The sequence below is a fragment of the Frankia sp. BMG5.60 genome (assembly GCF_059428125.1).
Genome location: NZ_CM182091.1, coordinates 5,063,193 through 5,120,863, shown reverse-complemented (window position 1 = coordinate 5,120,863; position 57,671 = coordinate 5,063,193). Strand labels below are relative to the sequence as shown.

Sequence of the window (57,671 nt, the reverse complement as noted above, 5' to 3'; positions counted from 1 at the left end):
TCAGCGCGGCCTCGCGCAGGTAGTCGTGGGCGAGGGAGAGGTGGCCGCACTCGGCGGCCATCACCGCCTGGCAGCAGGCCGACAGCGACGAGTCCCGGACGGTCAGCGCCTCGTAGTAGGCGAAGTTGCGGATCTTCTCGTCCATGGTGAACGCGTCGCCGCAGCGCTGCATCGCGAGCACGAGGTCCGCCTGCTTGACGACCTGCTTGCGGTAGAGGTCGAAGTAGGGGAAGTGCAGCAGCAGGGGGTACTGATCGGCCGTGGTGTGCTCGAAGTCCCACACCTGGTGCTCGGTGAATCCCTCGGACTGCGGGTGGACCCCGAGATGGGGGTCGTAGGGAATGAACATGTCCTCGGCCGCGTCCCGCCAGGAGGCCGTCACCTCGGCGTCCACGCCGAGCTCGGCGGCGCGGTCGGGATGCCGGCGGGCGGCGTCCGCGGCGGCGATGAGGTTCCGCTGCGCCATCAGGTTCGTGTAGACGTTGTTGTCTGCGATCGCCGAGTACTCGTCCGGGCCGGTGACGCCGTCGATGCGAAACCGGCCGTCGAGGTCGTGGTGGCCCAGCGAGCGCCACAGGCGCGCCGTCTCGACCAGGATCTCCAGGCCGACCTCGCGCTCGAACCGCTCGTCCTCGGTGACGTTGACGTAGCGGGCGACCGCGTCGGCGATGTCGGCGTTGACGTGGAACGCCGCCGTCCCCGCCGGCCAGTACCCGGAGCACTCCTCGCCGTGGATGGTGCGCCAGGGAAAGGCGGCGCCCGCGAGGTCGAGCAGGTCGGCCCGCTCCCGGGCCAGCGGCAGGGTCGCATGCCGCCAGCGCAGCGCGTCGCCCGCGGCGTCGGGGGCGGTGTAGGTCAGCACCGGCAGCACGTAGGTCTCGGAGTCCCAGAAGGCGTGCCCGTCGTAGCCCGGACCGGTCAGGCCCTTCGCCGGAATGGCGCGGCGCTCCGCCCGGGCGGCCGACTGCAGGACGTGGAACAGCGCGAACCGGACGGCCTGCTGGACCTCCGGGTCGCCGTCGACCTCGACGTCGGCGCGCGCCCAGAACGCGTCGAGGTACTCCTTCTGCTCGCGCACCAGGCCGCCCCAGCCGGTCTGGCGGGCGGCGACGAGCGCGGCCACGGCCTGGTCGCGCAGCGCCGGCAGGGACCGCTGCTCGGACCAGCCGTACGCGAGCCACTTGACCATCCGCAGCTTCTGGCCGGGCAGCAGCACGACCGTCGCGGTGACCCGACCAGCGTCGGGCTCGCTCTCCGACGAGATGCCCAGCGAGTCCGGGCCCTCGAAGTAGTGATCCATGGCGGCGGCGACCCGGATCTCGCTGTGCCGGGTGATGTGGACGGTCTCGACCTTGGTCCCGTCGGCACGGTGACGCTCGGAGATCAGCGGCGTCTCCAGCACGGCGGCGGCCCGCGGGTCGCCGCGCCAGGTCGGTAGCTGCTCGTTGGCGACCAGCTCCGACTGGATGACGACCCGGGCAGGAGCGCCGACCGCCTCGACCTCGTAGTAGAAGGCGGCGATGGACCGTTGGGAGAACGACACCAGCCGCTCGGAGTGCACCCGGATCGTCTGGCCGGCCGGTGAGACCCATTCCACGTCGCGGGTGAGCACGCCCTCCCGAAAATCGATCATCCGCTGATGCGACCGCAGTTCGCCGTACCGGATGTCGAACGGCTCGTCATCCACCAGCAACCGGATGATCTTGCCATCGGTGACGTTGATGACCGTCTGCCCGGATTCGGGATATCCGTACCCGGCCTCGGCGTATGGCAATGGGCGCAGTTCGTGCACGGAGTTCAGGTAGGAGCCGGGCAGGCCGTGGGGATCACCCTCGTCGAGGTTTCCGCGCAGCCCGATGTGGCCGTTGGACAAAGCGAACAACGATTCGGACCGGCCCAGATCGTAGAGGTCGACGCCGGATTCCCGGATCGCCCACGGCTCGATCAGGTAGGACGCCTTGTCGATCATGCTGGGCCGCGCCCGGGGGCGGACGGCGCGGACGGCGCGGACGGCGCGAGCAGATCGGCCAGGTCCTCGACGACGACGTCGGCGCCGTGCTTGCGCAACTGCTCGGCGTGCCCCTGCCCCACCCGGTCGACGCCGACCACGTAGCCGAAGCCCCCGGCCCGGCCGGCCTCGACGCCGGCCAGGGCGTCCTCGAACACCGCCGCCCGCTCCGGCGGCACGCCGAGCAACCTGGCGCCGGCGAGGAAGGTGTCCGGCGCCGGCTTGCCGGCCAGGTGGTCCCGGGCCGCGACCACGCCGTCGACCACCTCGTCGACCAAGGCGTCGAGGCCGGTCGATCGCAGCACCTCCACGCAGTTGGCGCTGGAGGAGACCACGGCCCGGGGGATCCCGCTCCTCGCCAGCTCCTCCAGATAGGTCCGCGAGCCCGGGTAGACCTTGACGCCGTCGGCCCTGATCCGCTTCAGGAGCAGGATGTTCTTGCGGTTGGACAGGGCGTTCACGGTCAGCGCGGACGGCGGGTCGTCCGCGGTCCCCTCGGGCAGCCGGATGTGGCGGGCGGCGAGGAAGGCGCGCACCCCGTCGACCCGGGGCCGGCCGTCGACGTATTCGCCGTAGTCCCCGCCGAGGTCGAACGGGACGAACGGTTCACCGGACCGACTGGCCCAGTTCTCCAGAAAGTCGTCGAACATCTCCTTCCACGCGGCCGCGTGTACCGACGCGGTATCGGTCAGCACCCCGTCGAGATCGAACAGGCACGCCTGAATGTGATCGGGTAGCCCGAACATGCTTCTCCCGCCTGTGTCCGCGTTCCCCGCCTTTCCGCCGGGACGCCCCGTTCCGACCGGGCGTTCCCGAGCGGACACGGCTCTACCTACCCCTGTCACGCTACGTCTCACTCCCTCGGCCAAACCCTCGGCCGAGGGTTCGGCCGACGGCGACCGGTCGGACGGGCGATGAAGATCGACCGCGCATGCTCTAACGTCCACGGCGTGCTGCTGTCCGACCGGGACATCCGGACCGAGATCGCCGCGGGCCGGATCCGTCTCGACCCCCACGACCCCGCCCTGATCCAGCCGTCCAGCATCGATCTGAGGCTGGACCGCTGGTTCCGGGTCTTCGCCAACCACCGGTACAGCCACATCGACCCGTCGGTCGAGCAGGAGGATCTCACCGAACTCATCGCGCCGGAGGGCGACGAGCCGTTCGTGCTGCACCCGGGCGAGTTCGTGCTCGGCTCGACGCTGGAGGTCGTCACCCTGCCGGACGACCTGGCGGGCCGGCTGGAGGGGAAGTCGAGCCTGGGCCGGCTCGGGCTGCTCACGCACTCGACGGCCGGCTTCATCGATCCCGGCTTCTCCGGGCACGTCACCCTGGAGCTGTCGAACGTCGCGACGCTGCCGATCAAGCTCTGGCCGGGCATGAAGATCGGCCAACTCTGCCTGTTCCGGCTGACCTCACCGGCCGAGCACTCCTACGGCTCGGCCGTCTACGGCTCCCGGTACCAGGGCCAGCGCGGTCCGACGCCGTCACGCGCCTACCGCGACTTCACCCGCGCCCACGTCCCGAACGGCGAGCTCCCGCCCGCCTGATCCGCCGCCGAAAGGGCAACGACCCGGGACCCTCGCGGGTGGCGAGGGTCCCGGGTCGCGGCGGGGCTGGCGCAGGTCAGCCGACGGGCTCGGCGGGGGTCGTGGCCGGCGCCGCCGGGGCCAGCGAGCGGGCCAGGAGCTGGGAGACGTCGAGCACCTCGACGCTCTCCTTCGCCTCACCCGCGAGCTTCTTCTCGGTGACGGCGTCGGTCAGCATCACGATGCAGAACGGGCACGCGGTGGACACGACGTCCGGGTCGAGACCGAGGGCCTCCTCCATCCGGTCGACGTTGACCCGCTTGCCGATCTTCTCCTCCATCCACATCCGCGCGCCGCCGGCGCCGCAGCAGAACCCGCGGTCCTTGCAGCGGTGCATCTCCTGGCCCCGAATGCCGGGGATGGCCTCCAGGATCTCCCGCGGCGGGGTGTAGACCTTGTTGTGCCGGCCGAGGAAGCACGGGTCGTGGTAGGTGACCGACGAGTCGATCGGGGTGATCGGCACCAGCTTGCGCTCCTCGACGAGCTTGCCGAGTAGCTGGGTGTGGTGGACGACCTCGTACTCGCCGCCGAGCGAGGAGTACTCCCGGGCGAGGCTGTTGAAGCAGTGCGGGCAGGTCGCGACGATCTTCTTGACGCCCGTGGAGTTCAGCAGCTCGATGTTCGCCTTGGCCATCTCCTGGTACAGGTACTCGTTGCCGAGCCGGCGGGCCGGGTCACCGGTGCAGGACTCGTTGGTGCCGAGGATCGCGAACTCGACGCCCGCGGTGTGCAGCAGCTCGGCGAAGGCCCGCGCGACCTTCTTCGCCCGGTCCTCGATGGCGCCGGCGCAGCCGACCCAGTAGAGGTACTCGACGTCCTCGGGAATCTGCTCGCCGTCCCCGATGATCCGCACCTCGAAGGGCAGGCCCTCGGTCCACTCGGTGCGGGTCCGCGGCGACACGCCCCAGGGGTTGCCGTTGTTCTCCAGGTTGCGCAGCATGACGCCGGCCTCGGACGGGAACGCCGACTCGATCATCACCTGGTAGCGGCGCATGTCGACGATGTGGTCGACGTGCTCGATGTCCACCGGGCACTGCTCGACGCAGGCACCGCAGTTGGTGCACGACCACAGCACGTCGGGGTCGATGACCCCGCCCTCCTCGGCGGTCCCGACGAGCGGCCGGTCCACCTGCGGCTGGCCGGGCTCGGGCACCCGGCCGAAGCCGGACTCGGGCACGCCGTGGTGGGCGTGGGCGTCCTCGGAGACCCCGGTGACCGCCTTCGACGCCTCCTCGCCCTCGGCCTCGCCCTTCGTCGACAGCAGGTAGGGGGCCTTGGCGAACAGGTGATCACGCAGGTCCATGATCAGCAGCTTCGGCGACAGCGGCTTGCCGGTGTTCCAGGCGGGGCACTGGCTCTGGCAGCGCCCGCACTCGGTGCAGGTGGCGAAGTCGAGCATCGCCTTCCAGGTGAAGTCCTCGACCTTGCCGACGCCGACGAGCGGCTCGTCCTCCTCCATCAGCTTCTCGATGTCGGGGGTGCTGCCGAGCGGGCCGAGGGCCACCGGCTCGCGCTTGAGCACGACGTTGATCGGGGCCAGGCCGATGTGCAGGTGCTTGGAGTACACCACCAGCACGGAGAAGCCCATGATGACCGCGATGTTGAGCAGCAGGAAGGCCGTCTCGATGTCCTCGTTCACGTCGTGCGAGAGGCCCGAGAAGATCCGGCTGACGACGTAGGAGGCGAAGGCCCACTTGGTCTGGCCCTGCGGCAGGTTCCCGGTGTTGTACTGGGCGCCACGGTAGATCAGCAGGGTCACGACGACGGCCGTGATCAGGCCGAGGATGACCCACGCCGGCCCGGTGTGCGAACCGTAGAAGCGCGACTTGCGCTCCAGCCGGGCGGGCGCGTTCTTGATCCGGATGATCGTGAACGCAGCCAGCCCGGCGAGCACCGCTACGGAGAAGAAGTCCTCCAGAAAGCCGATGGCCGCCCAGTGGCCGAACCCCGGAATGTGGAAGTCGTCGTCGAAAAGACCGCCATAGGCCTCGATGACGGTCAGCAGCAGGATTGTGAAGCCCCAGAAGGTGAAGAAGTGCGCGATGCCCGGCACCGACCACTTCAACAGCTTCCGCTGACCGCCGACCTCGCTGATCTCCGTCCAGATGCGCTTCGGCAGGTCGTCCAGCCGGCCCTGCGCCGGCTGTCCCGACCTGATCAGCCGGAACAGCCAGAACACCCGGCGTCCGGCTACCGCGAGAGCGATCAGCGTGATCGCTCCACCGATCGCAATTCTCACAGCATCCTCCATCTGGCACCCACCATCGCGGGTGAGCCTACTCGTACCGGCCAGTAACAAATGGGACGAGTGACTCGCACCACCCGTTCGACGAGCCCCGTCCCATCCACCGGCCAAGGTCGTCTTCGCGATCCGGTTGCGGACGGCGTTGACCTCTTCAGCCGGCGGCGAGCCCGCCCACCACCCGACCCTGCCACGACGTGGTCCGAGCGGCCCGATATAGGGGGTCCGAAGGCCCGATCACCCGCGCCGGGTGCTCTGGACTGCTACTTTCAGTGGCAGATGCCCAACCGACGCGCAACGCCTCGCACCGTCGCGACTACCGCGCCGTCACGCATCCGCGCACCCGCGCCGGCGTCGGCGGGCGGCCGGCGGCGGGCGCGGCGCCAGCACCGTCCCGCCACGTCCGACCACGTCCCGCCCACGTCCGCGCTGCGAAGGCACCCGAGTCGATGATGTCAACCCTTGTGCTGCAGGGATCTTCGACGCACCATAGGGACGGCCTTTCGCCCACGGTGGACCGGGCGATCGTGTGTCCCGCGGTGCATGCATCCCCCAGGCATGCGTGGGCTCGGTGCCAGCGCTGTCGCGACGATGCCCGGCGTTCCCGGCGGACGGGCCGCTACCGACGTTGACGACCCCTGCGACCATGGTGGGCACGATGGCAACGATCACCCGGCCGACGATGACCCGAGTCGGCCGTCCCGGGCAGTCCCTGCAGACGGAGTACCAGCGGGCCCGGGAGAACCAGGCACTGGTCCGACGGGACCGGCTGACGCGGCAGGTCCCCCGCATCGCGGCGCGGGCGGCGGTGGTCGGCTTCGTCCTCGCCCTGGTCATCGGCTTCGGGGTCGGGCAGCCCGGCATCGCGATCGCGGTGTTCTTCCTGGTCTTCCTGGCCTGGCCGGCCGGCATCATCATCGCCGCGTACGGCACCGCGCCGGACATCGAGTCGCTGCGGGAGGGCGCCGAGGCCGAGCGCAGGACCGCCCGGGCCATCGCCCGGCTGCGTAGGCAGGGCTACATCATCCTCCACGACCGCTCCGTGCCGTACTCCGAGGCGACCATCGGCCACCTCGTGATCGGTCCCGGTGGGGTGATGGTGATCGGCAGCGACAACAGCAAGGGGACCGTGCGCTACACCAAGGGCGGGGCGATCTGCGACGGCGAGTCGCTCAAGCCGGTGATCGACCGGGCCTCCTGGCTGGGTGGCGAGGTCCGCAGCCAGGTTCGGGCCGCGCTGCCGATGCTCAAGATTCCGGTCAACCCGATCCTGGTGATGGTCGAGGCCAACGTGCTGTGGAGCGACGGCGCCCTCGACGGTGTGACGATCATCAACATCAAGGACGTCGCCAACTTCATCCGGAAGAAGCCCGGCCGCCTCAACCCGGGCGAGGTACGGCAGATCATCGCCGCATCGGAGCGGCTGTTCCCGGCCTTCTCGGCCAACCGGCTGGCCGACCAGGTCACCGTCGACCGCGACCAGTGGCTGACCCTGATGGACGCGCTGCGCACCATCCGCGAGCGCGACGGCGACGCCAGCGACATGCTCGACCGGCTCGCCCAGATCGAGGCCGACCTGGGCCGGCAGGCCGACCTCAGCGAGCGGACCGGGATGCCGCTGGCCGTCCCGGGCCGCGAGGCGCCGGCCGAGGCCGCAGATCTCGCCGAAGACGACCCGCCCGACGCCGACGCCGGCCCGGTGACCTCGATCGGCCTGGCCGCTCCGGGTGGCGGGGGCGCCCGGCCACGGGCGGGCGCCCGCCGGGGCCGCATCCTGGCCGCCGTGCGGCCGCCGCGGGCAGCCGCCGCGCCACCCCGCAACGGCGCCGCGGGCAGCGTGGGCGACCCGCCGGACGGCTCCCCGTCCGGAGAGGCAAAGCCGCAGCCGCCCGCCGACTCCTGACCGGGCACCGCCCGCCACGATTTCCGCACCCGACGCCGCCCGCCGGTCTCTGACCCGGCGGGCGGCGTCGGGTCTCTGGCATGCCCGCAGCACCCCGGCGCCAGCGGTCGGGAGGTTCCCGCGCCGCCCGGCCGGGCTACCCCGGGCGGCGCCACTCACCCGCGCCCGCCAGTCGCCGGAGGGCCGGACACGACCGGCCGCATCACCGATCGGCGCCTCCCGCCCGGACCGCCTCCGTGGGAATTCCACCCCGGTCGGCAAAGTTGAGTCTGGCAGACTCACCTCTGCCGGGTTATGCTGGGAGCCGTCATCATGAGTCAGCAAGGCTCAACCTCCTGATACGCCCTAGCGTTGGCAGGACCGCACTTCTCCGGGTGACCTCGGAGAACCGGTCCACCGAGAGGTTCACCCCACGAGGTCGGCTCGCACGCACCGTCCGCGCGCCGACATGGATCGAGAGGCACACAGACATGGCACGAGCGGTCGGCATCGACCTCGGCACCACGAACTCCGTCGTGAGCGTGCTCGAGGGCGGCGAACCCACGGTGATCGCGAACGCCGAGGGCTCTCGCACGACCCCGTCGGTCGTGGCCTTCGCGAAGAACGGCGAGGTCCTGGTCGGCGAGGTCGCGAAGCGGCAGGCGGTCACGAACGTCGAGCGCACCATCCGGTCGGTCAAGCGCCACATGGGCACCGACTGGAAGATGAAGGTCGACGCGAAGGACCTGACTCCGCAGGAGATCAGCGCCTTCATCCTGCAGAAGCTCAAGCGGGACGCCGAGTCCTACCTCGGCGAGACCGTCGCGGATGCGGTCATCACCGTTCCGGCCTACTTCGACGACGCCCAGCGGCAGGCCACCACGGAGGCCGGCACGATCGCGGGCCTCAACGTCCTGCGGATCGTCAACGAGCCGACCGCGGCGGCCCTCGCCTACGGGCTGGACAAGGGCGAGAAGGAACAGACCATCCTGGTCTTCGACCTCGGTGGCGGCACCTTCGACGTCTCGCTGCTGGAGATCGGCGACGGTGTCGTCGAGGTGAAGTCCACCTCCGGCGACACCCACCTCGGCGGTGACGACTGGGACCAGCGGATCACCGATCACCTGATCAAGACCTTCAACGGTCAGCACGGGGTTGATCTCGGCAAGGACAAGATGGCCCTGCAGCGGCTGCGGGAGGCCGCCGAGAAGGCGAAGATCGAGCTCTCCCAGTCCAGCCAGACGTCGATCAACCTGCCCTACATCACCGCCTCGGCGGAGGGCCCGCTGCACCTCGACGTGTCGCTGACGCGTGCCGAGTTCCAGCGGATGACGTCCGACCTCATCGACCGCTGCAAGCACCCCTTCCAGCAGGCGGTGAAGGACGCGGGCATCAAGGTCAGCGACATCGACCACGTCGTTCTCGTCGGTGGTTCCACCCGGATGCCCGCCGTCGTCGACCTGGTCCGCGAGCTCACCGGCGGCAAGGAGCCGAACAAGGGCGTCAACCCGGACGAGGTCGTCGCCGTCGGCGCCTCGCTGCAGGCCGGCGTGCTCAAGGGCGAGGTCAAGGACGTTCTGCTGCTCGACGTCACCCCGCTGTCGCTCGGGATCGAGACGAAGGGGGGAATCATGACGAAGCTCATCGAGCGCAACACCACGATTCCCACCAAGCGCTCGGAGATCTTCACCACCGCCGAGGACAGCCAGCCCTCCGTGCAGATCCAGGTGTTCCAGGGTGAGCGCGAGATGGCCGCGTACAACAAGAAGCTCGGCATGTTCGAGCTGACCGGCCTCCCGCCGGCCCCGCGCGGCCTGCCGCAGATCGAGGTGACCTTCGACATCGACGCGAACGGCATCGTGCACGTGTCCGCCAAGGACCTCGGCACGGGCAAGGAACAGTCGATGACGATCACCGGTGGGTCCGCCCTGCCGCGCGATGACATCGATCGGATGGTCCGCGACGCGGAGCAGTACGCCGAGGAGGACCGTAACCGCCGCGAGGAGGCCGAGACCCGCAACAAGGCGGAGACCCTCGTCTACTCCACCGAGCGGTTCCTGGCCGAGAACGGCGAGAAGATCGACGCTGCGGTGAAGTCCGACGTGGAGGAGAAGCTCGGCACCCTGCGTGGCGCCGTCGCCGGCACCGACACGGCGGCGATCCGCGAGGCCGCCGACGCGCTGGCCGCCGCGAGCCAGGCGATGGGGCAGGCCATGTACGAGCAGGCCGCCCAGGAGGGCGCGGGTGCCCCCGGCTCCGGCGGACCGACCGACGACGACGTCGTCGACGCCGAGATCGTGGACGAGGAGGACAAGAAGTGACCTCCGGTCAATCTGGTGACTGGTGGGGTGCGAGCAGGTCGGGCAGTCGAGACGAGGAGGAGCCTCGCGTGGTCGTACGCGACCGGCGGCGGATCGACCCGGAGAGCGGTGAGGTGCGGGCGGATACCGCCGCCACGCCCGGCGGGGTGGCGGGCACCGCTCCCGCCGAGGCCCTCGGCCAGGAGGCCGACGGCGAGCTCGTCGCATCCCTGCAGCAGCAGATCGCCGAGCGCACGGCGGACCTGCAGCGGCTGAAGGCGGAGTTCGACAACTACCGCCGGCGGGTCGAGCGGGACCGCCAGCAGATCGGCGAGCAGGCGACCGCCAAGGTGCTCGCCAGCCTGCTGTCGACACTCGACGACATCGGCCGCGCCCGCGACCACGGGGATCTCGAAGGCCCCTTCAAGGCCATCGCAGAGGCCCTCGAGGCGACGTTGGAGGCCGTTGGCCTGGAGCGCTACGGCTCGCCGGGCGACGAGTTCGACCCGTCCGTCCACGAGGCGCTCATGCACTCCTATCGGGCTGACGTGACCGGCCCGACCTGTGTGGACGTCTTCCGGGCCGGCTACCTGCACGCGGGTCGGGTCCTGCGCCCCGCGCAGGTGTCGGTCGCGGAGCCCACGGGCGAAGTGGCGGCGCCGGCCGAGGCGGAGCCGGAAGCCAGCGAGGCGGCGCGCGGCGGGTCCGGGCTACCGGACGCGCAGGCGGCGGAGCGGCCGAGCCCCATCCCGGACGACACCGGCAGCATCCCCGGCCCGGACAACGGCGGGCCCACTGTCAGCGCCGACTGACACGACGAGGAAAGGAGGGGCGCCGTGAGTGTTCGCGACATGGTCGAGAAGGACTATTACGCCGCTCTCGGCGTTCCCAAGGACGCCTCGGCGGCCGACATCAAGAAGGCGTACCGAAAGCTTGCCCGGGAGCTGCATCCGGACAAGAACCCCGGCGACGCGAAGGCCGAGGCGCGCTTCAAGGAGGTGTCCGAGGCCTACGACGTCCTCTCCGACGAGAGTCGTCGGCGGGAGTACGACGAGGCCCGGGCGCTGTTTGCGGCCGGCGGCCGGGCGGGCGGCCCCGGGGGTGGGCGGGCCGGCGGCTACGGCGGTTTCGGCGCGCCCGGCGGGGGTTACGGCGGCGGCCCGAACGTCAACTTCGAGGATCTCCTCGGCGGGTCGGGCGGCGGTCTCGGCGGTTTCTTCGACATGTTCCAGCGGTCGTCGCCGGGCCGCGGGCCGCGCCGGGGCGGTGACATCGAGGCCGAGGTCACCATCCCGTTCGAGAAGTCGCTGACCGGGCTGGAGGCTTCGGTCCGCCTGCCCGGCGCCGCGACCTGCACCACCTGCGAGGGCAGCGGGGCTCGGCCGGGGACCACCCCACGGACCTGTCCGACCTGCCGCGGGCTGGGTGTGGTCTCCCGTTCCCAGGGGGGATTCGCGCTGTCCGAGCCCTGCCGCGACTGCCTGGGCAAGGGCACGCTGATCGATCATCCCTGTCCGGACTGTCGGGGCTCCGGTCGTCGCGAACGCGAGCAGCGCATCCGCATCCCACCGGGCGTCAGCGACGGCCAGCGGCTGCGGGTGCGCGGCCGCGGCACGCCCGGGGAACGCGGCGGCCCGGCGGGTGACCTGGAGGTGACGGTCCACGTGCTGCGTCACCCGGTCTTCGACCGGGAGGGCAACAACCTGACCATCACGCTCCCCGTCACGATCACCGAGGCGGCCCTGGGCGCGTCGGTCCGGGTACCGACCCTCGACGGCGCGCCGCTCACGATGAAGGTGCCGGCCGGTACCTCCAGCGGACGGCGGTTGCGGGCCCGTGGGCGAGGCGTCCCGGCGGCGGGCGGCGGACACGGCGACCTCATCGTGACGTTGGAGGTGACCGTGCCCAAGCCGGCCGATCTCTCCCCGCGGGCACGCACGGCGTTGCTCGAGTTCGCTCAGGCCCATCCCGACGACCCACGGGCACCGCTGATGGAACGGATGGAGGCTGAGGGATGACCGCGCGTCCGAATCGCACATCCGACCCGCCGGCTGGGCCGCGCGCGCGGACGTCCCCGGCACGGCGGTCGGAGGACCGGCCGCCGCCGGACCCGATGGCCTCGGCCACCGAGGTTCGGCCGGAGGGGTACTACCCGACCGGTCCGCTGCCCGGCCCCGCCCACGACGAGGACGCGCCGGTCTACGTCATCTCGATCGCGGCGCAGCTCGCCGGCATGCACCCGCAGACCCTGCGGTCCTACGACCGGCTCGGGCTGGTCACCCCGGGCCGCACCGCGGGGCGGGGGCGGCGTTACTCCGCCCGAGACGTCGCCCTGTTGCGGGAGGTCCAGCGCCTGTCCCAGGAGGAGGGCGTCAACCTCGAGGGCATCCGGCAGATCCTGCACCTCAGCGCTCAGGTGATGGCGCTGCAGGCGCAGGTCCGCCAACTCTCCGAGGAGCTCGCCCGGGCACGCGTCGACGCGGAGCGGAAGGTGGCCGAGGCGCACGCCAGCCACCGGCGCGATCTCGTCCCGGTCGACCGTGGGGCGATCGTGGTATGGCGGCCACTTCCCCGCCGTTGACCGCCCGGCCGGCAAGGGCGCCGGCCGGCCCGCCGCAACCGACCCTCAGGGGCTTCTCCCGGTCCAGGAACGGGCCACGAGGAGCCCCTTTTCGCCTTCCCGGGAACACGAAACCCGAATCAAGGTTGAGCGGGAACGACTCAGGTATGCTGAGCGTTGGAACCGATGACACTGCACGCCCCTGACCACACCGGGATCCGCCATGAACGCTGAACGCCTCACCGCCCGCTCGCAGGAGGCTCTCTCCGCGGCGATCAGTCGAGCCACCGGCGACGGGTCACCGCTCGTCGACCCCCTCCACCTGCTCACCGCCCTACTCGAGGCTCCCGACGGGGTCGGTGCGGCGCTGCTGTCCTCGGCCGGTACCTCCGTCGACGCGGTCCGGGGGAAGGCCGAGGCCGCCGTGTCCCGGCTGCCCAGAGCCACCGGGATGAGCGTCTCGGCGCCTCAACTGTCCCGCCAGCTCCTCGCCGTGCTCGACAACGCCGAGCGGCAGGCGGGTCGCCTGGGCGACGAGTACACCTCGGTCGAGCACCTCGTCGTCGCGCTCGCCGAGGAGGGCGGCGAGGCCGGCCGCATCCTGACCTCCGCCGGCGCGAGTCCGGACGCGTTGCGCGGCGCCTTCGACAAGGTCCGCGGCGGTGCCCGGCGAGTGACCAGCCGCGACCCCGAGGGTGCCTACCGCGCGCTGGAGAAGTACTCGATCGACCTCACCGAGCGGGCCCAGCAGGGCAAGCTCGACCCGGTGATCGGCCGGGACGCGGAGATCCGTCGGGTGATCCAGGTGCTGTCCCGGCGGACCAAGAACAACCCGGTCCTCATCGGCGAGCCCGGTGTCGGCAAGACCGCGATCGTCGAGGGCCTCGCCCTGCGGGTCGTGGCGGGCGACGTGCCGGAGTCGCTGCGCGGCCGGCGGATCGTCTCGCTCGACCTGGGCTCGATGGTCGCGGGTTCCAAGCTGCGCGGCGAGTTCGAGGAGCGGCTGACCTCGGTCCTCAACGAGATCCGCGAGGCCGAGGGGCAGATCATCACGTTCATCGACGAGCTGCACACGGTGGTCGGCGCCGGCGGCGCCGAGGGTGCGATGGACGCGGGCAACATGCTCAAGCCCATGCTCGCCCGCGGCGAGCTGCGCATGATCGGCGCGACCACGCTGGACGAGTACCGCACCCGGATCGAGAAGGACCCGGCGCTGGAGCGGCGCTTCCAGCCGGTCCTCGTGGGCGAGCCGACCGTCGAGGACACCATCGGCATCCTGCGCGGCCTCAAGGAACGCTACGAAGTGCACCACGGGGTGCGCATCACGGATGCGGCGCTGGTCGCCGCGGCGACGCTGTCCGACCGCTACGTCACCGCCCGCTTCCTGCCGGACAAGGCGATCGACCTCATGGACGAGGCCGCGTCCCGGTTGCGGATGGAGATCGACAGTCGCCCGGTCGCGATCGACGAGCTCGAGCGAGCCGTGCGCCGGCTGGAGATCGAGGACATGGCGCTGTCGAAGGAGAACGACGACGCCTCCCGAGAGCGGCGCGGGCGGTTGCAACGCGAGCTGGCGGACCGGCGCGAGGAGCTGTCGAGCCTCACGGCGCGCTGGCATCGGGAGAAGGACTCGATCTCCGAGGTCCAGAAGATCAAGGAGGAGCTGGAGAACGCACGGCGGGCCGCGGAGCTCGCTGAGCGTGACCTCGATCTGGCAAAGGCCGGTGAGCTGCGCTACGGCACGATCCCGACGTTGGAACGGCGGCTGACCGACGCCACCGACGCGCTGGCCCCTGCGGACTCCCCCGGCGGGGCGATGCTCAACGAGGAGGTCGGCCCGGACGACGTCGCCGAGGTCGTCGGCGCCTGGACGGGCATCCCCGCCGGCCGACTGCTCGAGGGCGAGACGGCGAAGCTGCTGCGGATGGAGTCCGAGCTGCACACCCGGGTGATCGGCCAGGACGAGGCGGTGCGGGCGGTGTCCGACGCGGTGCGCCGGGCCCGGGCCGGCATCGCCGACCCCGATCGGCCCACCGGTTCGTTCCTCTTCCTCGGCCCGACCGGCGTCGGCAAGACCGAGCTCGCGAAGGCGCTGGCCGACTTCCTGTTCGACGACGAGCGGGCAGTCGTGCGCATCGACATGAGCGAGTACGCCGAGAAGCACTCGGTCGCCCGACTGATCGGCGCTCCGCCCGGTTACATCGGGTTCGAGTCCGGCGGCCAGCTCACCGAGGCGATCCGCCGGCGGCCCTACAGCGTCATCCTGCTCGACGAGGTCGAGAAGGCCCACCCCGACGTCTTCGACGTGCTGCTGCAGGTCCTCGACGACGGGCGGCTGACCGACGGTCAGGGGCGCACGGTCGACTTCCGCAACGCGATCCTCATCCTGACCTCGAACCTGGGCTCACAGTTCATCGCCGATCCGACCCTGAGCCCGCAGGTGCGGCGCGAATCGGTGATGGTCGCGGTGCGGGACGCCTTCAAGCCGGAGTTCCTCAACCGGCTCGACGACGTCCTCGTCTTCGACCAGCTCGGCCGGCAGGAGCTGACCCACATCGTCGATCTCCAGCTCGACCGGCTGCGGGCGCGGCTGCAGGAGCGGCGCATCGGCCTCGAGGTCACCGACACCGCCAAGGGGTGGCTGTCCGACGTCGGTTACGACCCGGTGTTCGGGGCGCGGCCGCTGCGGCGCCTCGTCCAGACGGCGATCGGCGACCAGCTCGCCCGGGAACTGCTCGCGGGGCAGGTCCGCGACGGCGACGACGTGCTGGTCGACGCCGTGCCCGGCGGCTCCGGGCTGATCGTCTCCGCCGCGGTCAAGCCGCCCGCCAAGGCGCTGTAAGGGAGGCGGCCGGCACGGGCCGCCGCCGGGTCCGGGCGCGCGGACGCACTCTGCGGCGCCGCCCGGACTGGTGGCGCCCTGGTTACGTGAACCCGCTGGGGGGTTACGGTATGCAGTGGTCGATCGCCGCGCACCGGCGAGTCCGCGCCGAGGGTGGGAGCCTACGATGTCCGTACTTCCCGACCCCGACACCGCGTTCGGGGCGAAGGTCGCTCGGCGGCTGGGCGAGGACCGGATCGCCTGGCTGACGTCGACCGACCGGTCCGGCACCCCGCAGCCGGCGCCGATCTGGTTTCTGTGGGACTTCGCCACCGACAGCGCCCAGCTCTACAGCGAACCCACCGCCCGGCGACTGAGCCGGATCCAGACGAATCCCCGCAGCTCCCTGCACCTCGATGACGACGGCCGCGGCGGCGACTTCGTCGTGCTCACCGGCGTGCTCACCACCGACCCGGATGCCTCGCCCGCGGATCAGAACCCGGGGTACCTCGCCAAGTACAGCGACTGGGCGAAGAACGTCTTCGGCTCGGTCGAGCGGTTCGCGACGCTGTACAGCGTGCCGCTGCGCTTTCAGGCCGAGCGGACCCGCGGGCAGTGAGCCGGGTGGTGCGCCGCAGGTAGTGCCATGAGACGCCGATCGGGCGGGGGCGTCGGGACGTAGGGTCGGCGCATGGCGGGCAGATCGAACATCGTCGTCTCGGCAACCGTGCGGGACGCCATGGCTGCCGGGGCGCCGGTGGTCGCGCTGGAGTCGACGTTGATCGCGCATGGGCTACCCCGGCCCCGCAACCGCGAGGTCGCCGTGGAGCTGGAGGAGCTGGCGCGCGAACGGGGAGTGACCCCCGCGACGATCGCGGTGGTCGACGGCGTGCCCCGGGTCGGTCTGGACGAGCCGGATCTGCGCCGCATCGCCGACGACGCCGACGTCGTCAAGCTGTCCGTGCGCGACCTGCCGGTCGCCTGCGCGACGGGGTGGACCGGGGCGACGACGGTGGCGTCCACCGCCCTGCTCGCGGCCCGCGTGGGGATTCGGCTGTTCGCCACCGGCGGTCTCGGCGGAGTGCACCGCGGTGCCGGGGACAGCTTCGACGAATCCGCCGACCTGGTGACCCTCGCGGCCACACCGATCACCGTCGTGAGTGCCGGAGTCAAGTCGATCCTCGACATCGGCGCGACCCTCGAACGGCTCGAGACGTTGGGCATCACCGTCGTCGGCTACCGGACGTCGACCTTCCCCGGCTTCTACCTGCCGCACACCACCTACGACCTGGACTGGCGGGTCGGCGACGCCGGTCAGGTCGCCGCGACGATGACCGCGGCGGACATGCTGGGCCTCACCTCGGCGATCGTCGTGGCCAACCCGTTGCCCACCGACCAGGCCCTCGACCCGGCCCTGCACGACCGGGTGCTGGCCGACGCCCTGGCCTGGGCCGAGGAACGCGGCATCCGAGGCAAGGCCGTCACCCCGTTCCTCCTGGAGACCTTCCACCGGGAGACCGGCGGAGCGAGCCTTGAGGTCAACATCAACGCCGTGCGGAACAACGTCGCCGTCGCGGCGGACATCGCCCTCGCCTGGGCCGCCACGGACCGGTCCCCCACCGACCCGGCCGCCGCAGACCCGGCCGCCGTCGAGCGAGCGCATCGGCCGTAGCCGGCAGCCGGGCCGCGGAGCTGCGACGATTCCGTCAGGGCCGCGACGCCGGGTGAGCCAGGAGATCGCGACGGCGCCACGGTGGTCACCGTCCGGCGCCGCCTGCCGGTGGACGGGGCGCAGCACTGCCGAGGAGGGGGCTGGCGGGTCGTGTCGTGGGTGATCGGACGCCGCTCCGCCTGGCTGGTCATCGTCATCTGGCTCGCGATCGGCGCGGCGGCCAGCCCGATGGCGTTCCGCCTCGCCGACGCCCAGAAGAACGACGCGAGCGCGTTCCTCCCGGCGGACGCCGAGTCGACCCGTCTGCTCGCGGCGCAGCGCCACTTCCCCGGCCAGGACGCGGTACCGGCCGTCGTCGTCATGACCAGGCCGGCGGGCCTGACCCCGGCAGACCGGGCCGCCGCCACCGCCATCGGTGGGGCGCTGCGTCCCTTCGCCGCCGGGCCGATCCTCGGGCCCGTCGTCTCCCCCAACGGCCGCTCGCTGATCCTCACCGTCCCCCTTGCCCAGCTCGACGACGCCGCCCGGTTCACGGACAACGTCCGCGAGATGCGCCGGATCGCCGCCCGGATCGCCCCCGCCGGGACCGAGACCGCGATCACGGGGCCGGCGGGGCTGGTCGCCGACGCCTTCCAGATGTTCAGGACGATCGAGAGCCGGCTTCTGCTCGTCACCGCCGGAATCGTCGCCGTGATCCTGCTGATGGTCTACCGCAGCCCGCTGCTGTGGCTGGTCCCCCTGGTGTCGGTCGGTATCGCCGACCAGACCGCGGCCGGGATCGTCAGCCTGCTCGCCCGGCACGGCGGGCTGACCGTCAACGGGCAGAGTTCGGGCATCCTGCGGGTGCTCGTCTTCGGGGCCGGCACGGACTACGCCCTGTTGCTCATCGCCCGCTATCGGGAGGAACTCACCCGCCACCGAGATCCGCGCCGTGCCATGCGCGAGGCGATGGGGCACGCCGGCCCCGCGATCCTGGCCTCCGCCGGCACCGTCGTCATCGGGATGCTCTGCCTGCTGTTCGGGGTGCTGGCCTCCGACCGCGGGCTCGGGCCGGTCGGCGCGATCGGCATCTCGACCGCCCTGGTGACGATGACCACGCTGCTGCCGGCGGCGATGGTGCTCTGCGGACGCCGGCTGTTCTGGCCGATGATCCCCCGGTTCGGGGAGCATCCCCCCGTCACCGACACGGCCCGACGGGGGCCGGCGGCGCGGGCCGCCCACGACAACGCGCTGGCCGCGCCCACCGCCCCCGGCCACGAGGATCTCACCGAGTTCGACCTCGCCGAGGAGCCGGGACGTTGGGTCAGGATCGGCGAGGCGATCGACCGGCACCCGCGGACGGTGTGGGTGGGGACCTCGTTGGCGCTGGGCGTGCTCATCGTCGGCCTGCTGGCGATGGACACGTCGCTGCGGCAGGACGAGGGCTTCCGGCACCGGGTGGAGTCGGTGCGCGGCATCGAGCTGATCTCCGCGGACTTCCCGCCGGGCGTCGCGGCGCCGACGTACGTCATCGCCGCCGCGCGGGCGGCGCCCCAGGTCGGTGCCGTGATCCGGGCTACGCCGGGGGTGGCGGGGGTGGCCGAGGCCGGCCGCGCCGGCGACCGGGTGCAGTTCGTCGTCGTCCTGAGCGACCAGCCGGACAGCCCGGAGTCGTTCGACGCCGTGCGCGAGCTGCGATCCCGGGTGCACCGGGTGCCGGGCGCGGGCGCGCTCGTCGGGGGGAACACGGCGGTGAACCTCGACGTGCGGCACGCGGCGGTGCGAGACCGCCAGGTGATCATCCCGCTGGTCCTCGCGGTCGTGCTCGTGGTGCTGATGTTCCTGCTGCGCGCGATCGTCGCCCCGCTGGTACTCATGGCGACGGTGGTGCTGTCCTACCTCGCCGCGCTCGGCGGGAGCGCGGTCGCCTACCGCTGGATCTTCGGCTTTCCCGGCGCCGACCCCTCGCTGCCGCTGCTGGCCTTCATCTTCCTGGTCGCGCTCGGCGTGGACTACAACATCTTCCTGATGACCCGGGTCCGCGAGGAGGCCGCGCGGATCGGTCCGCGGCCCGGCGTGCTGCACGCGCTGGCCGTCACCGGCGGCGTCATCACCTCCGCGGGCGTCGTGCTCGCCGCCACCTTCTCCGCGCTGATCATCTTTCCGCTCGTCCAGCTCGCCGAGGTCGGCTTCGTGGTCGCGTTCGGCGTCCTGCTCGACACCCTGATCGTGCGGTCGATCCTCGTGCCCGCGTTGACGCTGGACATCGGCCGGCCCATCTGGTGGCCCAGCCGGTTGGCGCGCCCGGACGACACCGCCGGCGGCACGCCCCCGGCGGTGTCCCCCAGCGCGCCAGCACCGCCGCCGCGCCCGCGGACACCGCGCCATCCCGTCTAGGCCCGCGGACGCCCGCGGCCGCCCGAACGGGGCGAGATCCTCGCCGGTCACCTGGACCGCCGCGATCCACTCGGCCCATTCCGGTCGGACGTATCCGAGGCGCGACTTATCGTTGCGGCATGCCCGACGCTCTCCTGCCGGATCCCGAACAGTGGCGGGTCCTGCCGCCGGAGCTGCGGCGGCTGCGACGGACGCTGCTGGTCCTCGGGGTCGTCCCGGCGGCGGCGCTCACCCTGCTGATCTCGCTCTCGGTCGGCGGCTGGCCCTGGGTCCTGCTCACCGCCGCCCCGCTGCTGGCGGCCGCCGCAGCCTGGCGATCCATCGGCGCGGGCTGGCGGGCCTGGCGCTACGCCGAGCGGGAGGACGATCTGCTGATCAGCCGGGGCATCCTGGTGCGCCGCCTGGTCGTGGTGCCCTACGGACGGATGCAGCTCGTCGACGTGACCGCCGGACCGCTCGCCCGGCGCTTCGGCATCGCCAAGGTGCAACTGCACACCGCGGCGGCGGCCAGCGATGCCGTCATCCCGGGGTTGCCCCCGCAGGAGGCCGCCCGGCTGCGCGACGCCCTCACGGAACGCGGCGAAGCCCGGTCGGCCGGACTGTGACCACCGAGCGGGAGACCACCGAGCGGAAGACCACCGAGCGGGACGCCGCGCCGGTGGCCGCGCCGGACGGGTTCCACCGGCTGCATCCCCTCACGCCGTTCCTGCGCGGCTGGGTGATCGTCGCCGCGTTCGCCGCGACCGTCGGGCGCAACCTCGCCGAGGACGTCACCGCCCGGGCCATCGGCCTCACTCTGATCTTCCTGATCCCGGCCGCCGGCACCTACGGCTACTGTGCCTGGCGGTTCACCCGCTACCGGCTCGATCGCGACGGCCTGCGGCTGGACACCGGTCTGCTGGTCCGGCGCACCCGCTACGTCCGGCTGGACCGGCTGCAGTCGGTGGACATCGTCCAGCCGCTGCTCGCCCGGATGATCGGGCTGGCGATCCTGCGCCTGGACCTGGCGGGCCGGGAACGCCGGGAACGCCGGGAACGGTCCGACGCCGACGGCGGCGACTCCGGGTCCGACCTGCGGTACCTGTCGATCGGGCATGCTCACCGGTTGCGCGCCGAGCTGCTCGCCACCGCGGCCGGGCTCGCCCCCGACGCCGGCGAGGCACCGTTCCATCCCCTTGCCGAGGTGCCGCCGAGGCGGCTGATCGCCGCGATCGCCCTGTCGCCCGCACCGTGGGCGGCGTTGTTCGGGGCGGCGGCCATCGCCACGCCGTCGCTGCTCACCGGCACCCGCGCCGGCGTCCTGGGCGCGATCCCGCTGCTCGGCTGGCTCTGGCACACCACCTTCCGGATCTTCGCCGCCGGCTACCCGTACGCCGTGTCCGAGTCGCCGGACGGGCTGCGCATCGACAGCGGGTTGCTCGAACGCGCCCACGCCACCGTCCCGCCGGGGCGGGTCCAGGCGATCAGCGTCGGGGAGCCGTTGCTGTGGCGCCCGTGCGGCTGGGTGACCATCCGGATGAACGTGGCCGGCGGCGGTCCGTCGGTCCTGCTTCCGGTCGCCCGCCGGGACGAGGCGCTGGAGCTGATCGGCAAGCTGCTGCCCGGGGTGGACGTGGCCGCGGTCGAGTTGGCGCGCCCGCCGCGACGGGCCGCGCTGCTCGCCCCGATCCACTGGCGGGTGCTGTCCTGCGGCGCCGACGACGTGGCTTTCGTCGCGCGTCACGGGCTGCTGCGCCGCTACACCGATCTGATCCCGCACGGCAAGGTGCAGAGCATCCGCCTGGTGGCGAACCCGCTGGCCCGGGTGCTGCGCCTCGCCGACGTGCACCTGGACACCACCGGCGGACCGGTGCGGGTGCGTGCCGGCCTGCGCGACCGGGCCGAGGCGCTACGGATCGTCGCCGCCCAGGCCGAGCGGTCCCGGCTGGGGCGCCGCGCGGCCGTGCCGGACCGGTGGATGACCTGACGCCTCGCCTGCCAGAACCCGGCCCCGCGGACCGGTGACGTGGGGACCGGGGACGTGGGGACCGGGGACGTGGGGACCGGGGACGTGGGGACCGGGGACGTGGGGGCCGGCGGCCGGGGCGGGTCAGCCGAAGGTCGGGAACTCCGGGCCGAACACCGAGCCCCAGAGGGCCACGGCCTCCTCGTGGTCCCCGGCCTGCTCCGCGTCGACCGCCTTCGCCGAGTAGATCCGGGCGAGCCGGATGGTCTCCGCGAGCGCTTCGACGTCCTCGGGGCGCAGGTAGGCGGACAGGTCACCGCCGACGTCCGCCGGATCCGCCGCGACCAGGCCGACCTCGTCCATGTGGCGGAAGACCTCGGCCAGGCCCTGCCGGGTGTTGAGCCCGCGACCGGCGAGGACCTGCCCGGCGAGCGCCTCGATGTGGAACGAGCGCAGGTGGCTGCCGCACACCCGGTTCCACGCCTTGAGCAGGCGCACCGCCGAGATCACCCGGGGGCCGAGGTCCGCGGTCCAGCTCGTGTGCCGCTCCGGGCGGGTCGGCAGCCAGCCGCCGACCCGGTCGGGCATGACGTAGCCGGCTCGGGGGTGGTCGAACGCCGGGACGAGGTGCACGTCGGGCGGCGAGTCGTAGACGATGCGCAGCGCCTGGCCGCGGCTGCCGATCGTCTGGATCCGCTCGCCGCCGATCGCGTTGCGCACGCAGAGCACCAGGTCGCGCGAGTCCCAGCGGAACCGCTTCCACGCGCTGTTCGCGGCGGAGAAGACGGCGAAGATGTCGACCTCGTCCAGCGGCTGGATCATGGTGTCCCGGCCGGCCGAGCCGATCGTCGCGACGCCGACCAGCGGCAGTGCGCACCGGGGCGGGAAGATCGCCCGCAGCGCCCGCTCCGCCTCGTCCCGCCGGGCGGCGATCACGGCCTTGTCCTCGGCGCTGAGCCGGATCAGGTCATCCAGCTTGGCGAAGGCCCGCGCCGTGGTCCCGACGAGCAGGGGACCGGTCATCGCCCCGGTCGTCGGATTGATCGGCGGCGGGACCTGCTGGCCCGGCGCGCCGCCATCGGGTGGAAACAACGCGTTGGGCGCGCCCGGCGTGGACTCGTTGGACCGCCGCCAGTGCGACGGAATGATCAGGTGGTCGTAGGTGACCTCCCCCGGCCTGACTCCGGCCGGTGTCCCCCGAGGGGTATCCACGCTCATGCTGCTGACCTCCCAGGCGCAGGTAGCGCCGAACCGTTCGGGCTCCCCTCCCCGGACGCGAGACGGACCTCCCACGGACCGCCCCGGACGCCCCGCCCTCACTCAGCCCGTCGGCCAACGGTCGCGACATCGCTTTACATGGTGCCCCAGGGCATCACGGTCTGAACAGGGGGCTGCCCGCGCGGCGTGTCCACCGCTCGCCCTCTGCCGCCGAAATTACGAGAAGCCGGTTGTCGTCTGGCTGACAGGAGGCCACCGTCGCGGCAACGCCCACACAACATTGCACAGCCCCATCCATCAACGCTGGGCAGGCACTTTTGGTCCGGCGACCAGGAAACGGGCCGGTCCGGGCACGGGGAACGCCGGACGGCCGCGGTGACACCGTGCCGGGCGGCGCCCAACCGGGCCACGTGACGGTGCGTGACGCCGAGGGCGATCAATCCGTGGGCGGGCGCAGCCAGATCCGCCACCAGTCGGCTATCAGGACGGGGGTGGGCACGAACGAGGTCGCCTGCCCCAGGCGCTTTCCGATCCCGTCACCGCGGCGAATCCTCGTCTCCACCAGGGCGCCGCGGTACTCGAACCAGCCGGCGACCGCGCGGACGGCCTCGGTCGCGTAGCCCTCGCGCCGGCAGCCGAGCACGATCGACACCCCGACCACGGCGCGGCGGCCGTGAGTGTCCGCGGCGACCAGGCCGACGGCCGCCGGCCCCGACCTTCGCCGCAGCACCCAGGTCAGCACCGACCGCCCGGCGCCGGCCCGGCGACGCAGCTCGCGGCGCAGCGACCCGGCCGGGTCGAGGGGATCCGGGGCGGCGGCGTGCGGATCCGTGCCGACGATCCCGCCGTAGGGGCCGACCCCGTCCCCGCCGCGCCCGCCGGACCGGGCGACCACCGCCGTGAACGCCAACGCCGGCGCGAGCTCCTCTGCGACGTAGCCGGCGTTCCAGATGGTCAGCGGCAGGGCGAGCAGCCGGGGGGTGGTGAGGGTGGGCCCTTCACCCACGGCGGGACGGTTCCCGGACACCGAGCAGGCCCCGTTCCCGCAGCCACGACTCGGTGCGGTCCATGCCGTCGGCGAGTGGCACGGCGGGCGACCAGCCGGCCAGACTGCCGATCCGGGTGATGGAGAAGCCGGCGTCCCGGGTCAGTTCGCGCACGCCGAGCGCGCCGAGATCCACCCGGGCGCGTGGGTCGACGCCGGCCACGAGCCGCGCGCCGAGGCCGCGGACCAGGGCTCCGGCGGGGCGGCCCGGCACGGGCGGCGGCGGGGCGACACCGGGCGGGGCCGCCGTCGCGGTCCCGGAGGGCTCCGGCTCCGTCGCGGCGGGCACACCGCTACCTTGCACACCGCTACCTTGCACACCGCCGCCTTGCACACCGCTGCCCGGCACACCGCCCGCCGCCGCCGGCGACCTCGGTGCCGCCAGCCCCGCGCCGAGTGCCCGCACCCGGTCCCACGCGTCCACGGCCCCGAGCAGCCGGCCCGGCACGGACCGCGGCGAGGGCAGGTCCAGCATCCGGCTGTAGTACCCGAAGAACTCGGCGGCGCTGACCTGCTCGCCCCCGGTGACGTGCAGCACCTCGCCGGCGACCGCGGCGCGGTCCGCGGCGGCGACCGCCGTCACCGCCGCGACCACGTCGTCGACGTGGACCGGGCTGAGGACCCCACGGCCGCCGTCCACCAGCACGAACCGGCCGGCCCGCATGAGCAGCACCGGCCACAGCGTCCAGCGCCCCGCGCGGGGACCGTAGGCGTCGCCGATGCGCACCACGGTGGCACCGAGCCCGTGTGCCGCGGCCGCACCCACCGCCTGCTCGGCGGCGGCGAGCGCGTCGGCCCGCACGTCGCCGGTGAGGCCCACCGGGGCGGTCTCGTCCACCAGCGGCCCGCCCACCAGGCCGGCCTCGGCCCGTTCGCCGTCGCGCGGCGCCACCCCCGACAACACGTCCACGCAGGACAGGTGCAGGAAACGCGCGACCCCGGCGCGCGCGGCCGCGTCGAGCAGGGCGGCGGTACCGCCGAGCGTCACCCGCCGGACCTCGGCGCCGGGAACCCGCAGCGGCGCCCCGGCGCGCCCCGGGCGCACCGGGGTGAGCTCCGCGACGCCGCCGGTCCCCACGGCGGCCGCGTGGATGACCAGTTCGGCGCCGTCGAGCGCCCGCTCCCACCCACCCGGCCGACTGATGTCGGCCTGCACCACGCCGGGCGCGCGCCGGACATCCAATGCGACGACGTCGGCGCCCTGCCTGCGCAGGGCATGCGCAATCGCTCCGCCCAGAAACCCGGCCGCGCCGGTGACCACCGCCCGAACCACGGCCCACTCCTCCTACCCGGGTCACCCACGCTCGGGTCACCCGCGTCGACGGTCCTGTCGCGATTGCCGCGGTCCGCTCCGCCGGCCGTGCCGCCCTCGCTGCCGTCGGCGACGACGTCCCGACCCTACGGGATCGACCGGCCCGCGGCTGCGGACCATCGGCGCGAGTCGACCCGGCCGGCCGGCCCCCTCCACGCCCGAAACCGGAATCCGCCGGTGCCGAGGGCGGGCGGCACATCCCGGGCCAGACCGGCCGTTCGTGTCAGGGGCCCGTTTCGGGGGTCGCGAAGTCCTGCGTCCAGTAGTAGCCGTAGGTCCCGCCCGTCGCGAGGCCGACGCCGATCCGCGTCAGCGAGCAGGTGAGGATGTTCGACCGGTGCTCGGGGCTTTCCATCCAGTCCCGGACGACCTCGGCGGCGCCGCGCTGTCCGGCGGCGATGTTCTCCGCGGCGACGGAGTAGTCGAAGCCCGCCGCCGCCATCCGGTCGAACGGGCTACGGCCGTCGGGGCTGTCGTGGCGGAAGTAGCCGGACACCGCCATGTCGACGCTGTGCGCCCAGGCCGCCGCCGTCAGCACCGGATCGGCCACCAGGTCCGGGCAGCCCGCCGCCCGCCGCGCCCGGTTCGTGGCCGCGATCACGTCGGCGATCAGCCGGGCCCGGGCGGCCGGCTGGCCGGGCGCGGTCAGACCGACGGCGCCCGCGGAGGCCGTTCCCGGCGCACCCGGTCCGGGCCGCTGCGACGACGGCGACTCGGCGGCGCCGCCGATGGGCGCCGCCAGCGCTCGGGCCGGCGTGCGCGCCGCGGTGAGGGTGCGCGGGACGGCCTGGCCCGCGGCCGCGCCGGCGGGGTTCCCCATGGACGACCCCTCGGCCGCCGACGTGGCGCCGGCAGTGCGGATGGCGAGTCCCCCGGTGGCGGTGCCGGCGCGGCCCGTGACCCACAGCGCGAGCGCGAGCGTGGCCAGTAGGACGCCCGCCGCCGCACCGCACGCGGGCAGCGCCGGGCGCCGGGGCGCCCGGTGACGATTACGCGTGCGCTGCATCGAACCCTTCGCTCGGTCAGCCCCCGGACCTCGTGCCTGGATCGATCAAGGCTAGCTAGGCGTAGTCAGGAACTACCATCATCAACGCCCAGTGCCTACCCGATGTGATCTGGTAGCGATGTGGTGGAGATTACCCGCCGGATCGACCAGGGCAGCGGCCCGGCCACAGGGGGCACGAAGGGACAACACCGGCGTCCTCCGGCGACGAATCGCGACGAACGGTCGAAGACCTGCGGCGGAGACCCGCCGGTCACCGGTCCCGATCGGTCGCCGAGGCGGGGGAGGGGTCCGGTTCCGCCGTCGGCACCGCCGCCGGTGCCGGTGCCGCCGCCGGTGCCGCCGGCGAACCGTCATCCGGGTGGAGGTCATCACTCACCGGCCCCCGGTCGGCGGTGGGTCCGGGGGCCGACTCCCCGCGGGTGGCCCGGCCCCGGGCGGTGCGGCGGCGCAGCAGCTCGCCCCCGACCCCCGCCAGGACGGAGGCGACCACCACCACCAGCGCGAGCCAGCCCGTGGCGTCGCGCAGGCCAGGGATGGCGGAGGCCGCGTAGCCCAGCAGGATCAGCCCGGTCCCCCACACCACCGCGCCGGACACCACGGCGACGAGGAACCGGTGCCACGGCATGGCCACGGCCCCGGCCAGGACCGGGGCGAACGTCCGCGCCCACGGGACGAACCGGGCGGCTACCAGGGTGACCGCCCCGAACCGCCGGTAGAACTCCTCCGTCCGGGCCAGGGCCGGGGCGTAGCGGCGCTCCAGGAAGGGCCGCCCCAACCGGTGCCCGGTGTAGTAGCCCGCGGCGGCGCCGGCGCTGGCCGCGAGGGCGACCCCCACGGACAGGACATAGATGGAGACGTCCGCGCCGGCATCCGCGGCGACCAGGCCGGCCGCGAACAGGATCGTGTCACCGGGAAGCCAGAACCCGATCAGGATCCCGCTCTCGGTGAAAATCATCGCGAACAGGACGATGTACAGCGTCGTCCCGGACAGGCTGCCGACGTCCACGTGACCAGTGTGCCGGGCGGCCCCGGCCGGGCGGCGGGCGCGTCGCCGCAGTCGGCGTCCCGGGCCTGCCGACGGACCACACCCGTCCGGGCCATCCCATCCCCTGCCCCTGGTCGCGACGCCCGGCGCCCCTCGGCGTCCCGCCGAACAGGCAATGCGCACCGACGCCGTGTCGGTAACCGACTTTGTCCCGGCGACGTCGGCCGCATCCGACCACCCCGACGGGGCGAGCCGTCATACCCTTCGCCCACCAACAGTCCAACGGCGGCCTGCCGGCCCTATCGGGCTGCTCAGCGCCGCCGTCCATGGCTGATCGGCGCCCCGACAGCTTCGACAAGGAGCCCCACCGATGCCCATCGCCACCCCAGAGACCTACGCCCAGATGCTCGACCGGGCGAAGTCAGAGTCCTTCGCCTACCCCGCGATCAACGTCACCTCGTCGCAGACCCTCAACGCCGCCCTGCGGGGATTCGCCGAGGCGGGCAGCGACGGAATCGTGCAGGTCTCCACCGGCGGGGCGGAGTACCTGTCCGGTTCGACGGTGAAGAACATGGTCCTGGGCGCGGAGGCCCTGGCCGAGTATGCCCACCACGTCGCGAAGGCGTACCCGGTCACCATCGCGCTGCACACCGACCACTGCCCGGCGGACAAGCTCGACACCTACATCCGGCCGCTCATCGCGATCTCGAAGGAGCGGGTCGCCGCCGGCCGCGAGCCGCTGTTCCAGTCCCACATGTGGGACGGCTCGGCCGTCGAGCTCGAGGAGAACCTCAAGATCGCGGAGGAGCTACTCGCCGACGCCGCCGCCGCGAAGATCGTTCTTGAGGTCGAGATCGGCGTCGTCGGCGGCGAGGAGGACGGCGTCGTCGGCGCGATCGACGAGAAGCTCTACACGACGCCGGGCGACATGTGGCGGACCGCCGAAGTCCTCGGTTCGGGCGAGAAGGGCCGTTACCTGCTGGCCGCGACCTTCGGCAACGTGCACGGGGTCTACAAGCCGGGAAACGTCAAGCTTCGCCCGACAATTCTTCGCGAGGGCCAGGATCACGTCGCCCAGAAGCTGGGTCTGCCGGCCGGATCGAAGCCGTTCGACCTCGTCTTCCACGGCGGTAGCGGCTCGGACCTCAGCGAGATCCGGGAGACCCTGGACTACGGGGTCGTGAAGATGAATGTGGACACCGACACCCAGTACGCGTTCACGCGTCCCATCGTGGACCACGTCTTCAAGAACTATGACGGGGTACTCAAGGTGGACGGCGAGGTCGGGGCGAAGAAGGCATACGACCCGCGCACCTACGGAAAGCTTGCCGAAAGCGGCATGGCGGCCCGGGTGGCCCAGGCGTGCGAGGACCTCCGCTCGGCCGGTCGGTCCCTCAGCAGGGCATAGCCACCGCTCACTCCCGAGCCCGGCCCGACCGCGACCCTCCCGACCCGGAGGATCACACCCGGCGATCGTCGTCCGGGTGTGTGCCGCCGGGCACCGCCCGGACCGATCCGGGCACACATGCGGTCGGGCCGGCCGTTCGGGCGCTTTTCCTCGAATCCACCGGCCCGAACGGCAGATCGCCCAGCCCGGCCCCGGCGCACATCGGCAACCATTCCCACGGCCGCGCGGGTTCCAGCCGGCCCTCGCGGTCGGGACGGAGCGACCGGCACAGAACGGACATCCGGCAGATCCACACCATCGATCGTCCCGACGATGTCCCGTATCATGCGGGCACCCACGGTCCCCCGGTTGCGTCACGCGACTGGGGGACCACTGTCTTTCGCCGAGTGGTCCGCCTCGGGTCCGTTGCCCGGTCACGCTTATCAGCAGCATGTTTCGGCCAGATCGACCCACACGAGACGGACGTGCGGCCGCATCGGACGCCCCGAGTGCCCAACCAGGACATCCTCCCCGGAGACCTGGGCCTCCGTGCGTCGCTGCGCCGCTGCGTGCCCGGCCGGACGCGTCACGCACCCGAATGACAAGGTCGTAAGTCACCACCAGGTTTCCGTAGTTTTTCTCACACAGGTACGCTGCCCGGGACGAACCAGGGTAAGCGGACCATTGCGCCCATCCGGTGCGTCGGAACACAGTCGATATTGCTTCCCCGCAGGTCACCCATTCGGCGTGATTCACCACGCTCTGCTCGCCATCACCCATCGGCAAACAGGGTGATCAGCCGGCCACAAATACCCCCGCCCGCGATAACGCCAGGTTGATGAGCGGGCGCGCACGCGCGGTACCAGTCACCCCACGGGCACTCAAGCAGGCGCGCCGACTGTGCTCTTTTTCACGTGAGCTATTCAATGCTTGGCGACTCGCCGGCCGGCGTGGTTATGGTCTTCGCCGTGCCCGACGACAACGTCTGGCATTCGTCGGGCGGCACGCCGAATCCTGCCCCCGGCCGACGATTTCTCCAGACCGGGCGGCAGGAACGGGGGAACCATCTCCGAGCGTCGAAGGGATTCGATGCTCTCGGGGTGAAGCCGTGAGTGACGGACGCACCAGGGTCTTTCGGTGCGAGCGCGCGTCCCCAGGAATCCCTGGCATGGCCGGGCAGTTCCCAGCCCGAATCCGACAGCTCACCTCGCAGGCGTGGGGAAGGACCACAAACATATGTCCGACGCACGTACCAGTGGCCGACAATGGAGCGCCGGCACCCGTATCCGGGCGCGGGCCCTCATGGTTGCTCCGGTTCTCGCGGCGGCGGTCGGCGGCACCCTTGCGGTCAGCCAGCCGGCCGAGGCGCAAACCTGGGCGGGTCTGCGGCAGTGCGAGTCCGGCGGTGACTACACGACCAACACCGGCAACGGCTACTACGGCGCATTCCAGTTCTCGGCCAGCACCTGGCACAGCCTCGGCTATGCCGGCCTGCCACACCAGGCGTCCCCGGCGGTCCAGGACGAGGCCGCCCTCCGGCTCGCCCAGCGCTCGGGCTTCGGCCAGTGGCCGGTCTGCGGTCGCGGCATGGGCGCCGACCAGCTCGCGGGCGGCTCGTCGGCCAGCGGCGCGGCGCAGGCGTCGCGCTCGGCGGCGCGGGCCCCGCTGACCGTCAGCACCGCCGCGGCCACCACCCCGCATTTCACCCGCAACCTCACGGCCGCGCTGGTCGGGCAGGATCGCGCCGACGTGCGCGCCTGGCAGACCCGGATGAGCCAGCTCGGTTACCCGATCGCGGTGGACGGACACTTCGGGCCACGCTCGGCCGCCGCCGCCCGCGCCTTCCAGGGCTCCCACGGTCTGGCCGTCGACGGCATCGTCGGCCCGGCGACCTGGCACGCCACCTTCGGCTGAGCGCCACCTCACGCGCAGTAGCCATCCGGCCGACCGCTGCGCCGCCGAACGGCACCATCCGCACGTAGTCCATCCGGCCCGCGACGCGGGGACGCGCGTCACGGCTCCCGGACGACCTTCCCACCCCGGTGACACCGGCCAGGGGAGCTCACCGACTCGCCCCGACCGGCCCGCCCGGACGCCCGGACGATCTCCGCTGCGCGTTCCGAAACGGGCCGGTCGGCCACCAACTCCGCACCGGATGCCGCCGTCCGCCGTGGTGATACCCCGCGGCGCCGGCGGCACACCCCGCCGCCCGATCGGGCGGCACCGTCGGGCTCCGCCGTTCGCGCGTCCCAACCTGGTTACTCCGAACCACCCCGGTTTGCGCCCCTTGGACCGTTCTCGCTAGAGTGCCGATCACTCGCCACCCGGCGAGGTCGCTCGGACGGACGCCGAGTCCTGCCCGACGTGCGAGCGGCCCGTACTAGTCGCACCGCAACGGGCAGGAGTGGGGGACCCACCATTCGGGCGTCCCAGACGCCCTTGGGGTTAAGCAGGCTCGTCCCAGCCAATCCGGTGGGGAGAACGTTTCCCACGCATCACCGAAGGACCTGGGCGAACCGGCCGGGCCATCCCAGCCCGCACCCGACAGCTCACCCCGCAGGCGATCGGGATTGGACTGACATGCCGTCAGGACGGCGTGGTGGTAAACATCGGGCCCCGCAGGCCCATTCGACCGCGGGTCGTATCCTTCGCACCACCGGCGCGGTGACGGCCATCGTCGGCAGCGGGCTCGCGGTCACCGCGGCCCCCGCCGGCGCCGCCACCGCCGACGACTTCGCCAAGCTCCGGCAGTGCGAGTCCGGCGGGAACTACGCCGCCAACACCGGCAACAGCTTCTACGGCGGCTACCAGTTCGACCAGACGACCTGGCACGGCCTCGGCTACTCCGGCCGGCCTGACCAGGCCTCCCCCGCCACCCAGGACGAGGCGGCGGCCAAGCTCTACAACTCGCGGGGCTGGCAGCCCTGGCCGTCGTGCTCGCGCAAGATGGGCCTGACGAACAACGGCCCGGCCGCGGTCGGCTCCGGCGACGTCATCGAGCAGGCCCTCACCCCCGCCGAACCGCCGATGACGCTGGATCGCGCCCGCCAGGAGATGGGCGACAACTCCTACAAGGGCACCGTCCTCAACGCCGGTTACGGCGACGACGTCCGCCCGGATGCGTTCGTCTGGCAGGCCGCGATGCGCAACAAGAGCTTCATGCTCACCGTCGACGGAAAGTTCGGTCCGCAGTCGCAGGGCATCGCCGCCCTCTACGGCTACCTGACCCGGGTCAACGACGGCCAGCCCGGCGCCGTCGGCCAGAACCTGTGGAACGTCACCGTCCGGTCGTGACCCGCCGCGACTGCTCACCGCGCCAGTACGGCTGCTCGCCGCACCCACCCGGCGGGTCGCCACGCCCGTGCGGCAGGATGCATCCATGACGACGCCGTCCGACCCGGGCCGCAACCTGCTCTCGGGCCCGCCGCCGACGCTGCTGCCCTCCGACGCCATCGCCACCGACGCGCTGGCCGCCGGGGAGGCGCCGGCGGCCGTGGCCGCCGCCTCGCCCGCGCTGAGCGCCCCGTGGGCCGCCCTCGCCGAGGTCGCGCTGGCCGGCGACCGGCCCGTCGAGGCGTACGCGTACGCCCGCACCGGATACCACCGCGGACTCGACGCGCTGCGCCGCGCCGGCTGGCGGGGCAACGGGCCGATTCCCTGGTCGCACGAGCCGAACCGCGGCTTCCTGCGGTCCCTGGCCGCGCTCGGGCGCGCCGCGGCGGCCATCGGGGAGGCCGAGGAGGCCACCCGCTGCCACACCTTCCTCGCCGACAGCGATCCCAACGCCGCCCGCGAACTCGGCCTCGACGGATCGTGAGCCACCGGCGCCGTTCGGTAGAAGCATCTCCCGACCGGCCACGCGCGAGTGCCATCCCTAGTAACCTCGCCCGGTGCCCGCTCTCGTCCTCATCGGCGCCCAATGGGGCGACGAGGGAAAAGGAAAGGCGACCGACCTTCTGGGCGGCGCCGTCGACTACGTCGTCCGGTACCAGGGCGGCAACAACGCCGGCCACACGGTGGTCATCGGGGAGGAGCACTACGCCCTCCACCTGATCCCCAGCGGCATCCTGCGGGCCGACTGCGTGCCGGTGATCGGCAACGGGGTCGTGATCGACCCCGGCGTCCTGCTCACCGAGATGGACGGGCTCGCTGCCCGAGGCATCGACGTCTCGCGCCTGCTGATCAGCGCGAACGCTCATCTGATCATGCCGCATCACCGGGCCCTGGATCGGGTGACCGAGCGCTACCTGGGCAAGGCGCGGATCGGCACCACCGGTCGCGGCATCGGCCCGACCTACGGCGACAAGGTCGCCCGCACCGGCATCCGGGTCCAGGACCTGCTCGACCCGGGCATCTTCCGCAAGAAGCTCGAACTCGCGCTGCGCGAGAAGAACCAGGTCCTGGCGAAGGTCTACAACCGGCGGCGGATCGAGGTGGACGAGGTCGTCGAGGAGTACGCCGGCTACGCCGAGCGCCTCGGCCCGCACATCGCCGACACCGGCCTCGTCCTGGACCACGCGCTGCGCGCGGGCAAGGTCGTGCTGCTGGAGGGCTCCCAGGGCACGCTGCTCGACGTCGACCACGGCACCTATCCGTTCGTGACCTCGTCGAACCCGACCGCCGGGTACGCGGCGACCGGCGCCGGCATCGGGCCGACCCGGATCAACCGGGTCGTCGGGATCATCAAGGCGTACACCACCCGGGTCGGCGCCGGCCCCTTCCCCACCGAGCTGGATGACAAGGTCGGCGAGGAGCTACGGCGCATCGGCGGTGAGTTCGGCGTGACGACCGGCCGCGCCCGGCGCACCGGCTGGTTCGACGCGGTGATCGCCCGCTACGCGGTGCGGGTCAACGGCCTGACCGACCTGTTCCTCACCAAGCTGGACGTGCTGTCCGGCTTCGACCGCGTGCCGATCTGCGTGGGTTACGACATCGGTGGCGAGCGGGTCGACGAGATGCCGATGACGCAGACCGAGTTCCACCACGCCCGTCCCATCTACACCGAGCTGCCGGGCTGGCATGAGGATCTCTCCGACGTGCGGAAGTACGCCGACCTGCCCGCGGCCGCGAAGGACTACATCCGGACGCTGGAGGAGCTCTCCGGCGCGCCCGTCTCCGCGATCGGCGTCGGCCCGGGCCGGGACCAGACCCTGGTGATCAACGACCTGGTCTGACCCGCCCGGTGCGGCCGCCGCACCCCTCCCCCGCCCCGCTTGCATAACGCAGCGTTACCACAGAGGCTTGGACGGTCACGTTCAGCGATGGCGGGTGGGGGTGAGGACGGTGTCCGGTGCAGGGACCCGCCCGTCCGGCGACGATCACTCCGTGCCCGGCCAGATGCCGGCGCCACCCACCCCCGTCCCCGTCGACACTCGCACCGCCGACACCCGCACCGCGCCGGCCCCCACCGCGGCGGCCCCCACCGCCGACGCCCGGCCGGTCACAGAGACCTGGCGGGTCACGGAGTCAAGCGCAGTCAAGGACACCCGGCCGGCGTTGTGGGCGCCGGCGGTACGGCACCGGTACTTGCGCCCGACCGACTCCGACGCCTGGCCCGTCGGGTTCTCCCCCACCGGCGAGGCGCTGCCGGAGACGCTCACCGACGTGCTGCTGCGGGGCAGCCACGCCATCCGCAGCTCGAAGCGGGCCGAGGCGCAGCGGCTCGAACGCGCCGCCGCGGTCGCGAACCACGTCGACGCCCAGATTCGTGACTTCCTGGACTTCTGCGCCGCGGAGCACCTGGTGCCGCCGGTCACCGTACGGGCCCGCGGCACCCTGCCGCGCCGGCACGAGTCCCGGCCGCGCGCGGTCGTCGACCCGCACGGGAGCATCCCGACTCGGGTCGCGGCGGAGGCCGGCGACGAGCCGGCCGCCGGCGGGCAGCCGGCCCACCGGGTACACCGCCGCGAGCGGCTGAAGGCCTGGCCGCTGCTGTACTGGCGGTGCGAGTCGTTCCCGGCCGCCGGGCGGTCGCTGCACCTGTTCGTCGAGCCGGGCGGGCGTGCCTTCGAGGGACGCGACGACCCGTCGCCGCTGACGGTGCTCGGCCGGGAGGTCCGCGTCTGGCCGGTCGACACGGCCGCCATCGTCGCCGGCATGGCCGAGGTGGACGCCCGCCGCTGTGCCCTGCACCTGGTGCACGGGATGGCCCACCTGCTCTGGCGCGCGGGCGTCGGACTCTAGCCGAGTGGCTCTGCGCGCCCGGGTTGTTCTGATAGGCGGCCGTCGACGGATGGACGCGGAACGCCTGATGATCAGTTACGCGCTAGGCTGGGGCGCGTGACCCGATCCGACCGCCACGGCCCCCGGCCCGTTCGGGCGGTCGCGGGGGGCCCGCGCCATCTGGTGCGCCCGCGCTGGCTCCTCTCCCCGGCGCCGCGCGTCGGGGACCAGCTTTGACGGCCGCCCTTGGCCGTCGCCTGCGCCGCATTCCGCTGCGGCGCGGCCGCGGCCCCGCCGGCTGCGGCCGCACCGTGCCATCCGGCCGCACCGTCCCGTCCGGTCTCGTCGCCCCCATCCCGGCCGCCCGCCCGGCCCCCGGTGCCCGCCGGCGTGCGGCCGCCCGCCGCCCCCGCCCCGAGGTGAATAGATGAAGGTCCTGGTCGTCGGCTCTGGCGGGCGCGAGCACGCACTGTGCCGGGCGCTCGCTCGCGACCCGCGGGTCGACGCGCTCGTCTGCGCGCCGGGCAACGCCGGCACGGCCGAGCTCGCCGAGCCCCGCCCGCTCGACGTCGCCGACCCGGACGCGGTCGCCGACCTCGCCGAAAAGGTCGGCGCGGACCTCACCGTGATCGGCCCCGAGGGGCCGCTGGTCGCCGGGGCAGCCGACGAGGTACGCGCCCGCGGCCTGCCGGTGTTCGGGCCGAGCGCGGCCGCCGCCCGGCTGGAGGGCAGCAAGGCCTTCGCCAAGGGGGTCATGCGCGCCGCGGGCGTGCCCACCGCCGCCGCCCGCGACCACACCGAGGTCGAGCCGGCCCTCGCCGACCTCGACGAGTTCGGTCCGCCGTACGTGGTGAAGTACGACGGGCTCGCCGCCGGCAAGGGCGTCACCGTGACCGAGGACCGCGAGGCCGCCGTCGCCGCCGTACGCGCGAGCCTGCGCGGCCCGGACGACCGGGTCGTCCTGGAGGAGTACCTCGACGGGCCGGAGGTCTCGCTCTTCGCGGTCGTGACCGAGTCCGGCGCGGTCCTACCGCTGCTGCCCGCTCAGGACCACAAGCGGGTCGGCGACGGCGACACCGGGCCGAACACCGGCGGGATGGGCGCGTACACCCCGCTGCCCTGGGCATCGCACGGGCTGTCCGCGGAGATCGTCGCGACGGTGATCCGCCCGACCGTGGACGAGATGGCGCGGCGCGGCACCCCGTTCACCGGCCTGCTCTACGCGGGGCTCGCGCTGACCACCCGGGGCCCGCGGGTGGTGGAGTTCAACGTCCGCTTCGGCGATCCCGAGGTCCAGGCCATCCTCGCGCTGCTCACCACGCCGCTGACCGACGTGCTGTCCGGACGCCGCGCGCCGGTGTGGCGATCCGGCGCCGCCATCAGCGTCGTCGTGGCCGCGCCCGGCTACCCGGCGTCGCCACGACTGGGCGATCCGATCCGCGGGCTCGCCGCCGCCGGGGCGCTGACGGGGGTCGACGTACTGCACGCCGGGACCCGCCGGGACGCGGACGGGCAGGTCGTCTCGTCCGGCGGGCGCGTGCTGTCCGTCACGGCGATCGGCTCCAACCTGGAGTCCGCGCGAGGATCTGCCTACGAGGCCGTCAGCCGGATCTCGCTGGCCGGCGCCCATTACCGCACCGATATCGGGGACCCGTCCCGGATGCGTCATGCGGCTGACGTACACCGCGCGGACACCGCGCCGGGCGAGGACCCGACGCGGCCGAAGAAGAAGGAGTAGACCGTGTCGCAGAGCAGCACCGGGTCCGACCGTCCCCGGGTGGCCGTCGTCTTCGGGTCGCCGTCGGACACCCAGACGATGAGCAAGGCCGGCGCCACCCTGGAGCGCTTCGGGGTGCCCTACGAGCAGGTGTCGCTGTCGGCGCACCGGGCCCCGCGCACCCTCGCCGAGTACGTCGGCCAGTTGCGCGCCCGGGACATCTCGGTAGTCATCGCCGGGGCGGGCCTGGCCGCGGCGCTGCCCGGCGCCGTCGCCGCGCTGACGACGCTGCCGGTGATCGGGGTGCCGATCTCCGGCGGGGCGCTGGACGGGATGGACTCGATGCTCGCCATCGCCCAGATGCCCCCCGGCGTGCCGGTCGCCACCGTCGGGCTGAACAACTCGACGAACGCGGCGATTCTCGCCATCCAGATCCTGGCGCTGTCCGACCCAGACCTGAGCCTCAAGCTCGCCGCGTTCAAGGACGACTTCGAGCAGGCCGCGGCCGACGCCCTGGCCACGGCAGCCACCGCCGGCGCCCAGCCGTGATCGGCCGGTACACCCTGCCCGACATGGGCCGGGTGTGGTCCGAGGCGCACAAGTACGAGCTGTGGTGCCAGGTCGAGGTGCTGGTCATGGAGGCGCACGCCGCCGCCGGCCGGATTCCCGCCGACTCCGTCGCACCGGTCCGCGCGGCCCCCGCCCCCACGCCCGAGGCCGTCGCGGAGATCGAGGCCGTCACCCAGCACGACGTGATCGCCTTCCTGTCCGCGTGGGCGGACCGCACCGAGCCGCGCGCGGCCGCCGCCTACGTCCACTTCGGGATGACGTCGTCGGACCTGCTGGACACGGCGCTGGCCCTGCAGCTCGTCGAGTCCACCGACCTGCTGCTGGCCCGCGCGGACACCCTCGTCGCGGCGCTGCGCGACCTGGGCCTGGCCCACCGGGACACCCTGCGGGTCGGGCGCACCCATGGCATCCACGGCGAGCCGACCGTGTTCGGCCACCGGGTCGCCGACCTCGCCTTCGGCCTTGCCCGCTGCCGCGACCGGCTGCGCGCGGCCCGCGCGGACGTGGCCGTCGCGAAGATCTCCGGGGCGGTCGGGACGTACTCGAACATCGAGCCCGACGTCGAGGCGTACGTCGCCGACCGGCTGGGCCTGCGCCCGACGCCGGTGGCGACCCAGGTGGTGCTGCGCGACGGCGTCGCGAACTGGGTGGCGGCGCTGGCCGGGCTCGCGACGCTCTGCGAGGCGGTCGCGCTGGAGGTGCGCCACGGCCAGCGCACGGAGGTCCGGGAACTGTCCGAGCCGTTCGGCTCCGGGCAGAAGGGCTCCTCGGCGATGCCGCACAAGAAGAACCCGATCATGTCGGAGCGGATCGCCGGCCTCGCCCGGATCGTCCGCGCCCAGTACGTCCCCGTGCTGGAGGGCGTCCCGCTCTGGCACGAGCGCGACATCTCGCACTCCTCGACCGAGCGGATCGCCCTGCCGGACGCCGCCGCCGGCGTCGACTACCTGCTGCACCTGACGACGCGGCTGGTCACCGGCCTGGTCGTCGACACGGCGCGGATGCGGGCGAACCTCGACGCCACCGGCGGGCTGGTCTACACCTCGGCGGTGCTGCTGGAACTGGTCGAGACGGGCCTGTCGCGCGAGGACGCCTATGCCGTCACCCAGGCGGCGGCGATGGAGACCTGGCAGACCGGCGTGCCGTTCCGCGAGACCCTGCGCAAGCACGCCGGCGACCGTGGCCTGCCCCTCGACGAGGCCCGCCTGGACGAGGTCAGCCGCCCGGAGCGCTACACCGAGCGCCTCGGCCCCGTCTTCGACGCCCTCGCCGCCCTCACCTGAGCCGCGGCCCGGGGCCGGTCGGCGCCACTCGCCGGCCGGCCCCGGACTTCCTTGCCCTTCCGGGGGCCTCGGCGCCCGTTTCGTCCCCCCAGATCGGCAAGGCAGCCCAGCCCCCACCCAACCGGGCCCCCCGCCCAACCGCCCGAGGCCGGCAGCCGGGCGACGGCGGTCAGTGGATGGCCACCTCCAGGGCGACGAGGATCAGGCCGAGCAGGGAGCTGCCGGTGGCGTAGCGGGCCAGGCGCCAGCCGGTCAGCCCGGCCGCCCCGCCCGCGAGCAGGCCCCAGGCCGCCAGGAGCACGACGCAGGTCCACAGCGCCGCCTGCAGCGCGCCCTCGGCGGTGGCGCCGGCCACGCGGGCCAGGATCAGCACGGCCAGCGGGAGAACCGAGGCCTGCACCAGCGGCCAGTTCCGCGTCAGCGCCGTCCAGGCCAGCCGCAGGAGCCGCTGCGGCGGTCCGGTTCCTGGCGATCGTCTGCCGGGGGCCAGATGGTGACCGACGGCGTAGGCGTAGCCATGGGCCAGCCAGAACACCGTTACCGTGACCAGAACGTCGATGACGGTGCCGGCCAAGGAATCGTGCCGCGGGTCCTGCGCCGCGAGCAGGCCCGCGGTGAGGACCGTTCCATAGATCCCATGCTCCGGGTGCCCGGCGCCCGCTCCCCCGGCCAGCCGGGCGGCGACCGCGCCGATCCTGCGGGTGGAGCCGGTCCCGCGGGTGGAGCCGGTCCCGCGCGGGTCGCCGGTGCCGTGGCCGGCGCTGGAGCCCTCGTCGGCGCTGGAGCCCTCGTCGGCGCTGGAGCCCTCGTCGGCGCTGGAGCCGTGGCGGACCCTGGTGCCCTGGTCGGCGACTGTCTGCCGGGGGGCGCCGTCCCGGTTGTCTGACGCCTCCACCCAGCCTCCTGCCGTCACCTCGGCCCGCATCGACACGTCCGGCGGCATCCATGCTCGGTGATGGGTGCCGGCACCGCAGGTCGGCGGCGGGATCGTCCGACCTGCACGGACGCCACAGACGGACATATCGCTGCGCGGGCATGGCGCGGGACGCACCGGGCCACGAGAGCTGTCCGGGGTCGGTACGGTCGGGGCATGCCGCTGACACATGAGGAGTTCGCCGGACTCACCCACCTGGGTTCGGGCAAGGTCCGGGAGCTGTTCGCGGTCGGGGACGACGCCGTGCTCCTGGTCGCCAGCGACCGCATCTCGGCGTTCGACGTAGTCCTGCCGACCGAGATTCCCGACAAGGGTGCCGTGCTGACCGGGCTGTCACTGTGGTGGTTCGACCAGCTCTCCGACCTCGTCCCGTCCCACGTCATCAGCTCGAACGTGGACGAGTACCCGGCCGAGCTCGCGCCGTACACCGAGCAGTTGCGCGGCCGGTCGATGCTGTGCCGCCGCCTCGACATGGTGCTCATCGAGTGCGTGGCCCGCGGTTACCTGACCGGCAGCGGGCTGAAGGACTACCAGCGCACCGGCGCTGTCAGCGGGCACCCGCTGCCGGCCGGGCTGGTGGACGGCAGCCGGCTGCCGTCGACGATCTACACCCCGTCGACGAAGGCGCCGATCGGCGAGCACGACGAGAACATCAGCCGCGCGGACGCGGCCGGGCGGGTCGGCGCCGAGCTCGCCGCCGAGCTGGAGCGGCTCACCCTGCAGATCTTCGGCCGGGCCAGCGACCTCGCGGCCGAGCGGGGCATCCTGCTCGCGGACACGAAGTTCGAGTTCGGCCACGACGCCGAGGGCACGCTGCGGCTCGCCGACGAGGTGCTCACCCCCGACTCATCCCGGTTCTGGCCGGAGGACACCTGGTCGCCGGGCGTCTCCCAGCCGTCGTTCGACAAGCAGTACATCCGGGATTACCTGACGAGCACCGGCTGGGACAAGACCGAGCCGGGACCGGAGCTGCCGGACAACGTCGTCGAGGCGACGCGGGCCCGTTACATCGAGGCCTACGAGCGGCTGACCGGCATCTCCTTCAAGGACTACCTCTCCACCTCCTGAGGCCGTCCACGCTCCTGAGGCCGTCCACGCTCCTGAGGCCGTCCATGCTCCTGAGGCCGTCCATGCTCCTGAGGGATGGATGGTGGGGACAGCCCTGATGGTGGGGACAGCCCTACCGCGGGCGGGCGGATGGCTGCAGCGGAAAGCCGGTAGCTCGCCGCAGTGACCATGAACGTCCGGAACGAGATCGTCGTTCCATGCAGACGCCACCTCGCCCGAAAGCCGTTTTCCCAGGTCCGACAGCCGATCCAGGCCGGTCGGCCGACCCTCCGGGGGCCGGCCGACCCGCCCACCGGCCGGCCGGCGGGGACCGTCCGACGCACCTCGCCGCGCGGGCGGCGCGGTGGAGCGTGCGGCACCGCAAGCTGGCCGTCGGCGGCTGGCTGCTCGGCGTGGTCCTGGCGATCGTCCTCGGCAGCATGATCGGCACCCACACCCTGGCCGACGCCGACTACAGCACGGGCGAGGACTCCCGGGCCCAGCACATCCTGGCCGACCACGGCTACGTCGACACGGCCAGCGAGAACATCCTGATCCAGCGCGCGACCCCGGTGGCGGACCCCCGGACGCTGCTGGCGGACCCGCAGGTCCGCTCGGCGCTGACCGACGCCGCCGCCCGGGTGCGGGCGAGCGGGGTGGCGACGGCGCTGCGCAGCCCGCTGCCGGTGCCCGGGGCGAGCACCGACCCCGGCCTGGTGTCGCGCGATCTGCGCTCGGTGCTGCTCACCTTCGACCTCAAGGGCACCGCCGACGATCCGGCGTCGGTCGACCCGACCCTGGACGCCGTCGCCGCCGTCCGCGCGGCGCACCCCGGCGTGTCGGTCGAGCAGTTCGGGGACGCCAGCGCGGACAAGGCGCTCAATGCCACCGTCGGCAAGGACTTCCACCGCGCCGAGCTGCTGGCCATCCCGCTGACCCTCGGCATCCTGCTGGCCGTGTTCGGCGCGGTGGTCGCCGCGGTGATCCCGATGGCGCTGGCGCTGACCGCCTTCGTCGGGGCGCTGGGCCTGGTCGCCTTCGCCAGCCGGCTGTTCCCGACCGACGACACGGCGACCTCGGTCATGCTGCTGATCGGGCTTGCGGTCGGCGTCGACTACGCGCTGTTCTACATCCGCCGGGAACGCGAGGAGCGGGCCGCCGGCCACGGTCCCGAGCGCGCTCTGGAGATCGCCGCCGAGACCTCCGGGCACGCGGTGCTCGTCTCGGGCCTCACCGTCGCGGCGTCCATGGCGGGCCTGTTCATCACCGGCCTGTCGGTGTTCACCGGCGTCGCGGTCGGCACGGTCATCGTCGTCCTGGTGGCCGTGCTCGGCTCGCTGACCGTGCTGCCCGCGCTGCTGTCGCTGCTCGGCGACCGGGTGGAGCTGCTGCGGCTGCCGTGGCGGCGCCGGGCGACGCGGCGCCGCCACGGCGACGCGCAGGCGCACTCGGCCGGGCCGGGGATCATGGGTCGGCTCCTGCGCCGGCCCGCGCCGGTCGCCGCGGTGACGGGCGGCCTGCTGGTGCTGCTGGCGCTGCCCGCGCTCGGGATGCACACCGCCGAGCCCGGCATCGACGACATCCCGAAGAACCTGCCGATCATGAAGACCTACGAACGGCTCTCGACCGCCTTCCCCGGCGGCGAGGTCGCGGCGGCCGTCGTCGTCTCGGGCACCGACGGCGCGGACGTCACCACCCCGCAGGCGCGGGCGGCCATCGACGCGCTGCGCAGCCGGGCGGTGGCCAGCGGCCGGATGTTCGAGCCCGTGGTCGTCACGGTCACCGACGATCACCGGGTCGCCCGGGTCAGGATCCCGATCGCGGGCAGCGGCACGGACGGGGAGTCCGTCAGGGCCCTGCACACGCTGCGCTCGACGGTGATCCCCGCGACCATCGGCGCCGCCCCGGGCCTGCGGGCCGACGTCACCGGCACCACCGCCGGTTCCGCGGACTTCAACGCCCGGCTCAACGGCCGGACCCCGCTGGTGATCGCCTTCGTCATGATGCTGGCCTTCGGGCTGCTGCTGGCGGCGTTCCGCAGCGCCCTGGTCGCGGCCGTGGCCGTCGGCCTGAACCTGCTGTCGGTGGGGGCCGCGTACGGCCTGCTCGTCGCCGTCTTCCAGCACCACTGGGCAGACGGGCTGCTCGGCTACACCTCCACCGGGGCCGTCACCAACTGGCTGCCGCTGATGCTGTTCGTGGTGCTGTTCGGGCTGTCGATGGACTACCAGGTCTTCGTGCTCAGCCGGGTCCGGGAGGCCCGGGCGGCCGGGCTGTCCATGCGCGACGCCGTGACGGTGGGGGTGCGGCGCAGCGCGGGGGTGGTGACCAGCGCGGCGGTCATCATGGTCGCGGTGTTCTCGATCTTCGCGACGCTGTCCCAGGTCAGCATGAAGCAGCTCGGGGTGGGCCTGGGCGCGGCGATCCTCATCGACGCCACCCTGATCCGGGTGATCCTCATGCCGGCCGTGCTCACCCTGCTCGGGGAGCGCGTGTGGCGCGGCGACCAGCCGGGACCCGACGACCCGCGCCGGACCGACCTGCCCACCCAGCCGGTCGGCGCGGTCGGCGCGGTCGGCACCCGGGTACCCGCCCGTTCGGACCGCTCGGCGATGCCCCCGGGGTGACACACCCCGCCGGCCCCCGGACAGGCGTGGGGCACGGGCGCGGGGCTGGGGAAACGGCACGTGGATCATCGGGACGATGCCCGGATCACAGGGAGTCGCGGCGAGCATTGCGGGCGAGTTACAGTGGCGCTCGACGTCCGGTACCCCACCCGAGGACTGGAACGGAAACCATGAGCATCGTCTCCTCCGCCGCGTCCGACCGCGCCCCGCGCTCCGGCCGGCCCACCGGTTCCGCATCCGCCGTCTCGCCTTCAGCGACCGCCGCGCCCACGGTGACCGCCGAGCCCGCGGTGACCGCCGAGCCCGCGGCAGCGGCCAAGCCCACGCCGGCGGGCGCCGAGCCTCCCGCAACGGCGGCGCGGCCCACCGCCATCCCCAGCCCGGCGCCGGCGCCGGCCGGACCCGGCCGGCCCGTGCTGGCCCGCGACCGGGCCGAGCTGCGGGCCGCCCTCGTCGCGCTGGACCAGGCGGCCGGCGCGCACCCGCGAGCCGCCGCCGCGGGGCCCGCCCGCGCGGCCTCGCGGCACGGCCGGCCGGTCCGCGCCGTGGTCATGACCATGGGGGCGCTGCACGAGGGGCACGCCAGCCTGCTGCGCGCGGCCCGCGCCCGGGCGGACCAGGTGGTCGCCACGATCTTCGTCAACCCGCTGCAGTTCGGCGCGGGCGAGGACCTCGACCGCTACCCGCGCACGCTCGCCGCGGACCTCGCGGTGTGCGCCCGGGAGGGGGTCGACGTGGTGTTCGCCCCCGCGGTGATCCACGATCCGCCGCCGCTGGTCCGGTTCAGCGCCGGCCCGCTCGGCGCGGTGCTGGAGGGGACGTCCCGCCCGGGCCACTTCGACGGGATGCTGACCCTCGTCGGGACCATGCTGCACCTGGTCCATCCCGACCTGGCGTTCTTCGGGCGCAAGGACGCCCAGCAGCTCGTCTGCATCCGGCGGATGGTCGCCGACCTCGCCTTCGACGTGACCGTGATCGGGGTGGAGACGGCCCGCGAGCCCGACGGCCTGGCGAGGTCGAGCCGTAACGTCTACCTGACCTCCGAGCAGCGGACCGATGCGCTCGCGCTGTCCCGGGCGCTCGCCGCCGGCGCGGCGGCCAGCGGCGGCGGGGCGGCGGCGGTGCTCGCGGCGGCGCGCGCCGTGCTCGACGCGGCGGACGGCGTCGACGTCGACTACCTCGAACTGGCCGGCCCCGAGGACCTGGGGCCGGTGCGCGGCGGCCCCGCGCTGCTGCTCGTCGCCGCCCGCGTGGGCACGACCCGCCTCATCGACAATGTCTCGCTCATCCTCCCCACCGACACCCAGGGAGCCTGACCGTGCTGCGCACCATGCTCACCGCCAAGATCCACCGGGCCACGGTCACCCAGGCCGACCTGCACTATGTGGGCTCGGTGACGATCGACGCCGACCTGCTCGAGGCCGCCGACCTGCTCCCCGGCGAGCAGGTGACGATCGTCGACATCAACAACGGGGCCCGTCTGGAGACGTACGCGATCGCGGGCCCGGCCGGCAGCGGCGTGATCGGCATCAACGGCGCGGCGGCCCGGCTGGTCCAGCCCGGGGACCTCGTCATCATCATCGCCTACGGGATGATGGACGACGCCGAGGCGCGCCGGCACGTCCCGAGGGTGCTGTTCGTCGACGCCGAGAACCGGATCATCGGCCGCGGGCACGACCCGGCCGAGGCGCTTCCCGACGATCCTTCGAGCCTGCGCGGCGACGTCGCCGTGCCGGCCAATCCGGTGACAGCCGCCGCCCGCCGGGGCACCCCGGTCCAACAGGTCCCCGTCGCGGTCGCGGCGAGCCGGACGGTCGTGGCGCCCCGGTGATCATGCTGCCGTGCCGGCTCGGCGCGCCGCGTCCAGGGTGGAGCCGCGCCGCGGACATCGTCGTGATCGGATCGGGGATCGCCGGCCTCACCGCGGTCCTGCACCTGCGCCGGGAGCTGCCCGCGGCCCGGGTCCTGCTGGTCACGAAGGCGCATCTCGACGCCGGCTCCACCCGGTGGGCGCAGGGCGGGATCGCCGCGGCGCTCGCCGCCGAGGACTCCCCCGCCGATCATCTCGCCGACACCCTCGTCGCCGGCGTCGGCCTGTGCGACCCGGACGCCGCGCGGGTGCTGGTCGACGAGGGACCGGCCCGGGTGCGGGAACTCGCCGAGCTCGGCGCGCGCTTCGACCGGGCCGACGACGGCTCGTTCGCCCTCACCCGCGAAGGCGGCCACCTGCGCAACCGGATCGTCCACGCCGGCGGCGACGCCACCGGGCTGGAGGTCGAGCGGGCCCTGATCGCCGCGGTGCGGGCCGATCCGGCGGTCGAGGTGATCGAGAACGCCCTCGTCCTGGACCTGCTGCGGGATGCCGACGGCCGGACGGCCGGCGCGACCCTGCACGTGCTCGGCGAGGGCAGCCGGGACGGCGTCGGGGCGGTCACCGCGCCCGCGGTCGTGCTCGCGACCGGCGGGATGGGACAGATCTTCGCCTCGACCACCAATCCGGGCGTCTCCACCGGCGATGGCGTGGCGCTGGCGCTGCGGGCCGGTGCCGTCGTCGCCGACCTGGAGTTCGTCCAGTTCCACCCGACCGCGCTGTGGCTGCCGCCGGCGGCCTCGGCCCAGGTGGGCGCCCAACCCGGCGGCCAGCAGCCGCTGGTCAGCGAGGCGATGCGCGGCGAGGGCGCCGTCCTCGTCGACGCCGCCGGACAAAGGGTGATGGCCGGTGCCCACCCGCTCGCCGACCTCGCCCCCCGCGACGTCGTCGCCAAGCAGATGTCGCGGGTGATGGCCGCGCAGGGGGTCGAGCACCTCTACCTCGACGCCCGGGGGCTCGGGGCGCAGACGATCGAGCGGCGCTTCCCGTCGATCACCGCCCGCTGCCGCTCCGTCGGCGTCGATCCGGTGACCATGCCGATCCCGGTCGCTCCGGCCGCCCACTACGCCTCCGGCGGGGTGCGCACCGACCTGTGGGGCCGCACCACCGTCCCCGGCCTGTACGCCTGCGGGGAGGTGGCCTGCACCGGGGTGCACGGCGCCAACCGACTGGCGTCGAACAGCCTGCTGGAGGGCCTGGTCTTCGCCGCCCGCATCGCCCAGGACATCGCGGGCGCCGAGCACGCGGGCCGGCGCCGGGACGCGGTGCCGGCCGCCCCGGTCGTCGGCCGGGGCAGCGGGCTGACCGATCCGGCCGAACGCGCCGAGCTGACCCGGGCGATGACCGACGGCGCCGGGGTGCTGCGCAGCGCCGACAGCCTGCGGGCGACGGCGAAGGTCCTCGCCGGCCTCGGGGACCTTAGGGTCAGCGGCGCGACCGTGACCGCCGGCCCGCCGGCCTGGGAGATGACCAACCTGCGTACGGTCGCGACCGCGCTGGTCGCCGCCGCCGCGACCCGGACGGAGACCCGGGGCTCGCACTGGCGGGAGGACTTCGGCGACCGCGACGACGAGCACTGGCTGGGCCGGATCCTGACCCGGCTCGACCCGGAGGGGGAACTGATCATCAACGTCGAACCCATGCGGCCGGCGCCGTGAGCGGGACCGACGTACAGGGGCAGACCGACGGGCACGGCTGGACCGAGGTGCACGGCTGGACCGAGGCGCACAGCGGTCGGCTGTCTCCCGCCACCCGCAGCGCGCTGGCCGCGGCCGGCCTCGACCCCGAGGGCGTCGTCGCGGTGATCGGCCGGGCCGTCGCCGAGGACCTGCCGAGCTGCGAGCCGGACGGGCCGGGCGGCCGAGCCGGCGCGGTCGACGCCACCTCCGAGGCGACTGTCGACGCCGCCCTGGTCGGACACGGGGCCCTGGTCAGCCGCGCGGCGGGGACGGTCGCCGGGCTGCCGGTGGCCGCGGCCGTGTTCGAGAGCCTGCTCGGCCGGTCCGTGACCGTCACCCTGACCGCCCGCGACGGCGACACCGTCTCCCCCGGCTCGACGGTGGCCCGGGTCAACGGCCCGGTCCGGGGCCTGCTCACCGCCGAGCGCACCGCGCTGAACCTGCTGTGCCACCTGTCCGGGATCGCCACGCTGACCCGGGCCTGGGTCGACGCCGTCGCCGGGACGGGCGCGGCGATCCGCGACACCCGCAAGACGCTGCCCGGCCTGCGCGCCCTGGAGAAGTACGCCGTGCGCTGCGGCGGGGGCAGCAATCACCGGATGTCGCTGACCGACGCCGCCCTGATCAAGGACAACCACGTGGTCGCCGCCGGCGGGGTGGCGGCGGCCTTCGCCGCGGTGCGGGCCCGGTTCCCGGGGCTGCCCGTCGAGGTCGAGTGCGACACCGTCGACCAGGTCGCCGAGGCGGTCGCCGCGGGGGCGGACCTCATCCTCTGCGACAACATGACCCCGCGGGACCTGCGGGCCTCGGTGGCCCTCGCCCGGCCGGCGGGGGTGCGCCTGGAGGCCAGCGGCGGGCTGAGCCTGCGGGTGGCCGCGGACGTCGCGGCCACCGGGGTGGACTATCTTGCGGTCGGCGCCCTGACCCACTCGGCGCCCGCTCTCGATCTCGGCCTCGATCTCGATCCCGGCCGGCAGTCGGGACCGGACTGCGCGGGCCCGGGCCCGGCGGGCCCGATCGTGGAGGAGTCCTGATGCTGCTCGCCATCGACGTCGGCAACACCAACACCGTCGTCGGCGTCTTCGACGGCGACGACCTCGCCGACTCCTGGCGGGTCCGCACCGATCCGCACGCCACCGCCGACGAGCTCGTGCTGCTCTACCGCGGGCTGCTCGGCGAGCATCGGATCACGGGCGTGTCGATCTGCTCGACGGTCCCCGCGGCGCTGCGGGAGCTGCGCCGGATGGTGGTCCGCGCCTTCCGCGACATCCCGGTCGTCATCGTCGAACCGGGTACCCGGACGGGGGTACCGATCCTGATCGACAACCCCAAGGAGGCCGGCGCGGACCGCATCATGAACACGCTCGCCGCGCATCACCTGTACGGCGGACCGGCGATCGTCGTCGACTTCGGGACCTCGACGAACCTGGACGTGGTCTCGGCGCGGGGCGAGTTCATCGGCGGGGTGCTCGCGCCCGGCATCGAGATCGCCCTGGACGCGCTGGCGTCCCGGGCGGCGCAGTTGCGCAAGGTCGAGCTCACCCCGCCGCGGTCGGTGATCGGCAAGAGCACCGTCGAGGCGCTGCAGTCCGGGATGATCTACGGGGTCGCCGGCCAGGTGGACGGGCTGGTCCGACGGATCCGTGCCGAACTCGGCGCGCACGCGACCGCGATCGCCACCGGCGGGCTCGCCTCGCTCGTCATCAAGGAGAGCGAGACGCTCGACCGGCACGAGCCGCATCTCACGCTCATCGGTCTCCGCCTGGTCTTCGAGAAGAACATCTGATTCCGGCCCCGGCGTGATTCGTCCGGCGAGCGGCGGACGAATTCTCCACCGGGCGCTGGTCGGGCAACCGACATCCCGCCGGATCCGCGGTGCGCGACCGGTTCCACCGGTTACGATTCCAAGCTATGCGGGACCGATCCTCGGGGGCTTGGTCGGGTGGCGGGCCCGGCCGGGCCGGGCGTCTCATCCGGCCCTTCCTCCTCACGCTGTCGACGGTATTTCTGTATACCGCCGTGACCGCGTCGTCCGGATGGAATGCACCGGCGTCCGCGGCGGCGCGCCCCCGCACCCTGGCGGTGCTGGGCGACTCCTACTCCTCCGGCGAGGGCAATCCGCCCTTCGATGTGCTGACGCCCCGCTGTCGGCGTAGCAACCAGGCGTGGCCGCGACAGCTCGCCACCATGGAGCCGCCGACCACCGTCGCGCTGTTCGCCGCCTGCGCCGGGGCGACCACGGACGCCCTCAACGAATCGTTCAAGGGCGAAGTGCCACAGCTCACCCAGTTGCGGCGGCTGAACACCGCCCCGGATGTCGTCACCATCACCATCGGCGGCAACGACGCCGGTTTCAGCAACGTAATCCTGAGCTGCTACGCCTGGAAGTGTTTCTGGGATGGCAAGGACAAGCGCGAGCGAAATCTCATCACCAAGGAACTCCCGGACGTCCTGAGCGCGAACTATGCTGCGGTGAAGGCGGCGGCGCCGCACTCCAGGATCCTCGTCGTCGGATATCCCGACATCTTCCCGAGCAGTCAGCGCAAGAACACCTGTAAATGGCTGAGTAATACCGAACGACGCCAGCTCACCAACCTGAACAGCCAGTTGAACCGGGTGATCCGACGGGCGGCGGCCGACGCGGACGTGGAGTACGTCGCGACCGACCGGGCGCTGCGCGGCCACGAGATCTGTACCAAGGACTCCTGGGTGGCCCCGATCGGCCTGCTGGCGCCGGCCCGCGACCTCAGCGCGCACCCGACAGCCCGCGGCCAGCAGGCCATCGCCACGGCGGTCGACCGCTACCTCGCCGCCGACCGCCACTGACGCCGCCAGCCGCGCCGCGAGCCGTCCTCGGCCGCCCTCAACCGTCCTCAGCCGTCCCCAGCCGTCCTCGGTCACCCGTTCGGGCCGCCGGTCCGGTCCCAGTGCCCCGCCAGGCCCGTGCGACCTGCGGTTCGGCACGCAGAGGCGGCCTGTGGATGCGCGACGCGACGGGCACGAGGAGAATCGGGCACAGCGCGCAGTCGAGCCCGGCCAGGTGGCCACCTGTGCCGTGTACGCCGCGGGACGGGGAGTCGGGTCCGACCACCCGATGCGAGACAGCCGTGGCATCGCGTGAGTATTGACAAAGGTGGACATAAGGCCCGGATCATGCCCTGGTCGGGTAAGTATGTCGGTGTGGCCACAGTCATTTGACAGCAGGGTGAAGGTAGCCTTACCTAAGTTCATGCTCGTGCCCCTGCCGACCTCCGCAACGCCGCGGGAGCCGGCCTCCGACGGCGGATCCTCGACCCCCCGTTCCTCCCGGGAAGCGAGTGAGCCGGCCGCCCAGAGGATCGTCCCGCGTAACCTCGCCGACGTCCTGCAGCCCCGCAGCCTGTCTTACGGCGTGCCGACCGGCCCCGGCTGGGCCGACTGCGCCTTCCTCGCCGGGCCACGCGGAGTGGCCCGGTCGATGGCCCGGATCACCCGGTCTCATCCCGGTGCCAGCCCCGAGGTCGCTGCCAGCTACCTGGCCAACTGGTACTCGGCCGCCGTCGTCGCCCCGGCCGTCGCCTCCTACGTACTGCTGCGTCGAGTGCCGGACCTGACCCCGGCGCGGATGTCACTGCGGACGCTCGACAGCGGCTGGTACGACCGGACGGCGCTGCATCGATCCACCGGGACGGTGCTGGCCGATGCCCGGGCGGCCGAGGGCGCCGACCCGGCGAGCCCGCACGACGACGGGCCGGACCGGGTGGTCGATGGTCTCGACGCACTGCGGGGGGCCCTCGTGGACGAGGTCCTCACCCATCTGAGTCCGTTCGTCCACGAGCTGCGGGCGCGGGTCCGACTCGGCTACCCGGCCCTCTGGGGCGCGGTGGCCGCGCAGTGCGCCCGAGCCTTCCTGCTGACCGAGCGGGCCACCGGGGACCCCGACGCGGGCCGGCAGGAGGCGGACGCCTTCTTCGAACGGGCGGCCCCGACGATGCGCGCCCGCCCGCGTTGGCACGAGTTCGTCCATCGCGGCCGGCCCTACACCGGGATGCGCTGTGGATCGTGCTGCCTCGCGCACCGCCTCGGCGACGAGTACTGCACGACCTGCCCCTTCACCGACGACACCGAACGGGAGCGGCGCATGCGCGCCTGGATAGACACGCAGGGTAATGGAGGTCTTGCGGTATGACTCGCGCTCGGCACGCGGTTCCGCGCTGGCGCACGTAAAGTGGCTATAGGAAGGCGTTGAGTCTGACAATTGCAAGATCTTCAAAGCCTTGACGCCGAAAAGTAACATCTAAATCACAAAGCGATGTGCATGTGGCGCCAATCACAACAGAAGGCACCCCGCCATCGACTACCGTCGGTAGCGACGAGGGAGAGCCAGCCCGGGCGGGAGACCGCCTGGCGGGCGGATCCCACCGCCCCGAGGGGCGGGCGGCGACGGCGCCGCGCGGCTCGAGTCGTTCTGCTCTTGGCGGAACGACGTGACGGAATCATGGCTGGTCGGCCACGGTTGCCCTAGGCGTCTCCGCTGGTCGGACCGGCAGTTGAGCTGGTCCTCCGTCCCCGACGAAGTGGACGGAGCCGGCGGGTAGGTTTCTGTTCGATGCGTGAGGACATGCCTCGGCGGAGCTAGCATGCGGATACCGGCTGTCGTGTGGTCGGTCGCAGCTCGAAGGAGCGCACATGTTCGAGAGATTCACCGACCGGGCACGTCGGGTCGTCGTCCTGGCTCAAGAAGAGGCCAGGATGCTCAACCACAACTACATCGGGACCGAGCACATCCTGCTCGGCCTGATCCACGAGGGCGAGGGCGTCGCCGCCAAGGCCCTCGAGTCCCTCGGCATCTCCCTTGAGGGTGTGCGGTCTCAGGTCGAGGAGATCATCGGCCAGGGCCAGCAGGCACCGAGCGGGCACATTCCGTTCACCCCGCGTGCGAAGAAGGTCCTGGAGCTGTCGCTTCGGGAGGCCCTCCAGCTCGGCCACAACTACATCGGGACCGAACACATCCTGCTCGGCCTGATCCGCGAGGGCGAGGGCGTCGCCGCCCAGGTGCTCGTCAAGCTGGGCGCGGACCTCAACCGCGTGCGCCAGCAGGTCATCCAGCTCCTGTCCGGCTACCAGGGCAAGGGCGAGACGGCGACCTCCGGCGCTCCGGCCGAGGGCACCCCGTCCACGTCGCTGGTGCTCGACCAGTTCGGCCGCAACCTCACCGCGGCGGCGCGCGAGTCCAAGCTCGACCCGGTCATCGGGCGCGAGAAGGAGATCGAGCGCGTCATGCAGGTGCTGTCGCGCCGGACCAAGAACAACCCGGTCCTGATCGGCGAGCCCGGGGTCGGCAAGACCGCCGTCGTCGAGGGCCTGGCGCAGGCGATCGTCAAGGGCGAGGTGCCCGAGACCCTGAAGGACAAGCAGCTCTACACCCTCGACCTCGGCGCTCTGGTCGCCGGTTCCCGCTACCGCGGTGACTTCGAGGAGCGGCTGAAGAAGGTCCTCAAGGAGATCCGCACCCGCGGCGACATCATCCTGTTCATCGACGAGCTGCACACGCTGGTCGGTGCGGGCGCCGCGGAGGGCGCGATCGACGCCGCGTCGATCCTCAAGCCGATGCTCGCTCGCGGTGAGCTGCAGACGATCGGTGCCACCACCCTCGACGAGTACCGCAAGCACCTGGAGAAGGACGCCGCGCTCGAGCGCCGCTTCCAGCCGATCCAGGTCGCGGAGCCGTCGGTGGCGCACACCATCGAGATCCTCAAGGGCCTGCGCGACCGGTACGAGGCGCACCACCGCGTCTCGATCACCGACGCCGCCCTGGTCGCCGCCGCCTCCCTGGCCGACCGGTACATCTCGGACCGCTTCCTGCCGGACAAGGCGATCGACCTGATCGACGAGGCCGGCTCGCGGATGCGCATCCGCCGGATGACCGCGCCGCCGGACCTGCGCGAGTTCGACGAGCGCATCGCGGGTGTCCGCCGGGACAAGGAGTCCGCGATCGACGCGCAGGACTTCGAGAAGGCCGCCTCGCTGCGGGACAAGGAGAAGACCCTCCTGTCCGAGAAGGCGAAGCGGGAGAAGGAGTGGAAGGCCGGCGACATGGACGTCGTCGCCGAGGTGGGCGACGAGGAGATCGCCGAGGTGCTCGCCATCTGGACGGGCATCCCGGTCTTCAAGCTCACCGAGGAGGAGACGGCCCGTCTGCTCCGCATGGAGGACGAGCTGCACAAGCGGGTCATCGGCCAGCAGCAGGCCATCAAGGCCGTCTCGCAGGCGATCCGGCGCACCCGCGCCGGGCTGAAGGACCCCAAGCGTCCCGGCGGGTCGTTCATCTTCGCCGGCCCGTCCGGTGTCGGTAAGACCGAGCTGTCCAAGACGCTCGCCGAGTTCCTCTTCGGTGACGAGGACGCGCTCATCCAGCTCGACATGTCCGAGTACATGGAGAAGCACACCGTCTCGCGGCTGGTGGGCTCCCCGCCCGGATACGTCGGCTACGAGGAGGGCGGCCAGCTCACCGAGCGGGTGCGGCGCAAGCCGTTCTCCGTCGTCCTGTTCGACGAGGTCGAGAAGGCGCACCCCGACGTCTTCAACACGCTCCTGCAGATCTTGGAGGACGGTCGCCTGACCGACTCCCAGGGCCGGCTGGTCGACTTCAAGAACACCGTTCTGATCATGACGTCGAACCTGGGCACCCGGGACATCTCCAAGGGCCCCGGCATCGGCTTCGCCACCGGTCAGGGCGCCGTCGACTACGAGCGGATGAAGGCGAAGGTCCAGGACGAGCTCAAGCAGCACTTCCGGCCGGAGTTCCTCAACCGGATCGACGACATCATCGTCTTCCACCAGCTCTCCGAGAACGAGATCATCCAGATCGTCGATCTCATGCTGGCCCGGGTGGACATCCAGCTCAAGAACAAGGACATGGCTCTCGAGCTGACGTCGGCCGCCAAGGCGCTGCTGGCGAAGAAGGGCTACGACCCCGTGCTCGGCGCCCGGCCGCTGCGCCGGACGATCCAGCGGGAGATCGAGGACGTCCTGTCCGAGAAGATCCTGTACGGCACGCTCAAGCCGGGCGAGATCGTCGTCGGCGACGTCGAGGGCGAGGACGAAGAGGCCAAGTTCGTCTTCCGCGGCGAGACCAAGCCGAACCAGGTGCCGGACGCGCCGCCGGTCGACCTCGCCAAGTCCAGCGAGTAGCGCCAGCGGCGCGTCACCAGCGCCGCCTGGAGCACGGTTGAGCCCCGGAGCCCCACCAGGTTCCGGGGCTCAGCCGTAGGCATCCCACGCGAGGCTCGCGGCGAGGCCGAGCGCGGCCAGCCCGATGAGCACCCGCAGGATGTCGCCCGGCAGCCGGCGCACGATCAGCGGCCCGACCGCGCCGCCGATCAGCAGACCGACGGCCAGGGGCGCCACCGCGGCCCAGCGCACCGGGCCGAACACAGCGAACCCCGCCGCCGCGACCAGATTCGCGAAGCCCGACGACACGTTCTTGATCGCATTGACCCGGGCGAGCGGCTCAGGGATCGCCACCGCGAGCACGGCAAGCAGCGCCACCCCGCCGCCGGCGCCGAAGTAGCCCAGGTAGATCCCGGTTCCGAAGACCGCGGCGAGGACCGCCGGGCCGCCCTCGGCCGGCGCTTCGGCCCGCCGGGCGAGGATCCGGGGCTGTGCCCACAGCAGCACGGCCGCCCCGGCGATCAGCACCGGCACCGCTCGTTCGAACGTCCGCTCCGGCAGCGTGAGGAGCAGGACGGCGCCCACCGCCCCGCCGGCGAGGGTCATCGCCGCGAACCGGGCGACCCGGTCGGCCTGGCCCGCAAGCTCGGGCCGCGACCCGGCGGCCGCGCCGACCGCCACGAACAGCAGCGCCGTCGTGTTGGTGACGTTCGCCGCCAGCGGCGAGAGCCCGGTCGCGAGCAGCGCGGGGTAGGAGACGAGCGACGCCAGCCCCGCGACGGTGCTGGTGACGCCGGCCAGCACGCCGGCACCCACCAGCAGGGCGATGTCGGCGGCGGTCAGGGTCACTCCCCGGTGTCACCCGTCCCCGGGACGGCGGGCGCAGGCGGCGTCACCCGGACAGTAGGGGATCACGGGTCGGGCTCCGGCGGCCGTGCAACGTCGGCTACCCCACACGACGTTCGGTCGATGGGCGGCCGCGGGCCATGGCACCATGCTTGTGGTCGGCAATGAGACCAGCTCGGGTGAGACCAGCTCAGGTGGGACCAAATCGGGCGGGACCGGATCGGGCGGGACCGGATCAGGCAGGACCGGATCAGGCAGGACCGGGTCGGACAGCAGGCGGGGTCGGGTGGAGTGACGGGCGGTGCCGACGACGCCCACGGCGTCCATCTCACCTTCGGCGCCGAGCCGGCGACGGCCATGGTCGTCTCCTGGCTCACTCGCGGCCCCGTAACCCGGCCGGCGGTGCGCTGCGCAGCCCGATCCGGCACCGGCGGCGAGCCGGTCCCGGCGACCACCCGCTCCTACCGGGACGCGCGCACCGGCGAGCAGGTCTTCGTCCATCACGCGGTCCTGACCGGGCTCGAACCCGCCACGGACTACGCGTTCACCCTCGAGCACGACGGCCGCCCGCAGGCGACGGCTGGCTCGTTCCGCACGGCGCCGGGCTCGCGGGCCGCCTTCGGCTTCACCTTCTTCGGCGATCAGGGCACCGACCGGCCGTACGACCCGTTCGGCTCGCCCGCCTCCGGGTACGCCGTGGCCGGCGTCGAGCGGTGCGCACCGCTGTTCGCGCTCACCGGCGGGGATCTGTCCTACGCCAACCAGCGTGAGGACCCGGTACGCACCTGGTCCGACTGGTTCACGATGATCAGCCCGTCCGCGGGGTCACGGCCGTGGATGCCGTGCGTCGGCAACCACGAGATCGAGCGGGGGAACGGGGCGCTGGGGCTCGCGGCCTACCAGACCTACTTCGAGCTGCCGCCGAACGGGGACGAGGGCTACCTCGCGGGCCTCTGGTACGCCTTCACGGTCGGGGCGGTCCGCTTCGTGGTGCTCAGCGCCGACGACGTCTGCTACCAGAACAGTGGCCCGATCTACCTGCGCGGGTTCAGCGCCGGCCGGCAGACCGCCTGGCTCGCCCGGACGCTGGAGCAGGCCCGGGCCGACCCGGGCATCGACTGGATCGTGGTCGCCATGCACCATGCGGCGCTGTCCACCTCGGCCGATCACAACGGCGCCGACCTGGGCATCCGGGAGGCCTGGCTGCCGCTGTTCGACCGGCACGGAGTGGACCTCGTGCTCTACGGGCACGAGCACCACTACGAACGCAGCCACCCGGTGCGGGGCACCGTCCCGGGCAGCCGGACCCTCGCCCCCCGATCGGTTGCGGGGGCGGTCCGGTCCGGCGGCGCCGTCGTGGACACGTCGGCGGGCACGGTCCACCTGATGGCGGGCACCGGAGGCTCGTCGTCGCCGTCCACGGACACGCTGCTGGATCCGCCGGCCGGACGGATCGTGGTCGGCGTCCGTGACCCCGAACCGGGGCGCCGGCACCGGTCCGCCGTCCGCGAGCTCGAGGACGCGGCCTGGTTGGCCTTCCGAGCCCCCGATCACCCCTACGCCTTCGCCGGTTTCGAGGTGGATCCCGGCGAGCCCGGCGGGTTGACCAGCATCCGGGTCACCGCGTACGACTCGGGTTCCCCCGACCCGGTGCCGTTCGACCGGGTGACTCTGGTCCGACCCAGAACCGACGCGGCGCCGACCGGCTGACGCCGGGAGCGGCCGGCGGACGTCCGCCGGCAGTTGACGTCCGCGATCTGTCGACGTCCGCGACCTGTCGACGTCCGCCGTGCGGTCCGAAGACGCCCATGGCGGAGAATGCGGAACCCACCGGGGTGCGCCCCGATCGGCGATCTTCCGATCGTTCACCGCTCGCCTTCGGTGCCGAAATATGTTCCGGCCGCGCCGCCGACCCGAATTAACGTCACGCCCGGTGAAGAAGGTTCCCCGCGCCCCGGCAGGACGAGGTGATCGCACCCGGTCCCGAGCTCCTTTCCCCGGACAGTCCGGCCACCCCGGCGGTGACCGCCGGACATCCCGCGGAACATCGAACCGACATCAACGCTGCAACGTCCGCCCATCTTTGCCGGAAACCCCGGCACGATGTTCGGAGCAGACGTATGTGACGACATCCGCGCCGATCATCGACCTCCTGCGCATGGCGCACCGCAAACGGGAAGAACGTGCTGCACATGCCGCTGCACGCGGCGCCTGCCCTCGGCTCCGTCACGCGGCGGAGCCGAACGGAATTCCCCCTGCCGGCATGGTCGCTCCCGGCGGCGGCGCCCGGAGATCCAGCCGCTCGGGCCGGGATGATTTTTTCGGACTTCCGCTGGACCGACCGGGGGTCCGAGGAATAACTTTCGCCAGTAGGCGGTAATCGGTCGACTACACGATCATTGTCAACTTCGGCGCACCGAGGGGACGTCCATTGTCGGGGAAGCAGCGGACGCCGGATGAGGGCAGCCCGTCCCGCCCATGCGCCGAAACCCGGGCACCCATTATGCGGGAGCATTGCCCGACAGCAAATCAACAGCAGCCCCGATACCCGTCGAAGGTCGATCTCGTACCGGCATACCCGACGCGGAGGAATGAACGTGCGCGGGGCCGGTGGAATGCTTCGACGCGGCGCGGGACGGCCTTCGCCCGGAGCCGTCGGTGAGCGCCGCGACCGGCCCGGTTGCCACCCTGGACCTGCGCTCGGGCTGCCGGCGGCGGGTGGCGCGACGCCCCTGGGCTCCCGGCACCCTGCGAACCCTGCTCACCCGACGCCTGCGGTTCGACATGGGCGCCGCGGAACGGCTGCTGATCGTCGACGAGGCCCGCGCGGCAGCGGCCCACCAGGCCGGAGTGGCTGCGCTGACCACCGGGCGCCCCGCCGAGTCGGTGCTGCTCGTCCTGGTGGGGCCGGTGCCGGGCGAGATCACCGCGCCCGGGACACGCGGAGCCCCGGTGTCGGCGGGCACGAGCGGCGGCCCGTGGCGCGGCACCGGTGCCCGGGACGAACCGTTCGGCGCCGTGCCGGGCGAGGAGACGCTCCCGGACCTCGACGCCCCCTACAACCCGGCCTTCTACGCCTTCGCCGACGACACGGCCCCTGCCGGCGACCCGGCCTTCGTGGACGACAGAACCTTCGGCGACGACCCAGCTTGGGTCGACGACCCAGCCTTCGCCGACGACCCAGTCTTCGCCGACGACCCAGCCTGCGGCGACGACCCAGCCTGCGGCGACGACACGGCCTTCGCCGACGACACGGCCTCTGTGGACGGCAGTGCGCCCACCATCCCGGCGATCCTCTGGGTCGGCGCGGTCGAGGGCAGACCGTCGGCCGCCGCGGTGGACTCCGCCGGGCCGGCGCTACGGGTGCTGCTCGACGCGTTGCGCAGCCCCGAGGTGTTCGACGAGGTCACCCACGCGGTGTCCGCCATGCCCGGCT

43 protein-coding genes and 2 riboswitches (2 of these 45 cut by a window edge) are annotated in these 57,671 nt (G+C 72.8%); of the genes, 33 read left to right on the top strand and 10 right to left on the bottom strand.

The annotated features are described in order from the left end of the window. Both AC5R91_RS21055 and AC5R91_RS21050 read right to left on the bottom strand, forming a co-directional pair. A protein-coding gene (locus AC5R91_RS21055; RefSeq protein WP_495393048.1) for a glycoside hydrolase family 65 protein crosses the window boundary here: on the bottom strand, positions 1 to 1,969 show its 5' portion. It extends 584 nt beyond the left edge of the window; only the first 1,969 of its 2,553 coding nucleotides appear in the window; its start codon is at positions 1,967 to 1,969; its stop codon lies off the left edge, out of view. Further along, positions 1,966 to 2,754 (bottom strand): beta-phosphoglucomutase family hydrolase, encoded by a 789-nt coding sequence (locus tag AC5R91_RS21050; protein WP_495393047.1) that lies wholly within the window; start codon positions 2,752 to 2,754, stop codon positions 1,966 to 1,968. Before AC5R91_RS21050 ends, AC5R91_RS21055 begins: the two co-directional genes overlap by 4 nt. Positions 2,755 to 2,958: 204 nt before the next feature. On the opposite strand from AC5R91_RS21050, the gene dcd reads away from it, so the two are divergent. Beyond that, positions 2,959 to 3,558 (top strand): dCTP deaminase, encoded by a 600-nt coding sequence (gene dcd / locus AC5R91_RS21045; protein ID WP_495398021.1) that lies wholly within the window; start codon positions 2,959 to 2,961, stop codon positions 3,556 to 3,558. A 76-nt stretch (positions 3,559 to 3,634) separates the two neighbouring features. On the opposite strand, the gene AC5R91_RS21040 is transcribed toward dcd, so the two are convergent. Next, complete coding sequence (locus AC5R91_RS21040; RefSeq protein ID WP_495393046.1) at positions 3,635 to 5,836, bottom strand: (Fe-S)-binding protein; 2,202 nt, start codon at positions 5,834 to 5,836, stop codon at positions 3,635 to 3,637. A 661-nt stretch (positions 5,837 to 6,497) separates the two neighbouring features. On the opposite strand from AC5R91_RS21040, the gene AC5R91_RS21035 reads away from it, so the two are divergent. The 11 genes from AC5R91_RS21035 to AC5R91_RS20985 all read left to right on the top strand — a co-directional run bounded on the left by AC5R91_RS21035 (position 6,498) and on the right by AC5R91_RS20985 (position 21,416). Next, a complete protein-coding gene (locus tag AC5R91_RS21035) occupies positions 6,498 to 7,742 on the top strand; it encodes a nuclease-related domain-containing protein (protein ID WP_495393045.1) in 1,245 nt (414 codons plus the stop codon). Between the two features lie 470 nt (positions 7,743 to 8,212). Continuing rightward, on the top strand, positions 8,213 to 10,042 hold the full coding sequence (dnaK, locus tag AC5R91_RS21030; protein ID WP_495393044.1) for a molecular chaperone DnaK: 1,830 nt from the start codon (positions 8,213 to 8,215) through the stop codon (positions 10,040 to 10,042). Continuing rightward, positions 10,039 to 10,833 (top strand): nucleotide exchange factor GrpE, encoded by a 795-nt coding sequence (grpE, locus tag AC5R91_RS21025; RefSeq protein WP_495393043.1) that lies wholly within the window; start codon positions 10,039 to 10,041, stop codon positions 10,831 to 10,833. The genes dnaK and grpE overlap by 4 nt, the downstream gene beginning before the upstream one ends. Positions 10,834 to 10,857: 24 nt before the next feature. Continuing rightward, the gene (dnaJ, locus tag AC5R91_RS21020; protein ID WP_495393042.1) at positions 10,858 to 12,039 is read left to right on the top strand and encodes a molecular chaperone DnaJ; all 1,182 of its coding nucleotides are present in this window, start codon (positions 10,858 to 10,860) and stop codon (positions 12,037 to 12,039) included. Positions 12,040 to 12,134: 95 nt separating this feature from the next. Further along, positions 12,135 to 12,602, top strand: coding sequence for a heat shock protein transcriptional repressor HspR (locus AC5R91_RS21015; protein WP_495393041.1), 468 nt, complete (start codon positions 12,135 to 12,137; stop codon positions 12,600 to 12,602). A 202-nt stretch (positions 12,603 to 12,804) separates the two neighbouring features. Beyond that, positions 12,805 to 15,423 (top strand): ATP-dependent chaperone ClpB, encoded by a 2,619-nt coding sequence (clpB, locus tag AC5R91_RS21010; protein ID WP_495393040.1) that lies wholly within the window; start codon positions 12,805 to 12,807, stop codon positions 15,421 to 15,423. Positions 15,424 to 15,589: 166 nt separating this feature from the next. Continuing rightward, positions 15,590 to 16,021 (top strand): TIGR03667 family PPOX class F420-dependent oxidoreductase, encoded by a 432-nt coding sequence (locus AC5R91_RS21005; RefSeq protein WP_495393039.1) that lies wholly within the window; start codon positions 15,590 to 15,592, stop codon positions 16,019 to 16,021. Positions 16,022 to 16,093: 72 nt separating this feature from the next. Then, the gene (locus AC5R91_RS21000) at positions 16,094 to 17,074 is read left to right on the top strand and encodes a pseudouridine-5'-phosphate glycosidase (RefSeq protein ID WP_495393038.1); all 981 of its coding nucleotides are present in this window, start codon (positions 16,094 to 16,096) and stop codon (positions 17,072 to 17,074) included. Positions 17,075 to 17,224: 150 nt separating this feature from the next. Beyond that, positions 17,225 to 19,450 (top strand): MMPL family transporter, encoded by a 2,226-nt coding sequence (locus AC5R91_RS20995; protein ID WP_495398020.1) that lies wholly within the window; start codon positions 17,225 to 17,227, stop codon positions 19,448 to 19,450. Between the two features lie 119 nt (positions 19,451 to 19,569). Continuing rightward, entirely contained in the window at positions 19,570 to 20,055 is a 486-nt protein-coding gene (locus AC5R91_RS20990; RefSeq protein WP_495393037.1) for a PH domain-containing protein, read from the top strand. Continuing rightward, positions 20,052 to 21,416 carry a PH domain-containing protein gene (locus AC5R91_RS20985; RefSeq protein ID WP_495393036.1) on the top strand — a complete coding sequence of 455 codons (1,365 nt, stop codon included), beginning with the start codon at positions 20,052 to 20,054 and terminating at the stop codon, positions 21,414 to 21,416. The genes AC5R91_RS20990 and AC5R91_RS20985 overlap by 4 nt, the downstream gene beginning before the upstream one ends. Before the next feature lie 123 nt (positions 21,417 to 21,539). Here the strand turns inward: AC5R91_RS20985 and AC5R91_RS20980 are convergent, their stop codons facing one another. From AC5R91_RS20980 to AC5R91_RS20960, 5 genes are all read right to left on the bottom strand, one after another. Further along, positions 21,540 to 22,613, bottom strand: coding sequence for an SMODS domain-containing nucleotidyltransferase (locus AC5R91_RS20980; RefSeq protein WP_495393035.1), 1,074 nt, complete (start codon positions 22,611 to 22,613; stop codon positions 21,540 to 21,542). A 436-nt stretch (positions 22,614 to 23,049) separates the two neighbouring features. Beyond that, positions 23,050 to 23,619 carry a GNAT family N-acetyltransferase gene (locus tag AC5R91_RS20975; protein WP_495393033.1) on the bottom strand — a complete coding sequence of 190 codons (570 nt, stop codon included), beginning with the start codon at positions 23,617 to 23,619 and terminating at the stop codon, positions 23,050 to 23,052. Next, complete coding sequence (locus tag AC5R91_RS20970) at positions 23,612 to 24,931, bottom strand: NAD-dependent epimerase/dehydratase family protein (RefSeq protein WP_495393032.1); 1,320 nt, start codon at positions 24,929 to 24,931, stop codon at positions 23,612 to 23,614. The genes AC5R91_RS20975 and AC5R91_RS20970 overlap by 8 nt, the downstream gene beginning before the upstream one ends. Before the next feature lie 262 nt (positions 24,932 to 25,193). Further along, positions 25,194 to 25,976, bottom strand: coding sequence for a CAP domain-containing protein (locus AC5R91_RS20965; RefSeq protein ID WP_495393031.1), 783 nt, complete (start codon positions 25,974 to 25,976; stop codon positions 25,194 to 25,196). A 250-nt stretch (positions 25,977 to 26,226) separates the two neighbouring features. Continuing rightward, on the bottom strand, positions 26,227 to 26,982 hold the full coding sequence (locus AC5R91_RS20960; RefSeq protein WP_495393030.1) for a DedA family protein: 756 nt from the start codon (positions 26,980 to 26,982) through the stop codon (positions 26,227 to 26,229). Positions 26,983 to 27,331: 349 nt separating this feature from the next. Between AC5R91_RS20960 and fbaA the strand changes: the two genes are divergently transcribed. The 9 genes from fbaA to purB all read left to right on the top strand — a co-directional run bounded on the left by fbaA (position 27,332) and on the right by purB (position 38,080). Then, a complete protein-coding gene (fbaA, locus tag AC5R91_RS20955; RefSeq protein ID WP_011607692.1) occupies positions 27,332 to 28,369 on the top strand; it encodes a class II fructose-bisphosphate aldolase in 1,038 nt (345 codons plus the stop codon). A 984-nt stretch (positions 28,370 to 29,353) separates the two neighbouring features. Next, a riboswitch (cyclic di-AMP (ydaO/yuaA leader) is annotated at positions 29,354 to 29,565 on the top strand. Between the two features lie 19 nt (positions 29,566 to 29,584). Further along, positions 29,585 to 30,262, top strand: coding sequence for a transglycosylase family protein (locus AC5R91_RS20950; protein ID WP_495393029.1), 678 nt, complete (start codon positions 29,585 to 29,587; stop codon positions 30,260 to 30,262). A gap of 463 nt (positions 30,263 to 30,725) precedes the next feature. After that, positions 30,726 to 30,926: riboswitch (cyclic di-AMP (ydaO/yuaA leader) on the top strand. A gap of 2 nt (positions 30,927 to 30,928) precedes the next feature. Then, positions 30,929 to 31,642: a transglycosylase family protein gene (locus AC5R91_RS20945; RefSeq protein WP_495393028.1), complete on the top strand. Its 714-nt coding sequence runs from the start codon at positions 30,929 to 30,931 to the stop codon at positions 31,640 to 31,642. A gap of 85 nt (positions 31,643 to 31,727) precedes the next feature. Next, a complete protein-coding gene (locus AC5R91_RS20940) occupies positions 31,728 to 32,165 on the top strand; it encodes a DUF3151 domain-containing protein (protein WP_495393027.1) in 438 nt (145 codons plus the stop codon). Positions 32,166 to 32,238: 73 nt separating this feature from the next. Continuing rightward, a complete protein-coding gene (locus AC5R91_RS20935; protein WP_495393026.1) occupies positions 32,239 to 33,522 on the top strand; it encodes an adenylosuccinate synthase in 1,284 nt (427 codons plus the stop codon). Positions 33,523 to 33,631: 109 nt separating this feature from the next. Beyond that, positions 33,632 to 34,531, top strand: coding sequence for a hypothetical protein (locus AC5R91_RS20930; RefSeq protein ID WP_495393025.1), 900 nt, complete (start codon positions 33,632 to 33,634; stop codon positions 34,529 to 34,531). Between the two features lie 406 nt (positions 34,532 to 34,937). Continuing rightward, the gene (gene purD / locus AC5R91_RS20925; RefSeq protein WP_495393024.1) at positions 34,938 to 36,248 is read left to right on the top strand and encodes a phosphoribosylamine--glycine ligase; all 1,311 of its coding nucleotides are present in this window, start codon (positions 34,938 to 34,940) and stop codon (positions 36,246 to 36,248) included. 3 nt (positions 36,249 to 36,251) lie between these two features. Then, positions 36,252 to 36,776 (top strand): 5-(carboxyamino)imidazole ribonucleotide mutase, encoded by a 525-nt coding sequence (purE, locus tag AC5R91_RS20920; RefSeq protein ID WP_495393022.1) that lies wholly within the window; start codon positions 36,252 to 36,254, stop codon positions 36,774 to 36,776. Beyond that, positions 36,773 to 38,080 carry an adenylosuccinate lyase gene (gene purB / locus AC5R91_RS20915; RefSeq protein WP_495393021.1) on the top strand — a complete coding sequence of 436 codons (1,308 nt, stop codon included), beginning with the start codon at positions 36,773 to 36,775 and terminating at the stop codon, positions 38,078 to 38,080. Before purE ends, purB begins: the two co-directional genes overlap by 4 nt. Before the next feature lie 169 nt (positions 38,081 to 38,249). On the opposite strand, the gene AC5R91_RS20910 is transcribed toward purB, so the two are convergent. Beyond that, entirely contained in the window at positions 38,250 to 39,023 is a 774-nt protein-coding gene (locus AC5R91_RS20910; protein WP_495393020.1) for a hypothetical protein, read from the bottom strand. Positions 39,024 to 39,170: 147 nt separating this feature from the next. Here AC5R91_RS20910 and AC5R91_RS20905 point away from each other — a divergent pair, with 147 nt between their 5' ends. From AC5R91_RS20905 to AC5R91_RS20860, 10 genes are all read left to right on the top strand, one after another. Beyond that, complete coding sequence (locus tag AC5R91_RS20905) at positions 39,171 to 40,082, top strand: phosphoribosylaminoimidazolesuccinocarboxamide synthase (protein WP_495393019.1); 912 nt, start codon at positions 39,171 to 39,173, stop codon at positions 40,080 to 40,082. Between the two features lie 197 nt (positions 40,083 to 40,279). After that, on the top strand, positions 40,280 to 42,688 hold the full coding sequence (locus AC5R91_RS20900; protein ID WP_495393018.1) for an MMPL family transporter: 2,409 nt from the start codon (positions 40,280 to 40,282) through the stop codon (positions 42,686 to 42,688). A 170-nt stretch (positions 42,689 to 42,858) separates the two neighbouring features. Then, the gene (gene panC / locus AC5R91_RS20895; protein ID WP_495393017.1) at positions 42,859 to 44,004 is read left to right on the top strand and encodes a pantoate--beta-alanine ligase; all 1,146 of its coding nucleotides are present in this window, start codon (positions 42,859 to 42,861) and stop codon (positions 44,002 to 44,004) included. A gap of 2 nt (positions 44,005 to 44,006) precedes the next feature. After that, the gene (panD, locus tag AC5R91_RS20890) at positions 44,007 to 44,519 is read left to right on the top strand and encodes an aspartate 1-decarboxylase (protein ID WP_495393016.1); all 513 of its coding nucleotides are present in this window, start codon (positions 44,007 to 44,009) and stop codon (positions 44,517 to 44,519) included. Next, positions 44,516 to 46,216 carry an L-aspartate oxidase gene (locus AC5R91_RS20885; protein ID WP_495393015.1) on the top strand — a complete coding sequence of 567 codons (1,701 nt, stop codon included), beginning with the start codon at positions 44,516 to 44,518 and terminating at the stop codon, positions 46,214 to 46,216. Before panD ends, AC5R91_RS20885 begins: the two co-directional genes overlap by 4 nt. Next, positions 46,213 to 47,271 carry a carboxylating nicotinate-nucleotide diphosphorylase gene (gene nadC, locus AC5R91_RS20880; protein WP_495393014.1) on the top strand — a complete coding sequence of 353 codons (1,059 nt, stop codon included), beginning with the start codon at positions 46,213 to 46,215 and terminating at the stop codon, positions 47,269 to 47,271. Before AC5R91_RS20885 ends, nadC begins: the two co-directional genes overlap by 4 nt. Next, entirely contained in the window at positions 47,271 to 48,023 is a 753-nt protein-coding gene (locus tag AC5R91_RS20875; protein WP_495393013.1) for a type III pantothenate kinase, read from the top strand. The genes nadC and AC5R91_RS20875 overlap by 1 nt, the downstream gene beginning before the upstream one ends. 233 nt (positions 48,024 to 48,256) lie before the next feature. Continuing rightward, the gene (locus tag AC5R91_RS20870) at positions 48,257 to 49,063 is read left to right on the top strand and encodes an SGNH/GDSL hydrolase family protein (protein WP_495393012.1); all 807 of its coding nucleotides are present in this window, start codon (positions 48,257 to 48,259) and stop codon (positions 49,061 to 49,063) included. Between the two features lie 379 nt (positions 49,064 to 49,442). Further along, the gene (locus AC5R91_RS20865) at positions 49,443 to 50,405 is read left to right on the top strand and encodes an IucA/IucC family C-terminal-domain containing protein (protein ID WP_495393011.1); all 963 of its coding nucleotides are present in this window, start codon (positions 49,443 to 49,445) and stop codon (positions 50,403 to 50,405) included. A gap of 500 nt (positions 50,406 to 50,905) precedes the next feature. After that, positions 50,906 to 53,410 (top strand): ATP-dependent Clp protease ATP-binding subunit, encoded by a 2,505-nt coding sequence (locus tag AC5R91_RS20860; RefSeq protein ID WP_495393010.1) that lies wholly within the window; start codon positions 50,906 to 50,908, stop codon positions 53,408 to 53,410. Positions 53,411 to 53,479: 69 nt separating this feature from the next. Here AC5R91_RS20860 and AC5R91_RS20855 read toward each other — a convergent pair whose 3' ends face one another. Next, positions 53,480 to 54,238 carry a sulfite exporter TauE/SafE family protein gene (locus AC5R91_RS20855; protein ID WP_495393009.1) on the bottom strand — a complete coding sequence of 253 codons (759 nt, stop codon included), beginning with the start codon at positions 54,236 to 54,238 and terminating at the stop codon, positions 53,480 to 53,482. Positions 54,239 to 54,526: 288 nt separating this feature from the next. Here AC5R91_RS20855 and AC5R91_RS20850 point away from each other — a divergent pair, with 288 nt between their 5' ends. Next, positions 54,527 to 55,945 (top strand): purple acid phosphatase family protein, encoded by a 1,419-nt coding sequence (locus AC5R91_RS20850; protein ID WP_495393008.1) that lies wholly within the window; start codon positions 54,527 to 54,529, stop codon positions 55,943 to 55,945. Between the two features lie 948 nt (positions 55,946 to 56,893). Continuing rightward, positions 56,894 to 57,671, top strand: partial view of a hypothetical protein gene (locus AC5R91_RS20845; RefSeq protein ID WP_495393007.1) — the 5' portion only. The gene runs 374 nt beyond the window's last position; the window shows 778 of its 1,152 coding nt (coding positions 1-778); it begins with the start codon at positions 56,894 to 56,896; its stop codon lies beyond the right edge, outside the window.

Bases quoted from the DNA above. Each gene is read 5' to 3' on its own strand.
- panC (WP_495393017.1), top strand. From the start codon at position 42,859: ATGAGCATCGTCTCCTCCGCCGCGTCCGACCGCGCCCCGCGCTCCGGC.
- AC5R91_RS20965 (WP_495393031.1), bottom strand. From the start codon at position 25,976: ATGCAGCGCACGCGTAATCGTCACCGGGCGCCCCGGCGCCCGGCGCTG.
- AC5R91_RS20940 (WP_495393027.1), top strand. From the start codon at position 31,728: ATGACGACGCCGTCCGACCCGGGCCGCAACCTGCTCTCGGGCCCGCCG.
- AC5R91_RS20980 (WP_495393035.1), bottom strand. From the start codon at position 22,613: ATGAGCGTGGATACCCCTCGGGGGACACCGGCCGGAGTCAGGCCGGGG.
- AC5R91_RS21000 (WP_495393038.1), top strand. From the start codon at position 16,094: ATGGCGGGCAGATCGAACATCGTCGTCTCGGCAACCGTGCGGGACGCC.
- AC5R91_RS21050 (WP_495393047.1), bottom strand. From the start codon at position 2,754: ATGTTCGGGCTACCCGATCACATTCAGGCGTGCCTGTTCGATCTCGAC.
- AC5R91_RS21035 (WP_495393045.1), top strand. From the start codon at position 6,498: ATGGCAACGATCACCCGGCCGACGATGACCCGAGTCGGCCGTCCCGGG.
- AC5R91_RS20945 (WP_495393028.1), top strand. From the start codon at position 30,929: ATGCCGTCAGGACGGCGTGGTGGTAAACATCGGGCCCCGCAGGCCCAT.
- AC5R91_RS20990 (WP_495393037.1), top strand. From the start codon at position 19,570: ATGCCCGACGCTCTCCTGCCGGATCCCGAACAGTGGCGGGTCCTGCCG.
- AC5R91_RS20950 (WP_495393029.1), top strand. From the start codon at position 29,585: ATGTCCGACGCACGTACCAGTGGCCGACAATGGAGCGCCGGCACCCGT.
- fbaA (WP_011607692.1), top strand. From the start codon at position 27,332: ATGCCCATCGCCACCCCAGAGACCTACGCCCAGATGCTCGACCGGGCG.
- clpB (WP_495393040.1), top strand. From the start codon at position 12,805: ATGAACGCTGAACGCCTCACCGCCCGCTCGCAGGAGGCTCTCTCCGCG.
- AC5R91_RS20875 (WP_495393013.1), top strand. From the start codon at position 47,271: ATGCTGCTCGCCATCGACGTCGGCAACACCAACACCGTCGTCGGCGTC.
- AC5R91_RS21005 (WP_495393039.1), top strand. From the start codon at position 15,590: ATGTCCGTACTTCCCGACCCCGACACCGCGTTCGGGGCGAAGGTCGCT.
- AC5R91_RS20905 (WP_495393019.1), top strand. From the start codon at position 39,171: ATGCCGCTGACACATGAGGAGTTCGCCGGACTCACCCACCTGGGTTCG.
- AC5R91_RS20900 (WP_495393018.1), top strand. From the start codon at position 40,280: ATGCAGACGCCACCTCGCCCGAAAGCCGTTTTCCCAGGTCCGACAGCC.
- AC5R91_RS20860 (WP_495393010.1), top strand. From the start codon at position 50,906: ATGTTCGAGAGATTCACCGACCGGGCACGTCGGGTCGTCGTCCTGGCT.
- AC5R91_RS20910 (WP_495393020.1), bottom strand. From the start codon at position 39,023: ATGCCGCCGGACGTGTCGATGCGGGCCGAGGTGACGGCAGGAGGCTGG.
- purD (WP_495393024.1), top strand. From the start codon at position 34,938: ATGAAGGTCCTGGTCGTCGGCTCTGGCGGGCGCGAGCACGCACTGTGC.
- AC5R91_RS21015 (WP_495393041.1), top strand. From the start codon at position 12,135: ATGGCCTCGGCCACCGAGGTTCGGCCGGAGGGGTACTACCCGACCGGT.
- dnaK (WP_495393044.1), top strand. From the start codon at position 8,213: ATGGCACGAGCGGTCGGCATCGACCTCGGCACCACGAACTCCGTCGTG.